The sequence below is a fragment of the Gallibacterium melopsittaci genome (genome assembly GCF_042433085.1).
GTDB classification, from domain to species: Bacteria; Pseudomonadota; Gammaproteobacteria; order Enterobacterales; family Pasteurellaceae; genus Gallibacterium; species Gallibacterium melopsittaci.
Map to the genome: position 1 here is coordinate 1 of NZ_JBHLWA010000028.1, position 57,671 is coordinate 57,671.

A 57,671-nucleotide genomic window follows, 5' to 3' on the forward strand; every position below is an offset into this window, starting at 1 on the left:
GGTTATATTTGGTCATAAAAAATCTGCACCTCTGTCTGTTGGATAATAAGTCCAACTTTAGGGGTGCAGATCATGTTTATACGGGATTTTTTAAATAAAAAGAGTGGCTAATATTTAAAGAAAATAAATATTAGCCACAATTTTGTCCACTTGGCATAGTTTTTGACACATCAGCAACAATTTTGTCTACTATGCCAAAAATTAGCTTGATACTTATTTATACGATTAACTTCGTTGACACATCTGATTGCTTAACTACTTTTGGATCTTCGCCAAAACGATTATTTCCCTTAGTACCATTCAAACTGAAAAATATTATTAAAATTATCCAACCAATGATAGGAATAAACCATAATAGCTGCCACCAACCAGAACGATTTATATCATGTAAACGCCTTGTTCCTACAGCGATGCTAGGGATGAAAAGTGCTAAGCCATACACACCACTCAATACCCCACCATACTCCGCATGATAAAAACCTATAGAGATATCAATTTGCTCTAATATCATGCTAGAAATTGTATATAACAGCATAAATATCCAAAACTCTTTTCGACGAGCTCGTCCTGTAAATACAGCATATTTTCTAACTACTGAAAGATACCAGTTCATTCTTAACCCTTTGTATTTACTATTTCACTGCCAATAAAAATTTTCTCAATTCTGCAAAATCAGCTGGCATCGTAATTGATAGTAATGGTAAAGCATTATGTTTCGCTAACGCTTCTGGTAGTGGAACTTCAATATCTAAAATACGTTCTACACTCTCTTTAAATTTAGCTGGATGTGCGGTACAGAGGAATACTCCTGTTTCGCCATCAGTTAAATCATTTTTCAACACACGATAAGCGATAGCACCATGTGGCTCGCAAACATAACCTTTTGCATACATTGCTTGTAAAGTTTCTTCCGTTTCTGCGTCAGTAACACTATCAGAATGTAATTCGTTTAATGACCATTGCTGACGGCGGAATAACTCTTCGACTCGAGGCCAGTTATTTGGTCGGCTAACGTCCATTGCATTAGATAATGTTGCAACGGTTGCGTGTGGATCCCATTGATGTGAACGTAAATAACGAGGCACGGTATCATTCGCATTAGTAGAAGCGATAAAACGTTTAATTGGTAAACCAATCGCCTTCGCAATTAAACCTGCCGTTAAATTACCAAAATTACCACTCGGTACAGATACGACTAAATTATCTCTTTTTTCTACTGGTAATTGAGCAACTGCTTCAAAATAGTAACAAATTTGTGCTAATAGACGGCTAATATTAATGGAGTTTGCCGAGTTTAAACCAATCGCTTCACGAAGTTCTTGATCATCAAAGGCTTGTTTAACTAAGGCTTGGCAAGCATCAAAATCGCCCTCAATCGCAATCGTACGAATATTACCACCTAAGGTACAGAATAATTTTTCTTGTAAAACACTAATTTTGCCTTTTGGATATAAAATGACAACATCAATATTTTCTAAGCCATAAAATGCGTGAGCAACTGCCGCGCCAGTATCCCCTGAGGTCGCCGTTAAAATGGTAATTTTGCCATCTTTACGCACTGCAGCTAATGCTTGTGCCATAAAACGACCACCAAAGTCTTTAAATGCCAAAGTTGGACCATGAAACAATTCTAAAGCATAAATATTCTCTTCAACTTTAGAAACAGGTGCGGGGAAAGTAAAGGCATTATCCACCATCTGCGCAAGTTTTTCTGCTGGAATTTCATCACCAATAATCGCTGATAAAATACGTTGGCTACGTTCTACTAAGGGTAATGCTAATAATTCTTCAACATTAGCAAAATAAGGTAATTTCTCTGGAAAGAATAGCCCTTGATCCTTACCTAAACCTTGACGAACCGCTTGAGCAAAATTCACCTGTTCTTCTGGATGTTTAATATTATATAAATTCATTGTGTTACCTTTTATCTTAATTAACCCAGTTGTCTTGCACCTTGATTATCTACTTTACAGATATGCACAAAACCTTCGTTATTTTGTAAATAGTGTTTCTCTAAATAATCAGCAACTTTCGTCGCAATGGTCAGGTCTGGCGTAATAGAGAACATTGTTGGACCAGAACCAGAAATCCCTGTTGCTAATGCGCCAAGATCTTGCGCAGCTTGTTTCACTTCTGCAAAATTTGGCAATAATTGTTGACGGTAAGGTTCAGCAATGACATCTTTCATCATAATTGCCGCTAAGTTCTCTTGTTGCGTATGACAAGCATGAACGAAACCGCCGAGATAACGCCCATGCGCAATCACATCTTGACGAGTATAACTTTTCGGTAGAATTGCTCTTGCTTCTGCAGTCGAAACTTCAATCCCTGGATAAGCTAACACCCAATACCAATGATCAAAAAATGGCAAACGTTGGCAAATTGATCCTAACGATTGCACCATAAACTGCACACCGCCCATATAGCAAGGCGCAACATTATCATAATGGATTGAACCAGAAATACGCCCTTCTAATTCCCCCATCATTTCCAACAATTCCATATCTGAAAACGGATCTTGATGGAATTGGTTTAGTGCAACTAATGCTGCCACAATGGAACAAGCGCTCGAACCTAATCCAGAACCAATTGGCATATTTTTTTCTAATGTTAAGCGTAATGGTTTTACCTGTTTATTACGCAATTTTAGACGTTCACTAAATAAGACATAAGCCTGATAAACGATATTCTTTTGTGGTTCTTTTGGTAATTTACGCACAAAATAACCAACCGCTTCAAACTCAAATTGTGTGGCACAATCTTCAATTTGAATGACATCCCCTAATAATGAACCATCAATTGGCGAGATCGCTGCTCCTAGTGTATCAAAACCAACACTAATATTTGCACTAGAAGCTGGCGCATAAATTCGTAACATAATTATCCCCTTTTCAATTAGCGGCGTAATGTCCGCAAAATATCCGCAAAAATACCTGCTGCAGTCACATTATTACCTGCACCATAACCACGTAATAATAATGGAATTGGGGAATAATAACGAGTATAAAATGCGAGTGCATTTTCACCATTTTTTACTTTATATAATGGATCTTCCGCATCCACTGCTTTAATTGCTACACGACATTTACCATGTTTAATTTCACCTACATAACGAAGCACTTTACCTTCAGCTTGTGCAGCTTTCACACGTTTATCAAATTCAGCATCCAACTCTGGTAGCATCGCCATAAATTCAGCAGTCGATTTTCCTTTTGCAAACTCTGGTGGCAATACACCCTCTACTTCAATATCACTTAACTCTAATTCTAATCCTGCTTCACGTGCTAAAATTAATAACTTACGTGCGACATCTTGTCCAGAAAGATCATCTCGCGGATCTGGTTCAGTAAACCCTTTCTCTTTAGCTAAGCGAGTGACTTCAGATAATGATTTGCCTTGTTCTAATTCACCAAAAATAAAGGATAATGAACCTGACAAAATACCATCAAACACTTCAACTTCATCACCAGCTGCCAATAAATTTTGTAGATTTTCGATAACAGGTAATCCCGCCCCAACGTTTGTGTCATATAAAAAGAGACGTTGGTTGGCTAATGCCGCTGCACGCAACTGATGATAGTACGCTAGACTAGACGTATTCGCTTTTTTGTTTGGCGTAACGACATGGAAACCTGCATTTAAGAAATGGAGATAACTATCGGCAATCTCTTGATTAGAAGTACAATCCACTAAAATTGGATTTAATACATGTTGATCTTGAACAGCTTCAATTACACGACGAATAGAAAAACTTTCTGTCGCATTAGCTAAATCTTCACGCCAATTTGTTAAGTCTAAACCATCCACATTCAGTAATACTTTCTTAGAATTAGCAATCCCACAGACACGGATCGCAATATTTTTTTCAGTTAAAAACTGTTGTTGATGAGCAATTTGATCTAATAACTCACCACCAACACCACCTGCACCAATTAGGAATACACGCAGTGATTGTTGACTATTAAACAACGCTCGGTGAGTTGCCTTAACACCTTCAATCGCCTTATTTAATGGCACTACAGTAGAAATTGAACGTTCTGATGATCCTTGTGCAATCGCAACAATATTGACATTAGCTTGTGCCAATGCAGTAAAGAATTTAGCTGCAATACCACGACTTTTACGCATACCATCTCCTACCACAGAGATGATCGCAAGATTATCTAAAATCTCGATTTCATCTAATGCACCTGATGCTAATTCAGTTGCAAAAGCACGTTTTAATGCACTTTTTGCTTTATTAGCCGATTTTTGTGGTACACAGAAACTAATGCTATATTCCGATGAAGCCTGAGTAATGAGAATGACCGAAATACCAGCTTTAGACATTGTATCAAATACACGGGCTGCCATACCAACCATACCCTGCATACCTGGACCAGATACATTAAACATTGCCACATCATTTAAATTAGTAATCCCTTTTACTTGTAAGGTTTCCGAACGTACATTACCATCAATCAATGTTCCTGGTGCACTTGGATTTCCTGTATTTTTAATTAAACAAGGAATATTAAATTGGGCAATTGGTGCAATGGTACGAGGATGAATGACTTTCGCACCAAAATAAGAGAGTTCCATTGCTTCTTGATAAGACATCGTTTCCAATAAGCGAGCATCTGGCACTAAACGTGGATCGCAAGTATAAACCCCATCAACATCGGTCCAAATTTCACAACAATCAGCTCGTAAACAAGCTGCCAATACTGCTGCAGAATAGTCTGAACCATTACGTCCTAATACCATTAATTCACCTTTATCATTACCAGCAGTAAAACCAGCCATTAAGACAACACTTTGTTTTGGAATAGCAGGTGCATTAATACGTTTAGTCGATTCTTCAATATCTACTGAAGATTCTAAATATTCGCCTTGTGCCAATAATTGTTTAACAGGATCAATGACATGAACTTGATAACCTTGTGCTTCAAACCAACCAGCCATAATCGCAATCGATAGTTTTTCCCCACGAGAGATAATTGAAGCATTAATATTGTCAGGACATGGTGTTTGAGGAGAGAAAAGAGATAAAGTATGTTCGATTTGAGCAAATTCTTGTTGGACAGTATTTCTTAATTTTACATCATCAAATTTTGCATTTTGTTGCTTTAATCCGATTAAGATAGTTTCAAATATTTGCTTTGCTTCTTGGAAATCTTTCTGCTTATCTTCACCTTTATTGGTTTTATCCACTAATGCAACTAAATAGTTAGTGATTTTTGCTGGTGCAGATAAGACACCTGCTGCTTGATCCTTTCGATGAGCCTGTAATATTAACTCACCAGCTTGTGAAAAACGTTGTGGATTTGCTAGTGAAGTGCCGCCAAATTTTAATACACGCATGATGTTGTCCTCTATTTGTTGTATCTTAAAAATTCAAATTGAAACCATAAAAAAACCCGCACTTTGTAGGGTGCGGGTTCTATAAACACTGGATTCTGTGTGCTAACCCGCCCCACTAATAATAATGGTCATAATAATGCGGGTCATCGTAATATTCATTGATGTCATGGTTACTACACAGAATAAAAAACTTTGTTAATTCAATGGTTCTAATAAGTACCTAAATTCACTCTTCTTGTCAAATAAATTTATTACTATTAGTTAATTTTTTCTATAATAAGACGTTTTTTGCTTTTTATAGAGAATTAGGTAATGTCCATTGAACAAAACTTACACAAAATAGAACAACAAATTAATCAATATCAAACTACTAACACTGTTTCCCTATTAGCAGTTAGTAAAACCAAACCTTTTTCTGACATTCTTGCCGCCTATCATGCTGGCCAACGCCAATTTGGTGAAAATTATGTGCAAGAAGGTATAGAAAAAATTCAACTAGCTCAACAACAGAATATTAAGGATATAACATGGCATTTAATCGGTCCGCTACAATCGAATAAAACTCGCCTTGTCGCCGAACATTTTGACTGGGTACAAACGATTGATCGTTTTAAAATCGCTGAACGTTTAAGTCAACAACGTCCATCTCATTTAGTACCATTACAAATTCTCATCCAAATTAATATTAGTGATGAAAATTCAAAATCAGGTATTCAACCAGAACAGCTTTTTGAACTTGCTGCACAAATTGTTCAGTTACCAAACATTCAATTACGCGGTTTAATGGCAATTCCAGCTCCAACAACAGATACTCAAGAACAAAAAGCGGCTTTTTCACAAATGGCAGCATTATTCCAACAATTACAACAGTGTTATCCACAATTACCAATCGATACACTTTCTATGGGGATGACAGATGATATGCAAAGTGCTATTGAATGTGGATCTACTATGGTAAGAATTGGGACTGCTATTTTTGGCAAACGTAATTAACGTTTTTTAGGTATTTTGCTTCCCCTTAGGGGAAACTTTATTCTAACGAACGTTTTTTCACATTTGACAAAGGATATGATAATGAAAAAAGTACTACTTACTCTTGGTCTTGCAGTCTTATCAACCACAGTATCTGCTGAAACTATGCAGCATCACCATCAAGGTCCTGCAACTGAAGCCTATATGCAATCAATGGGAGCAATGCATGATGCAATGATGAAAGGCATTGAACACCAAGATCCTGATGTCGCCTTTGCGGCAGGTATGTTACCACACCATCAAGGTGCAGTTTCCATGGCAGAAGTAGAATTAAAATATGGTAAAGATCCAGAGTTACGCCAATTAGCTCAAAATATTATTAAAGCACAGCAAGCTGAAATTGAGTTTATGCAAAAATGGTTAGCAAAGCACGCCGAAAAGAAATAATGATATATACGTAAATAATTAAACTTAAAAGGAGATCTTGCGGATCTCCTTTTTTCATATCATTACCGTAAGAAACTTGGAATGTTTTTCTCATACTCGGTAATCGCATCTTCATGCTGCAAAGTTAAACCGATATTATCTAAACCATTCAATAAACAATAACGACGGAATGGATCAAGCGTAAAATGGTAAGTTTTATCACCTACTTGAACCGTTTGTTGCTCTAAATCAACATCAATCGGCTTACCATCATTCTCTTTCACCCATGTGAAAATCTCATCTACTTCTTGTTCCGTTAACTTCACTGGTAACAGATGATTATTCAAACTATTACTATAAAAAATATCGGCAAAGCTCGGTGCGATCATCACTTTAATTCCATAATCGGCTAATGCCCAAGGTGCGTGTTCTCTTGATGAACCACAACCTAAATTTTCACGTGCTAATAAAATGGTTGCCCCTTGATATTGTGGAAAATTTAACACAAACTTTGGATTCACTTGTGTTCCTGCTGGATCAAGATAACGCCATTCATGAAAAAGGTGCTTACCAAATCCCACTCGAGTTACTGCTTGTAAAAATTGTTTTGGAATAATCGCATCAGTATCAACATTTGCCATATCTAATGGAATAACTAAACCACGATGTTGTTTAAATCCTGCCATATTATGCTCCTAATAATTCTACTGTGCGAATATCGGTAAATTTACCAAAAACAGCCGCTGCTGCTGCCATTGCTGGGCTAACCAAATGGGTACGACCATTTCGACCTTGACGACTTTCAAAGTTACGGTTACTGGTTGATGCACAACGTTCCCATTCACCAAGGCGGTCATCATTCATCGCTAAACACATTGAACAGCCAGGTAAACGCCATTCAAAGCCCGCTTCAATAAAGATTTTATCCAAGCCTTCTTTTTCAGCTTGTTCTTTAACTAACCCAGATCCAGGCACAACTAATGCTTGTACACCAGCAGCAACTTTACGTCCTTGCGCTACGGCGGCGGCTGCACGCAAATCTTCAATACGAGAATTAGTACAAGAACCAATAAACACTTTATCCACTTTAATATCAGTCAAATGCTCACCACCATTTAAGCCCATATACGCAAGGGCTTTTTGTGCAGACTGCTTTTCAATCGGATCAGTAATTTGATCCACTGTTGGTACAGTTTGATCCACCGCAATCACTTGTCCTGGATTGGTTCCCCAAGTAACCTGTGGCGCAATATCTTTCGCGTCTAATACCACTACCGTATCAAATTCCGCATCAGGATCACTCTTCAAGGTTTTCCAATATGCAACGGCTTTATCCCACTCTTCGCCTTTTGGTGCATATGGACGATCTTTTAAATAATCAAATGTGGTTTGATCTGGGGCAACTAATCCCGCTTTGGCTCCTAATTCAATCGCCATATTACAAACTGTCATTCGCCCTTCCATTGAAAGATCTTCGATTGCTTGTCCACAGAATTCAACAACATGACCTGTACCGCCTGCCATAGTAGTTTTACCAATAATGGCTAAAATAATATCTTTAGCAGTAATCCCTTCAGCCACTTTTCCTCGCACTTCGATCTTCATCTTTTTAGCACGAGCTTGTTTCAAAGTTTGTGTCGCTAAAACGTGTTCCACTTCAGATGTACCAATCCCAAAAGCTAATGCCCCAAAAGCCCCATGCGTTGCGGTATGCGAATCACCACAAACAATCGTCATTCCAGGTAAAGTTAAACCTTGTTCAGGCCCCACAACATGCACAATTCCCTGTTTTTTATTATTGAGATCATAAAGCGAAATATTGTTCGCATGACAATTTTTATCTAATTCTAATACTTGAATTCTCGCTTGTTCCCCACAGGCTGCTGGATCACGACTTTGTGTTGAAATACTATGATCCATTGTTGCAAATGTTTTACTTGGTTGACGCACTTTACGTCCCGCAACACGCAAGCCATCAAAGGCTTGTGGTGAGGTTACTTCGTGCATTAAATGACGATTAATATAAAGAATTGGTGTTTCACCTTCCGCTTCATACACAACATGAGCGTCAAATAATTTTTCGTATAATGTTTTGCCCATAATAATCACTCGTTTATTTTTTATTCCATCATTTGCTGCCAATTAAATACGAGCAGCAATTAAATCACCCATTTCAGAAGTAGAAACTGGGGCAGATTGATCCGCCAAATCTGCAGTACGATAACCTTCTGCTAATACTTGTTGTACTGCTTTTTCAATCGCTTGTGCAGCTTCTTCTAATTGGAAGCTATAACGCAACATCATTGCCGCAGAAAGAATTTGCGCAATCGGATTAGCAATTCCTTTGCCAGCAATATCAGGAGCCGATCCACCTGCTGGCTCATATAAGCCAAAACCTTTCTCATTCATACTTGCTGATGGCAACATTCCCATTGAACCTGTAATCATCGCACATTCATCAGAAATAATATCGCCAAAGATATTAGAACAAAGCAACACATCATAATGTTCAGGCTGTTTAATTAATTGCATGGTTGCATTATCAATATAGATATGTTCAAGCGTAATATCAGGATACTCTTTCGCTACCTCCATGACGACTTCACGCCATAAGATTGAACTAATTAATACATTTGCTTTATCGACAGAAGTTACTTTTTTACGGCGTTTACGTGCAGCTTCAAACGCAATACGTGCAATACGTTCGATTTCAAAACGGTGATAAATTTCGGTATCAAAGGCTTTCTCCATTTTGCCTTCACCTTCACGTCCTTTTGGTTGTCCAAAATAAATACCACCTGTTAATTCACGTACGACAACAATATCAAACCCTTTTGCTGCAATGTCTGCACGTAATGGACAGAACTTTTCTAAACCTTTATAGAGGGTTGCAGGGCGAAGATTGCAGAACAACGCAAAATGTTTGCGTAATGGCAATAATGCGCCACGTTCTGGTTGTTCATTTGCAGGTAAGTGCTCCCATTTTGGTCCACCGACTGATCCAAAAAGAATAGCTTCTGCAGCCTCACAACCTTGTAAAGTCACATCTGGTAACGCCTTACCATGATTATCAATTCCTGCGCCACCAACATCATAATGTTGATAATTAAGTTTAAAGTTAAATTTTTTTTCTACTGCGTTTAAAACTTTTAACGCTTCAGCCATCACTTCTGGCCCGATTCCATCTCCTGCCAATACGGCAATGTTGTGAGTTTGCATTAGTGTTTCTCCGTATGTTTTTTAATTTCTGAAACTTTTTGTGAACGATAAATTGCATTAATTGCATGAATCAATGCTAAGGCGGAAGATTCGATAATATCTGTCGCTAACCCCACCCCATGGAATTTACGACCTTGATATTCCACCACAATATCAACTTGTCCAAGTGCTTCAGCACCCTCGCCTTTTGCAGCTAAATTATAATGTAACATAGTAATATCCATACCAGTTAATGATAAAATCGCATTGTATGTCGCATCAACTGGCCCATTACCACCCGCAGAAACGGTACTTAATTTTTTACCATCTAACATTAATTCAACAAATGAAGTCGCAGGGAAATCACTCACAGAGTGTGCCGAGATTTTGGTTAAGGTTAAACGATCTTCATCACCTTGTTGCATATCAATAAAGGCTAACGCTTCCAAATCATAATCAAAAACTTGTCCTTTTTTATCGGCTAATTTTAAGAATGCTTCGTATAATTTATCTAAATCATAATCTTGTTCGGTATAGCCCATATCTGCCATATGATTTTTCACCGCTGCACGACCAGAACGGGCAGTAAGATTTAATTTTTCCTTTTTCAAACCAATACTTTCTGGCGACAAAATTTCATAAGTATTAGCATTTTTTAACACGCCATCTTGGTGAATACCTGAAGAGTGAGCAAACGCATTTGACCCCACAATCGCTTTATTGGGTTGAATCGGCATATTACAAAGTTGGCTCACCATTTGGCTAACACGATAAATTTCTTGTGTATTAATATCAGTCGTTACATTCATTAAATCTTTACGTGTATGAATTGCCATCACCACTTCTTCTAGTGCTGTATTTCCCGCACGCTCACCAATACCATTGATAGTACATTCAATTTGTCTTGCCCCATATTGCACAGCGGTTAATGAGTTTGCCGTCGCCATACCTAAATCATTATGGCAATGTACTGAAATAACTGCCTTATCAATATTCGGTACACGATTCATTACATTTTCAATAATACTACCGAACTGGGTTGGTAATGTGTAACCAACGGTATCTGGAATATTAATCGTAGTTGCACCAGCATTGATTGCTGCTTCAACAATGCGACAAATATTATCCACACCTGTACGCCCCGCATCTTCACACGAAAATTCGACATCATCGGTATAACCTCTTGCTCGTTTCACCGCAGCAACTGCCATTTCAACAACATCATCAAATGAACGTCTTAATTTTGCTTCAACGTGTAATGCAGACGTTGCAATAAAAGTATGGATTCGATAAGCCTCAGCAACTTTTAATGCTTCATATGCAGCATCAATATCTTTAGCAACCGCTCTCGATAATGCGCAAACACGGCTATTTTTGATTACTTTAGCAATCGTTTGAACAGATTTGAAATCCCCCTCAGAAGACACTGGAAATCCCACTTCCATAACATCAACACCTAAACGTTCCAATGCTAATGCAATCTGTAATTTTTCTTTAACCGTTAAACTCGCTCTTAATGCTTGTTCACCATCTCTTAATGTTGTATCAAAAATAATTACGCGATCACTCATATGCCACCTGCTATAACAATAAAATAGTTAAAAAAAAGCCCGCTTATGTGCGGGCTGATGTGTGTGTTTGCTTTGATTAACTTTTCTTTATCCACGACCTACCGCACAAACTATCTATTTGTGAGGAGGAGAAGCAGAGATAAAGAAATTAAACGAATCATTTATTTAAAACCTTGTAAATCAAAAACGTTTTTGATTCTGCCGAAAAGCACCAAGCAAGTCAACAGCATTTTATGCTAAAAAATCATTTATTTTGCTTTATTCCCAAACAATATAAAAATAAAAATCCAAAAACAAGATATATAAAAGAGAAAAATATATAGATAATCCAAAAGACTAAATTTATCTACTGGGTTTTAGCTTTAATCTAATACTAAATTTTTTTATCAATTTTTTGCAAAAAAGTTAACAACTGCTGTTTAAATAATGACAACTGCTGTTTCTTTTGCGGATAAAAAGGTTGAAGCAATAATGCTAACTGTGCAGTTAACACGTCATTAGGATAATGATAAAAAAGCCGTTTTAAGGTTGGATACGTTACCACCAATGTACGTTGATGATCGATAAAATCTGCTATTACTTGCCAGTCCCACGCAGTTAATTGCCAATCAGGTTTCTCAAATCTCAACTGTTTACTTAGCTCGGTAACTAATGGATGCTCGCTTAAAATAAAATTACGCTGAAAAAGGATTGCAGCTTGTTGGCAAAATTGCTCTCCTTGTTCCGACAATGGATAAATCATCATCACACTATAATTACCACTGCTCGCTTCCGTTCCAGCACTAACACCAACTAGCTGGAAACCATTACGCCGCCAAAATGCAAGTAAGTCTGCACTATAGCTAAAACTTACTGATAAAAAATCAAACTGCTCTGAACATTGCTGAATCAACTGTTGAATTAATTTTGATCCTACACCTTGTTGCTGCCATTCAGGTAATACCGCAATCCGTGAAATCCGTAATGACCGTAATTTCGCTGCTCGCTCGTCATTTAATTGAAAACAAAGTGCCTGAGCAACTAAATTCCCTTTCGGACGGCGATAGCCTTGACAAATCCCCTGTACTAGAGATTTATCTTGAATATTCCCCTCTTCTAGCCCCCACACAACACCTACTGGCTGTTGTTCAACTTCATACCATACAAATTGTTGTTTTTGCCCATCTAACAAACGGCGAAAATCGGTTAACGAAGTACGATAATGTGCCAATGATAATAATTGATAAAGTTGCGTTAGTTTATACTCTGAAGAAATTTGTTGTGTTGAATACAGGGAATAAATCGCTTCTGCTTGATAAGGGAAAATCACATCTTTGGGTTGCAATAAAGCAAGATCATTTACCCATCGTTCTAATAAATCACCAGCTTGCCAACGTAATGGTAAAGTTAAATCTAAATAAGTTAATTTTCTTGATAAAAATTGCGTTAATTTTAATTGAAACCCTTTCCCAGTTCCCTCATACCCCTCACTGGTCGTCGTTAATAACACTTTAGGGAAAGCTGCACAAAATTTCTGCAACATTGCTAATGGCAGCATTGCAGCTTCATCAACAATCAACCAAGCATAATCCTCATCAACTTCCTGTTGAATCAGTTTGTCTAATAAAAGATCAGGGGCAAGAAAATCAACTTTTTTTGGTGCAGCAAATTGCTGCAAGGTTTTGATTGCTTGTTGATTCGCTGCGGTTACTAATACTTTTTTAGCTAATTTTTTAATAAATTGTCCCGCCAATGCCGATTTACCTCGTCCACGTCCCGCAATTAAGAGATAAATATCGGCATCTGCTTGTAACAAACATTGTAGTTGTTGCTGCTGTGCATTGATTGCAGCAGTTGGCATACACCATCTATCCGTATTCACATTAGGAAAAATCATTTCTGTTGCGGGTTCTTGATAAATCGGTAATTGATAATGCGTAATCCGACTCACTAGCCAATCAAGAAAATTCGGCGTCGTGGTGGCTTCATTAATGCTATTCCAACGTAGTGAATCTATATCTACCCGATAAGGTAAGTTATGCCATGTTGGCAATAAAATAAATAAACAACCGCCTGCTCTTAAAGTCGCAGCAATAATGGCTAAGGTATCTAAATGAAAGGCTAAATTCTCTTGCTGACACGCATCAAAAATAGCTACCGAAAACTCTTGTCCTAAAACATTACGACTATTTTGTAACGAAAAAAAAGTGAATTGATCTGAACAAACAGTAGGTGACTTCACACCACAATAAAGGATAGGCTGCGTTGAATAATGTTGTGCAATCTTCTGTAACTGTTGCTCTCGCCAAGCAATACGTCCAGCAAGTATTATCACCTGACGAGAAAAATCTATCCGCTGTTCCAACATTACCTAACTTAAATTTTCTCGCTTAAATAGGGATCAGCATATCCCATACCAAGCATAATTTCTGTTTCTAGGCTTTCCATCTCTTCTGCTTCATCATCTTCGATATGATCATAGCCGAGTAAATGTAAACAGCCGTGTACCGTTAAATGTGCATAATGAGCTTCTAACGAAATCTCTTGTTCTGCCGCTTCTTTTTCTACCACTTGACGACAAATAATCAGATCGCCTAATAACGGCAATTCAATTCCCTCAGGGACTTCAAAAGGAAACGACAACACATTCGTTGGACGATCTTTACCACGATAAGTGAAATTAAGATGATGACTCTCTGCTTCATCAACGATCCTAATTGTCAACTCGACATTCTCTTGTTCAGGACGCACTGCTTGTGTTGCCCAATGGGTAAACTGTTCTAAAGTTGGTAAATTGTCTTGCTCTTCAGAAACGATTTGTAAATCGACAATTACATCTGGTTTATGCGTCATTTTTCTGTTCCTCAAGTTTCGCTAAACGGCGTTGTTCTGCTGCTTCTTTACGGCGAATTTCATCTGCTGCTTCCCATTTCTCATAGGCTTGTACCACTTTCGCTACCACAGGATGACGCACAATATCTTCACTTTTAAAATAGTTAAAACTTAACTCTTCTACTTCGCTCAATACATCAATCGCATGACGTAAGCCCGATTTTTGCCCACGAGGTAAATCCACTTGGGTTATATCGCCTGTAATGACCGCTTTAGAATTGAAACCAATTCGAGTAAGGAACATTTTCATCTGTTCAATCGTGGTATTTTGACTTTCATCTAAAATAATAAAAGCATCATTTAGCGTACGACCACGCATATAAGCTAATGGAGCAATCTCAATCACATTACGCTCCATCAATTTTTGCACCTTTTCAAAACCTAACATTTCAAACAAGGCATCATACAAAGGACGTAAATAAGGATCGATTTTTTGGGCTAAATCACCAGGTAAGAAACCCAGTTTTTCCCCAGCTTCCACCGCAGGACGAGTTAATAATAAACGGCGTACTTGTTGCTTTTCTAACGCTTCAACAGCCGCTGCTACTGCTAAAAAGGTTTTCCCTGTTCCAGCAGGCCCAATCCCAAAACTAATATCGTGCCGTAAAATATTATGCAAATATTGAATTTGATTTTTTCCTCGTGGTTTAATCACGCCACGTTTGGTTTTAATCGTAGTTGAAAAGACTTTTGCCTCATCATCGTCAACATCATCAACCTGTTGCAACAACATACGACTTTCTTGAATCGCTAAATGAATCTGCTCTAAATCTAATTCATTCACTTTGCCTTTTACCATCGCCGTTTCAAGATATAAACGTTGAATTAATTTTGCAATATTCTTCAACAGTTGTGCATGATGCGGTTTAGTTTCATCATCTGCTGATTCAAGGGTGAAAGTAAAATTACGGCGAGAAATAATCAGATTAAACTGCTTTTCAATTAATGAAATATGTTCGTCAAATGGGCCACAAAGTGATTGCAAACGGGCATTATCTTGTGGCTCTAATGTAAAAACTTCTGAAATTGTTGTGGTCAAGCTCCACCTCAGTGGTTATAAAATAGTCATTATAAACATGTATTAGTATATGCGAATTTTGCGATTAACCAAAATGCCGACCAATAATTGTCGGCATTTTTTACATTTAAATAGAAGTTCCTAACTCTGGAAACAACATTTTAATCACATTTTTTGTAACTCGTCTTGATGTTCCTTGATATGGGAAAATATGCATCATCATCATAGGATTGAAATTCGCTTCAATTACACCCCAAGAACTTAATTTAGGTTCTGCTGGTTTAATATAGTCAGGTACAATTAAATCTACACCACATACAGCAGCTCCCATTGCGTGGGTAATTTTTACCGCAATCTCTTTATAACTTGGGTGCATCAAATCGGTCATATCAATCGAATCACCACCTGTACTAATATTCGAGTTTGCTCGCAGTTGTACTTTCTGTCCTTGCTGTGGAATCGAATCAACTGTGAATCCTTGCTCTTTTAATTGCAATTTTTCAATCTCACCTAACGCAATTTTCTTTAATGGCGTTCTACTGCCATCACCACGCAAAGGATGCGTATTTTTTATTGTCACCAATTCTGCTATGGTATGTTCACCATCACCAATCACATTCGCTGGCTCACGCAATAATACTGCTAAGGTTTGATCACCCAACACAAAGAAGCGATATTCTGTTCCCTCTAAATAATCTTCTACCATCACTTCTTTATCTTCTCGGAAAGCTATCTCTATCGCTTGACGAAAATCATCAATATTTTCCACTCCCTGTTTAAAGATTGTGATACCCAATCCAAAATTAGTGGATTTTGGTTTAATCACCACGGCACGATGTTCAAATAATGGATAAGCTGCAACGGCATCCTCTACCTTTCTAAACTCAAGGCTTTGCGGTACATTAAAGCCCCCTTTAGCTAATACTTTCTTCGTAACCACTTTATTTTCCATAATTAATGGCGAAATATAGCTATCCTTGGCGGTCATATTCCCATTTTTCACATACTCAATATGATCTTGGTATTGCAAGCAAAGAAATTGATCATTCTCATCAAGGATTTCTACTTTGATTCCTTGTTGAATTAGATCAAACATTAACGCTTGCGTAGAAAGTTCCATATTATCAAACGCACTTAACGCATAATAACCAGCTGTCGCCTTCGCTTTATATTGTTGGGCTAAGTTTGCACCTAATTGATGATAATCTGTTGGTTGTTGCATCTGTTGTACTAAACGACCACAAAGCGTTAATTCAGGTTGTAATAATTGTTGTTATTTCTCTTTTACTATTGCCAAAATTTGTTCTGATGCACCTAACGTTTGCACCATATTTGCCAATTCGGTCAATAAAGCTAATCCTTCTTGTTGATATGCCGTTATTTGTAACGGATGCTCCATTGCCACTTCAGCCAACATTTGCTTACCTTTTTCGACTTCCGTTTGATCTGCTGTCGTATCAAGCCATACCATCAACAAAATAAAATAATGAATAAACTCGGCATCTTCTAAAGTAATCCCATATTCAGCAAATGGATTGAGATCAAATAAACGAAACTCTAAATAACGAATTCCCTTACTTAATAATTCACGCACCTGCTTTTTCGCACCACGAAAACGAATATTGGAATAGAACTCTTTCTCGGCAATAAGTTTTCCGTTTTTCACCCAATGTTCTAAGGTTTCGACATACTCCTGCAGACTTGCATATGACACCTTAATTTCCGAATGATTAACATAACCATAATGACTTGAACGCAAGCTACGCACAAATTGTTTTGGAATAGCTTTACCTCGATTAAAGAATGCTGGTTCTGCACTTGGTGAAGCTGCAAATAGATAAACTAACAACCACTGATAACGTAAAAAGTTTTTCGCTAATTTCAAATAGAGTTCATTACAAAAAGCGATCGGATCTTGGAAAGTTGTTTGTAAACTAAATAACTTATCTACCAATTCATCGGCTAATTGAAAGTTGTAATGAATACCGCTAATCATCTGCTTATATTTGCCATAACTTGCAACAAGATGCTCACGATATGCCACATCTTCTCGATTATCTAATTGTGCAACTTGAATTTCATTTTCTGGTGGCAATGTTAACGGCATACTGAATGGTGAAATATATTCATTTTCAGGTAATGAACGTAAAACCACTTCATGAATTGTAGTTAACCAACGATAACTCTCTTGCACACTTTTTTGTGGTGGCGTAATTAATTCTAACTGGCTTTCAGCAAAATCGGTTTGAATATAAGGATGGTAAGATCGATTACCGAATACGCTTGGGTGAGGTGTAGTGACAATTTTTCCGTCAGCGGTAATCCGTTGGCTTTCTTTTTCAATTCCGAAAACACCTTGTTGGAAGAGTAATTCAAGATGATTTTGTTTGATCGTTTGCTGAATCTTCATAATTATTGCCTATTAATTGTATCGAACTGAACATTAATAGGAGAAATTATGTTTAAAGGCAAATAGCTTTTGACTATAAGTTAGATTAGTTAGTTATGAATGATAATTCATAATCAGTTTGTTAACTAAATCACATTAATTACTTTATCGACAAACTAAATAAACCTCATACGTTGCATATGAGGTTTATTTTTACCTAGTTTATAACGCTTTATAGCTCTGTTAATACCGCTGGTTGGTGAACTCTAATTGTTGGCTGTTGGGCAGGATACTCCACTGGATCTGGTTTACAAAGCAATGTTTCCCATGGGCTTTGATGGTGCATTTTTTGATTTACACATTGCATATAATTCACTGTGCTACGCCATTGTTCAATCATTTGTTGAGAAATTGGCTTAATCACAGGATTTGGTTCTGGTTGCACTGTTACTGGCTCGATTGGTTCGACTTCAACAGCTTTAATATGTAATGCGGTTGCATTAGATGGGGCTTGTACCAAATAATAGTTATTCATCCAATCATTATTTCCAAACGTGCCCCAAATTGGATAGTCGCCTACTTGATAAATATCGGCTGTTGGTGCATTAAATAACGTACTACCAAATAGGCTTACACTGTCATTCCCTAACAACCCAGTTACTGAACCCGATAAAGCAGGTAATGGCTCGCCTTTATTTATTGTTACTTGATTGGCGCTTATCACTAATGGCGCTTTATCAATAAACAAGGAGTTCGCCGTAATGTTATAACCCTGTTGCACACTGTATAAAATATCCGCCAGATTATAGCTATTACTACTTGCATTTTTGATAGTTTGATTAAATAAAATCTTACTTAAATCAGGCTGTTCAATATCATAATGCAGATCGGCTGCGGTAAGATTATTACCTGTGTAGTTAATTCTGTCAGTGGTGACGGTTATCGGTTTTAACCAATAGGTTAATAATGGTGTTACACCATCTTTATAGATTTTCCAATTTGCCGAAACCTCATCCCCACCTGCATTTACTACTTCTTGGAATTTTGCATTAAATTGCGTTAAGGTCATTGGTGTGGAGCTATTATCATCCCATGCACGGAAGCCTATTACATCACCATCAGATGATTCTTTAAAAGAATCGGTAATAGTTGTTCCATTACCTATTTCCGCAACAAAATTATTGATAACACCACTAGCATCCTCTACTTTTCCGATAATATAAGTATATTTAATCTCAACCCCATCACCATTGTCATCTATTTTACCTATCAATCCCCCAACATTTTGAACTCCTTTTACATCTCCTTTGATATAAGTATTAGTAATATGACCATAAGTATTACTATCTCTTGGAGAATTGAGAAGATTTCCCATTATACCTCCTGTATAATTTCCTGCATTCTCAATATTTCCCTCTACATAAGCATTATTAACAATAAATCCTTGTCCAACTAGCCCTCCAACGTAAATTTCTTTGCCTATTACTTTACCCTGAAAATATGAATTCAATACTTTATACTGTAATCCAGCTAACCCCCCAACTCCTCCAACTCCTGTTACATTACCTATTACATAAGAATCATCAATAGTACCGAATTGTCCATCTCCTACTAACCCACCAACACCATATGTTCCTTTAATATCTCCTATCACATAAGAATGTAATATATCAATTTTAAATAAATCACCTCCAGCTCCAGCTGCAATTCCGCCAACATACTCATCATCACCATATACATTACCAATTTTATGAGCATTATTTACAAGAATTCGCGATCCTGTTCCTACTATTCCTCCTACAGAAGAATTACCAGATACGTCTCCTATTACTTCCGCATTATTTATAGAACCATAATCTAAAAAACCATTAACTCCTCCCACATTCCTTCCATTATGAGCCATCACATTTCCATGATAACTAACATTACTAATATAACCTCCGTACATCTGACCAATAATACCTCCCACAGAACTATCACCATATCCATAGATATCTCCTGTAGTATCAACATGGCTGATTTGCCCATAACTAACTTTTCCTGCAAGTCCCCCAACTATACTATTTCCTTTAATAGATAGCCCTTCTAAAGTGATATTTCTTAATAAAATTTGATGTGCATTTTCAAAATCATATCCAAAAGGATTAGTAATTGTTCGTCTATCAATATTACCAAATAACCCCACATAGTCCCGATCACGATTAATCATTAATCCACTAATTTTGTGACCTGTACCATCAAATGTTCCTTTAAAAGGTGAACTTTCACTACCTATTGGCATAAAACCTTCATTACTCTTTCTTTCTAATGAAAAATGCCAATTTTTAGTTTCTTCTGCTTTAATATCTGTTGTTAAATAATAGTTAGCGGTTAAATTCGCATTAATATTTTGTAAGTCATATAAGGTATCCACAGGGAAAGAAGCTTGAATCGTTTGGGAACTATCATTATTCAAATTAATACCTGTAAAAGTAAGCTGCGTCTCCACACTGGCATAATCTTTTGCTCTCATGCTTCTCTCATCCCCATCTGCGGATATCTTACCAATACTCACTAAATCATCTTGTTCATCGACCGCTTGATGAATAATCAAGTTTTGGTTTTTCATTTCTCCTTCACGTTCTTGAATATCTTCATGTCCACCTATTGCAATTAAAACCTTATGACTTAAATCATGCGTAATTACTTTGACCTTCCCCTCTGGAATGGTAACGTTTTTATCCTCACTCGTTACCTCTTTCACCCCTTTCAGCGTATCTGTCCCCAAAATCACCCGATTGCCTTCGACTATCAAGGAATCGGCCTTTAATTGCCCAAGGTTCACCACATCTTTGGTTAAGGTTTTACCTTGCTCTGGGGTTAATACAGTTAATTCGCCATTAAAATTTTTTAATGTATCTTTATCTAACTGACGAGTGGAAAGATGGAGTGTACCAACATTAATGCTCGCCTCTTTGCTCACCGTTATCCCATTGGGATTGACTAAAAAGACTTTGACATTCTCCCCATTTAAGTTGCCATCAATCTGACTCGCTTGACTGCCAGTCACATTATTTAACACCGCATTCATCTGTTGAAAATTGACCGTTTCGCCTTTCGCAATCGAGAAACTGTCCCAATTAATCGCCACATTTGCCTTGCTATGATTTCCTTTTATCGTTAATTGTTGCTGAGTGCGGTCAAAGGTAGCGTTATTGGTTTGAAGTTGTTCGCCCTGTGGTAACGCATACGCATTTACTGCCTGTAACACAATCAGGCAGCCTAAGGTAAAAAGTGGTAGTTGACTTTTCTTGTGTGTTGTTCTCTTGGCAATTCGATGTAGTGGTTTGTTAGTGTGTTGAATGTTGTTCATACGTTTTACGGGATGCACTGTGTGTCTGCTATTCATAACATTGCTCCTATTGGTCTTTTGGTCTGGTTGTGTTGGTCTATTTCTATTGGGTTTGGTCTGGTTTTTCTGTCCATTTCATCATGACTAGAATTTCTTCACGACTTGAAACCAAAGTTGTCCATCATGATTTGTTCGACTAGAACGGTTAGCTTCGCCATCAAGTTTCCTTGCATAGCTCACCCTAACTAACCAGTTATTCGGTTGAGCATATTCCGCACCGATCCCCCAGCCAGCAAGATGACGCCATTGTGCAGTTGCTTTTGTTTTCACTGCACCCCAGTCGATAAAACTTTTTATTGTTAAATTAGGTAATTGTGGAACGAGATAACGCAGTTCGACTGTCGCTTGATAGCCCGTATCACCACTCGCTTCACCTTGTGGATAAGCTCTGACCCCATTCGGTCCACCCAGATAAAACTGTTCACTGCCATCTAACGCTTTATTCGCTAATTGGGCTTGTACCCCACTGTAAAGTTGTACCGTTGGATGGAATTGATAAAGATGATTGATATCGAGGTTAAATTTATGGAAAGCACCTTCGCTATCACTGCGTTGGAATTGATTACGCACATGCCCATAGGTGTACATCAACTCATAATTAAGTTGGGCATTGTCAGTTTGGTAAAAACCACTGATACCCACATTCGCCGCATGACTCCGTTTCTTTTCGAGATAATCAAATGCCCGCATTTCATCGGTTAAACGGCGATAGGTATAGCCGTAAATCACACTTAAATATTGATGGCGATTATCGATAACAGCAGTTTTACCATAGAGATTAAAGGTGTTCGCTATCCCCACTGCATCAATCTCACGGAAACTGCTTCCAAGGTTGTAGTCTAATCGGCTGTAACTCATACCTAACTGTGTGTTTAATCCCATCGGACGTTCATAACCTATTTGGTAGTTATGCATATCGTGATTGGTCGTTAATCCACCGAGATACACTTTATCTCCAACGCCTGTCACATTACTTACCGTCACCTGTGCACCTAGTCGATAACGTCCGCTAAATTCACCACCATAATTATCGGTATAGACTAAGGTATCAATCCGTTGTGTATCGGCTAACAATAGTTGTAACGCCGTTCCCCCGACTGTCTGTCCTGCTTGTAAGCCTGCTTGGGTTGTAATCCCTGATAAGCGATTAAGGCGGCGTAACAGGCGTTCTGCCGATTCTTGTTGTAAGTATTCACCCTGTGGTAATGCACTCACATACTTTGCAATCACCTCATCTTTTAAACGTGATTGATTGGCGACGACTACACCATCTAATTTCCCTAACATCACGCCTATCGTAATAATGCCATGTTGACTTTGTTGTGGTGGAATAAAGGCAGTCGCTGCAAGATAACCTTGTGTTCGATAATAAGCTGATACCTTATCGGCTATCGCTTGTAATTCACTTAATGTTACGGTTTTGCCAATATCGTTTTCGGTGAGTTGTTGTAAGGCTTGAGGTGAAATCCCTTCTCCTGCAAATTGAAGACCTTGTAAGTAAAAAGATTGGGGGCCTGAAAGTGAAGCTGAACGCGGTACTGATAGCTGAGAAGATGAAGAAGATGACGATGTTAAATCACTTTTACCCCCCCCCTAAGGCGGTTGTAGGATGTGTTGGTAAGGCTGTTTCCGCATAACCACTCGCGGCTAATGCACTACAAACCAGCATACTTAATAAACGCATGTGAATTCCCATAGATACCTCGAAATAATTAAACCAAAAAGAAATTTATAGAAATGTAAGAAAATCACAACATCATGATTAACCTTTCATCATCATAACCTTATTTTCTTTACATTAAATCGATAAATTTAAAATCAGTGAGTTAAGTCACAAAAATTTTGTTTTAATTTCAAAAGTGATACGCCTCTGTAAGATTTAGTCCAAGTCATCAACAGAATAGTACAAGTTTTGGCAACAAAAAAACCGCCAAACTGGCGGTTTCGGAAGATTAATGATCGCTTTTATTAATTTTTCGCTTTTGCTGCTGCTTTAACAATCGTTGCAAAAGCTGGTGCTTTTAATGATGCTCCACCAACTAATGCACCATCAATATCAGGCATTGCAAATAATTCTGCTGCATTTGCATCATTTACAGAACCACCATATTGAAGGATAACTTGTTCTGCAACTTTTGCATCTTTCTTCGCAATATGGCTACGAATAAATGCGTGTACTGCTTGTGCCTGTGCTGGAGTTGCTGATTTACCAGTACCGATTGCCCAAATTGGTTCATAGGCAATCACTGCACCAAGGAACGCTTCTGCACCTAAGGTATTTAATACGGCATCAATTTGTCTTGCACACACTTCTTCGGTTTTACCTGCTTCATTTTCCGCTTCGCTTTCACCAATACAAAGCACTGGTACTAAACCTTGCTCTTTTAATACAGCAAATTTTTGTGCAATAAATTCATCGCTTTCGTGATGATATGCACGACGCTCTGAGTGACCAATAATGATATATTTCGCACCAAAATCTTTTAACATAGTGGCAGAAATATCACCCGTAAATGCACCAGATTGTTTAAGGTCAACATTTTGTGAACCTAATGCAATTTTGCTACCAGCTAATGCAGCTTCTGCTTCTGCGAGATACATTACTGGCGGAGCAATCGCAACATCACAACCTTCAACATCGGCTAATTCTGCTTTTAATCCATTAATTAATTCTTTGGTAAATGCTTTACTACCATTTAATTTCCAGTTGCCCATTACTAAAGGACGACGAGCCATAATTTTCTCCTTGATCATATTCAAAAAATAACGGCGCTTACTATAGCAAAAATAGACAAAAATCCTTAGAGATATATCAAAAAAAGCGATAATTTTTTACAATAACCGATAATAAATCACGAAACTATTAGAAACCTTATGAGAATACCACGTATCTATCACCCTGAATCTTTAACCAATCAAACTTACTGTCAATTAAGTGAAGAGGCTGCTCATCATGTTGGGCGTGTTTTGCGTATGCAAGTAGGCGAGCGACTTGAATTATTTGATGGCAGCAATCATATTTACCCCGCTGTAATCAGTGATATCAGTAAAAAACAGATTTCTGTTGCCCTTGAACCTGCTGTTTTTGATGATCGTGAATCCCCGCTTATTATTCATTTAGGGCAAGTGATTTCACGTGGCGAAAGAATGGAATTTACCATTCAAAAATCGGTTGAATTAGGGGTAAAAATTATTACACCACTATGGTCAGAACGTTGTGGCGTAAAATTAGATGCAGAACGTACGGAGAAAAAAATCCAACAATGGCAAAAAATTGCCATTGCTGCTTGCGAACAATGTGGTCGCAATATTGTGCCTGAAATTCGTCCTCTCATGAAACTACAAGACTGGTGTGCTGAGAATGACGGTATGCTCAAACTCAATTTACATCCTCGTGCGACGCAATCTATTAAACAGCTCGCCACTCTACCAAAAGAGGGCGTGCGTTTATTGATTGGTTCAGAAGGTGGCTTATCTGCACAAGAGATCGAGCTTACTGTACAGCAAGGTTTTACCGAAGTATTACTAGGAAAACGTGTATTACGCACCGAAACAGCCTCGTTAGTTGCGATTAGTGCATTACAAGTCTGTTTTGGCGATCTGTAATTTAGTTTGAAGGAATATTATGACATTACAAAATCAATTTCTTGTGGCAATGCCCGATCTTGATGATCCCTTTTTTCAACGTACCGTTGTTTATATCTGTGAAGATAATGAGCAAGGTGCGATGGGCATTGTGATTAATCAGCCTACTGATTTAACGTTAGCGGAAATGATGGCTAAGATGAACCACTTTATTCCGACTGAACAACATTATCCTGAAAAATTAATTTTTGCTGGTGGTCCAGTCAATATGGAACAAGGATTTGTATTACATTCTGCCAGTTCACAAAAATATCGTTACTCTTTTGCCGTAACAGATGATCTTTTTCTCACAACATCTTCAGATGTACTTTTATCACTTGGAGGAGAACGAGGTCCAAAGGATTATCTGATTGCTTTAGGTTGTGCTTTATGGGAACCCAATCAATTAGCCAATGAGATAAAACAAAACGCTTGGTTAACAGTTCCTGCTACTCGCGAAATTTTATTTGAATTACCTTTTGATCAACGTTGGGATGCAGCTAATCATCTGTTAGGTATTCAACAACGTTATTCATTAAGTCACGAAATGGGAAATGCATAATGGATAATTTAACGATCATTGCTTTTGATTTTGGCACGCAAAGTATTGGGTGTGCTATCGGGCAAAGTATTACGCAAACTGCTCAAGCATTACCAGCATTCAAAGCACAAGACGGTACACCTAATTGGGAAGCGATCAAAAAGTGCTTAGATGAATGGCAACCTGATATCGTTGTGGTAGGACTGCCATTAAATATGGATGGCACTGAGCAAGAAATCACGCAACGTGCGAAAAAATTTGCTAATCGTTTACATGGTCGCTTTGGTGTAAAAGTTGAATTACAAGATGAACGCCTTACAACGACTGAAGCAAGATCTGAGATTTTTGCTAGAGGAGGATTTCGTGCTTTGAACAAAGGCAAAATTGATTCAATTTCTGCGTGTTTAATTTTGGAGAGTTGGTTTGAAAATCGGGGATAATATCTTCATCCCCGATAAGATTAGGATGATTTAGATACTTCTAAACGTTCAAATACTAATACACGTTTTTCTAATTTACGTAATAAGTAAGTCGCAATACCAGTAATCACTAAATAAATTACCCCAGCCAAACCATAAATTAATAACGCATTGTATTCTGTCCCATAAAGCTGTCTGGCATATCCCATAATATCCATAATCGTAATAGTAGATGCCAAAGACGTTCCTTTAAATACCAGAATGATCTCGTTGGTATAGGATGGTAATGCACGTTTTAACGCATAAGGGATTAAGATTTTTAACGTTTGGGCTCGCGATAAACCTAATGAAGCACAGCTTTCCCACTGCCCTTTTGAAATCGCTTTTACCGCACCATAAAAAAGTTGGGTTGAGTAGGCGGCACTATTCAACGCTAATGCTAACATTGCACAGAACCAAGCATTAGATAACAAACTCCAGAATGGGCTATCAACAATCCATTGGAATTGACCAGGACCACTATAAATTAAAAATAATTGTACTAATAAAGGCGTACCCGTAAACAGCGTAATATAAGTATTAACAATACGACTGATAATTTTATTATTCAATGCTAATAAAAACGTTAATACCAATGCCATAACAAAAGCAATCGCCAATGCGACTACAGTTAATAAAAGGCTGGTTGGAATACCTTGTGCAATGGTCTGAAAGTAATCGTATGTCATTAGCCTTTCTCCCGTTCAAAACGTGTAAAGTAAAGATCCAACTTACGGATACCGACCTGACTTACTAACGTAATGACCAAATAAAGTAAGGCCGCAATGCCATACCAAGTAAATGGTTGATGCGTACTCGCGTTCACTAATTCGGCTTGACGCATTAAATCATCCACCCCGATTAATGATACTAACGCAGTGTCTTTTAATAAAACTAGCCATTGATTACTTAATCCTGGTAACGCATGTCGCCAAACTTGTGGCATCACAATGCGTACAAATGTTTGTGGACGGCTTAAACCTAATGCTGCACCAGACTCCCATTGTCCCAAAGGAATAGCTTGTATTGCACCACGCAGTGATTGAGAAGCATATGCTGCAAAAATAATTGCTAAAGCAACCGTTCCACACCAAAAGGCACTAAACTCAATATATTCATCAGTTAAGATAAATAAGACTTGGGTTGAACCAAAGAAAATTAATAACACCACTAAAATTTCTGGCAAACCACGCAATAATGTCACGATAACTGAAGTAGTTTGACGAATACAACGAATTTTATTGGTTTCAAGTACCACAAAAATAATGGATAAAATTAATCCCAGTATCAATGAAGAAACCGCTAACCCTAAGGTTATTAGGGTAGCGGAAAACATTAATTGAATAAAATCAGCAAACATTGTTCTTATTTACCAGACATCCATTTGTCGTAAATTGCTTGATATTGACCATTTGCTTTAATTGCAGCTAAACCTTTATTTAACTGTTGCAATAACTCTGTATTATTTTTGTTGACTGCAATACCTAAGCCATTACCGAAGTATTGTTTATCAGTTACTTTATCGCCTACAAAGTGAACTGCTTTATCACTCTTAATCCATTCAGCTAATACCGCAGTATCTCCAAAAATAATATCAATACGACCATTTTTAAGGTCTAAGATCGCATTTTGTAATGTTGAATATGGTTTACTGTTATATTGTTTTGCTTTTGCTGCAACATATTGTTGGAAAGTGGTTCCGTTTTGTACGCCAATATTTTTTGCATTTTCTAACGTTACGCCTTCTTTTGCTGCCACAAAACTTGCAGAACTATCGTAGTAAGGATCAGAGAAGCTCACTTGTTTTGCACGTTCTTCCGTAATATCCATTGCAGAAATTGCAGCATCAAAACGTTTAAATTTAAGACCTGCAATTAAGCTATCAAAAGATTGGCTAGTAAATTTACATTCAGCCTTGATCTCCTTACAGATTGCATTGGCAACATCAACATCAAAACCAATAATTTCACCTTTTTCATTGGTATTTTCAAAAGGTGGATAAGTTGGTTCCATTGCAAAAGTAATGGTTTGTGCGTTTGCAGCAACTGCAGCACCAAATAATAAACTCGCTAATAATACTTTTTTCATTGTGTTTCTCCTGTAAGGATCTTAGTGTGATAAATATTGCTTAAATTGTTCAGTTTGTGGATTTTCAAAGCAAGACGCATCGCCCACTTCAATAATCCGCCCTTGTTCCATATACACCACTTTCGTTGCTGTTTTACGAGCAACATTAACCTCGTGGGTAACGATAAATTGTGTAATGCCTGTTTGTTGTAACTCTTGGATAATAGAAACAACTTGTGCTGTAATTTCAGGATCTAATGCCGCTGTTGGTTCATCAAAAAGCAACACTTGTGGTTTCATCATTAACGCTCGTGCGATTGCAACACGTTGCTGTTGTCCACCTGATAAATGTAATGGAAAACGATCAGCGTGTGCTTCTAAACGTAAACGTTTTAATAAACCTAAGGCTTGCTGTTTTGCAGCATCTTCATTTAATCCAAGCACTTTCATTGGCGCTTCAATTAAATTTTGTATCACTGTCATATGTGGCCAAAGATGATATTGTTGGAATACCATTCCTACATCTTGTCGTAATTGACGAATCTTTTTTGGATCGTTATTGGTTGAGAGATCAAAACGGTTATTCGCAATCACTAACTCTCCGCTTTTTGGCACTTCAAGTAAATTTAACGTGCGAATCAATGTACTTTTCCCTGCTCCACTTGGCCCAAGTAAAACCACAATATCACCTTGTTCTGCGGTCAAATTTATGTCAAATAAAGCCTGTGTGGAACCATAAAAAAAGTTCACATTTTTAATACTGATTGTCATTAAGATATGCTCTAAATTAAGATTGGCAATAATGCAAATATATTAATGTTTTTTGCATACCTATTCAACAAAATATATCGTAAGAAGTCGATGTTTGATTGGTTTAAAAAAGAAATTGATTAGAAAAATAAAGCCCTCTCTAAAAGAGAGGGCTAAGAAAGAATGATTAAGCGTATACTGGTAAGCGGCGACAAATTGCAAGCACTTTCTCTTTTGTAGCTTCAATTACCGCTTCGTTTTCGATATCATCTAAAACATCACACATCCAACCAGCTAATTCACGAGCTTCAGCTTCTTTGAAACCACGGCGAGTAATGGATGGTGTACCTACACGAATACCTGATGTAACAAATGGACTTTTCGGATCATTTGGCACTGCATTTTTATTCACAGTAATATTGGCACGACCTAATGCTGCATCCGCTGCTTTACCCGTTAAGCCTTTTTTCACTAAGTTAACAAGGAATAAGTGGTTTTCTGTCCCATTTGAAACAATGTCATAACCACGTTGCTTAAAGACTTCCACCATCGCTTGTGCATTTTTTACCACCTGTTGCTGGTAGGCTTTGAATTCTGGCTCCATAGCTTCTTTGAAACAAACCGCTTTCGCCGCAATAACGTGCATTAATGGACCGCCTTGACCCGCTGGGAATACCGCACTATTTAATTTCTTATAGAGTTCTTCTGAACCGCCTTTTGCTAAGATTAAACCGCCACGAGGACCAGCTAATGTTTTATGCGTTGTTGTTGTTACAATATGGGCATACTCTAATGGATTTGGATAAACACCTGCGGCAATTAAACCTGCAACATGAGCCATATCAACGAATAAATATGCACCCACTTCATCGGCAATTTCACGCATTTTTTTCCAATCAACAACTTGTGAGTATGCTGAGAAACCACCAACAATCATTTTTGGTTTTACGGCTAAAGCTTGTTGACGTAATGCATCATAATCAATTAATCCTTCATCAGTAATACCATATTGCTCTGCATGATAAATTTTACCTGAGAAGCTCACTGATGCACCGTGAGTTAAATGTCCACCATGTGCTAAACTCATACCTAAAATTGTATCACCTGGTTCAAGTAACGCCATATAAACTGCTGCATTCGCTTGTGAACCTGAGTGAGGTTGTACATTCGCATAATCTGCACCAAATAGTTCTTTCGCACGATCAATCGCGAGTTGTTCAATAATATCAACATATTCACAACCACCGTAATAACGTTTACCCGGATAACCTTCCGCATATTTATTGGTTAATTGTGAGCCTTGTGCTTGCATTACACGTGGGCTAGCATAGTTTTCAGAAGCAATTAATTCGATATGTTCTTCTTGACGACGATCTTCATCTTGGATTGCTTGCCATAAAATTGGATCGTAATCGGCAATATTCATACTTCTTTTTAACATCAGGATTTCCTCTCTAATAAAATGATGATGGAAGGTTATTAAGTGTACCTATTTATTTACAAGGTGTAATTAAAATCTTATCGCTATTTTTTCATCTTCATAATGAAAACTGTTCATACATAATATTATTCCTATAAATTGAAATAATATTTATCATTGTAATTCTGTTACTAATTTTTCTTTAATTGGTAAACACCACAAAGCTGCTAATGTCGCCAATACCATATCGGCATACCACATATATTGATATTGACCAAAATGATCTACAACTAATCCTCCTATGTAAGCCCCTAAAAAAGCACCTACTTGATGAGTAAAAAGTGTTAAACCAAATAAAGTTGCTAAATATTTTACGCCAAAAAGCTTACCAACTGTCGCTGCTGTTGGAGGAACTGTCGCTAACCAAGTCAATCCTAAACCAATCGCAAAACAATAAAAAGTTAACGGTGTGGCTGGCAAGGCTAAATATAGACCAATTAGTAAAGCTCGAGATAAATACATCCAGAATAGAATATATTTACTTAAGAAATGCCCAACACACCAACCTATAAATAAACTTCCTACGACATTAGATAAACCAATTAAGGCTAATGACCAAGATGCCACATCTGATTTTAGTCCCATCAAGGTCACTTCAACTGGTAAGTGAGTCACTAAAAAAGCAATATGAAAACCACAAGTAAAAAAACCTAAATGCAATAATTGGTAACTTCTATTCGCTAAAGCAATGCGTAAAGCATTCTTTAATCCACTTTTCGGTGTGTGAGAATGCTGTTTGACTGGTTTATCAGGAATTGATTGCGTAATACTATATTTTGGTTTACGTACTAATAGATAGGCCAATGGGATAGTTAATAATCCAGATATTGCCAAAAATACCATTGCGCCACGCCAACCAAAAATCGGCGAGGTAATGAAAAACTGCAAAATTGGTGCAAATAAGAATTGCCCAAATGAACTCCCCGCATTAATAATTCCAGAAGATACGCCTTGGAATCGACTTGGAATACGATTAGCTACTAAACCAATCAATACAGAAAAACTACCAGCACCAGAGCCAAATGCTAATAGTAGTCCTATCGTCACTAACAGGCCTGTTTGACTTACCCAAAATGGAAAAATGATACTACCAGAAAATAATAATAAAGCTCCCACTAACAACACCTTAAACGAACCAAAACGATCCGCTAAAGCTCCCATAATGGGTTGGGAAACACCCCACATTAATTGACTTACCGCTAAAGCAAAACTAATTCCAACAATACTAAGGTGTTCTAACTGCGACAAAGGCGGTACAAATACCCCTTGTGACAATCGAACTCCCGAAGTAATTAATAAAATAATTGCTGCACAAAAAACTAATGTCCAGAATGAATTGTGCTTAGTGTGAGGTGTTACATCCATATCTTATTATTTTTCTCGAGCAATCGCACGATAACCAATATCACGGCGATAGAAACGCCCTTGCCAAGTGATGGCTTCAGCTAATTGCAATGCTTTTTGTTGTGCTGCTTTCACGCTATCCCCTAATGCAGTCGCACAAAGAACTCGTCCGCCATTCGTTACAATATGCTCGCCCTGTTGCTCAACACCTGCAAAGAAAACTTTGCCATCAAGTTTTGCTGCTTGTGCTAGCCCCTCAATCACATCTCCTTTTCGAGGCGTATCAGGATAGCCCTCAGCAGCCAGAACAATACCCAATGCAGCTTGTTCACACCATTGTGATTGAACTTGATCTAACTTGCCATCACAAGCGGCTAAACAAAGTTCTACTAAATCAGATTGTAAGCGTAACATAACAGGTTGTGTTTCAGGATCACCAAAACGGCAGTTAAACTCGATCACTTTTGGTTGTCCATTTGGCATAATCATTAATCCTGCATAAAGAAAACCTGTATAGACATTATTTTCTGCCGCCATACCATTCACAGTTGGATAAATCACTTCCTGCATAATACGTTGGTGAATTTCAGGGGTAACCACTGGTGCAGGTGAATAGGCTCCCATTCCACCTGTATTTAGCCCTGTGTCACCTTCACCAACACGTTTGTGATCTTGGCTCGTTGCCATAGGTTCAACGTTTTTACCATCGACCATCACAATAAAACTTGCTTCTTCACCATCAAGGTACTCTTCAATTACCACACGACTTCCCGCTTCACCAAACGCATTACCAGAAAGCATATCTTTCACGGCAGCTTCTGCTTCAGCTAGTGTCATGGCAACAATTACGCCTTTACCAGCAGCTAAACCATCTGCTTTAATCACGATTGGTGCGCCTTTCTTTTGCAAATAAGCTAATGCAGGTTCAACTTGGGTAAAAGTTTGATATTCTGCTGTCGGAATATGATGACGAGCTAAAAAATCTTTAGTAAAGGCTTTTGAACCTTCTAATTGGGCTGCGGCTTTGGTTGGACCAAAAATCTTTAAACCTGCCGCACGAAACGCATCAACCACACCAATAACTAATGGTGCTTCAGGGCCAACAATCGTTAAATCAATTTGTTGCTGCTTAGCAAACTCCACTAAAGCCGTAATATCGGTTGCACTAATGGCAACATTTTCCACTTTTGCTTCTTGTGCCGTACCAACATTTCCGGGTGCAACAAATACTTTTTCTGCTAATGGTGATTGGGCTACTTTCCAGGTTAAAGCGTGTTCACGTCCACCATTTCCAATAATTAAAATTTTCATTTAACACCTTATTTATATTTATTTATGAAATAACTCTTTTTGCGTTGTAAATCTTTTTAGATCATCTTCTGATAAATCAGAAGCACGACCTTGCCACTTATTCTTGTGTGGGTAGAGCTTATTGTAACGACAAGGTTTACCTTTTTCTGGATTACAAATAGAAAGATACTCACGCATCACTATATAATCTGTCAGTAAAGAAAAATGATTTACTCCAAATATATCTTCTTCCTTAGGTTTTTCTTGTGGTCGCCAAGAATGCCAATGATGAAAGTTATAATCTTCTCCTTCCAAGAAAAAATTTAATGCGGCTTCACCATAAGGTGCATTAGGTAATTTTTCTGGGCAATAATAAGCAACTGCCACCGCTTTACCTGGAAAAATATTACTTAATAACGGTTCAATCTCTGAAAATCTAATTGTAGGACATTTTTCTTGTAATGTGCCTAACGCAAATGCGATTAAATCGAGCCAACTTCCCATATGATGCGGATAACGTGAATCACTTATAAGATACGTTTTCCAAGAATCAACTTTGTCTTTCGCATCTGTGTATTCTGTTACATATATCCCTTTAGGATCTCCAGAAAAGAAAGCCAGCTTAGATTTCTGTGGCGGAGGAAAATCAATTTGCTCCCCTTTAATCTCTATTTTAGTTGCTGCGTGAACGCTTATTGGCAAGCTAATAGCAATTAATAACAATCGTCTTAATAGAGGCACTCTTGCTTCCTTATAACTATTAAATTAGTGTCTAAAATGACGCATACCTGTTAATACCATCACCATATTATGTTCATCTGCGGCATCAATCACTTCTTGATCACGAATTGAACCACCTGGGTGAATCACACAAGTTACGCCGACTTTCGCAGCAGCATCAATACCATCACGGAATGGGAAGAATGCATCAGACGCCATTACTGTACCTTTTACTTCTAAACCTTCATCTTCTGCTTTAATACCCGCTATTTTTGCAGAATAAACTCGGCTCATTTGTCCTGCACCAATCCCAATAGTTTGATTATTTTTTGCATAGACTATTGCATTTGATTTCACATATTTTGCCACTTTCCAGCAGAATAAAAGATCTTTTAATTCTTCGTCTGTTGGCTTACGTTTACTCACCACTTGTAAATCTTCTAACGCAACCATACCAAGGTCGGCTTCTTGCACTAATAAACCACCATTTACCCGTTTAAAATCTAAACGTGGTTGACGTTGTTGCCATTCACCACATTCTAAGACACGAACATTTTTCTTCGCTTTTAATACCTCTTTCGCCTCAGCAGAAATCACTGGGGCAATAATCACTTCTACAAATTGGCGTTCAATAATCGTTTTTGCTGTTTCAGCATCTAATTCACGGTTAAATGCGATAATGCCACCAAATGCAGAAGTTGGATCAGTTTGATACGCTCGATTATAGGCTTCTAATAAATTTTTGCCTAAAGCGACACCACAAGGATTAGCGTGCTTAACAATCACACAGGCTGGCTCATTAAACTCTTTCACACATTCTAATGCCGCATCGGTATCCACAATATTGTTATAAGACAATGCTTTACCTTGTAACTGTTCAGCCGTTGCCACACTCGCTTCTTTTAACTCTTTTTCAATATAAAATGCCGCATTTTGATGTGAATTCTCACCATAACGCATGGTTTGTTTACGAATAAAATTCAGATTCAAGGTGCGAGGGAATTGACCACAAGGGTTATCAAGTTCCTCTTGTTCTGCACCAAGATATGGTTTAACTAAACGACCGAAGTAATTCGCAATCATTGCATCATATTGCGCGGTATGTTCAAATGCCTTAATTGCTAAATCAAAACGTGTAGCAAATGTTAATGAATTTTGGTTTTGATCCATTTCTTCCAAAATTGCAGCAAAATCCGCATTATTCACTACAATCGCAACATCTTTATGATTTTTTGCAGCGGAACGCACCATTGTTGGTCCGCCAATATCAATATTTTCTACTGCATCCTCTAAGGTACAATCTGGTTTTGCGACGGTTTGAGCAAAAGGATATAAATTCACCACCACCATATCGATACGATCAATATGATGTTTAGCCATTACTTCATCATCAATCCCACGACGACCTAAAATGCCACCATGTACCTTTGGATGTAAGGTTTTCACGCGCCCATCCATCATCTCTGGAAATTGCGTGTAATCAGATACTTCCGTTACCGTTAAGCCATTTTCTAAAAGTAATTTAGCTGTACCGCCTGTAGAAAGAATTTGTACACCACGTTGAATTAAACCTTGAGCAAATTCAACAATACCAGTTTTATCGGAAACACTAATTAAAGCACGTTGGATAGGACGTTGTTCCTGCATTATTTATTCCTTTGTTTGATATGAAAAAAGATGAGAAAATTTGCGGGCATAAGTATAAAGCAAACGATTGCTTTTATATAGTCTTTTCTTGAAATATCTTAATAACAATATTTTAAATTTTTTCTGTGACCGACCACAAAGAAATTAAGATTGCCACAAGACAAGTTTTCGAGAAATGATTATGATAATTTTAATATATTCACCTATGTTGTTAAGGAGTGTTTTATGCAAAACTGGACTGAAGAAATGTGGCAAATTTTGCTCATTGGTTTAATTGTAGGATTTTTTATTGGTTATCTCGTTGCTCGCTTTACCAATGGTAGCGTTAAAGCACAAAAACAAGCCCAACAAGATCTCAGAAAAGCGCAAGACACTATTGCAGAACAGAAAGAACAATTAGAAAAACATTTTGTTGAAGCATCCGATTTAATGAAAAGTTTGGCGCACGATTATCAAAAGTTATATCTACATTTTGCTAATAGTTCGACCAATCTTTTACCAGATAACCACAAAGAGATTTTCGCGCTTACTCAAGAAAATCCAGCATCAACAGAAAAACCAAAACAAGAACAACCAAAAGATTATTCTGAAGGTTCTTCTGGTTTATTCAAACACGAAAGTTAATAGTGAAAAAACAAACGCCAGAACATTTAAATTCTGGCGTTTATTAATTTAAGTTTAAAAAACTTCACTATCCGCAAAGAAATAAGCAATTTCTCGTTCTGCCGAAGCGATTGAATCTGAACCGTGTACACTATTTTGACTGCCATTTAAAGCAAAATCATGGCGTAATGTACCAATATGTGCCTCTGCAGGATTAGTTTTCCCCATTAAAGCACGATAATCCACAATGGCATTCTCTTTTTCCAATACTAATACCACGATCGGTGTTGATGTCATAAAGCTGACTAACTTTTCAAAAAAGGGTTTCCCTTGATGTTCTGCATAAAATCCAGCTGCTTGATCTTGGGTTAATTGCACCATCTTCATTGCAACAATACGAAATTTAGCTTGTTCCAAACGATTAATAATAGTTCCAATCATTTGGCGTTCAACAATATCAGGTTTAATAATCGATAAAGTGCGTTCTAATGCCATTGTATCCCCTCGCTATTCAACAGAAAGTAATAAATTTGCTAATGTTTTCATCCCAATACCTGTTGCACCAACTGCCCATAATGGTGAACCAGCTTTTCGGAATGTTGCTGAGCAGTCAATATGCAACCAATTTTGTTGGTAATTTGCGACAAAGTAAGATAGAAATGCAGCTGCGGTACTTGCTCCTGCTGGTGTATTCACACTCGCTGTATTCGAAATATCTGCAAAAGAAGAACTAATTTGTTCACGATGAAACTCTTCAAATGGCAAACGCCAGAAAGGTTCATTTTCTTCTTTAGCAGCTGCAAATAACACTGCAACTAATTGATCATCCATAGATAAAACAGAATGGTAGTCATTGCCAACAGCGACTTTTGCTGCACCAGTAAGGGTTGCACAATCCACAATAAACTTCGCATTTTGTGCTGATGCATCAATTAACCCATCTGCTAAAACTAAACGTCCTTCTGCATCAGTATTTAAGACCTCAACACTAACACCATTACGATATTTGATAATATCTCCTAGTTTAAATGCTTTACTGCTCACTAAATTCTCTGCACAGCAAAGATAAAGTTTCACACGTTGTTTTAAACCTCGTGCAATCGCAAATCCTAACGCCCCAGTTAATAATGCTGCACCGCCCATATCAGAACGCATAGAATCCATACTATTGCTCGGTTTAATGCTATAACCACCTGAATCGAATGTAATGCCTTTACCCACTAAACAAGCTAATACAGGCGAATCTGCCTCGCCCGTTGGGTTAAAATCGAGTTGTAACATTGCAGGGGAATTATGCGACCCTTTACCCACTTCCCATAAACCATAATAACCACGCTCTTTTAACTCTTCACGACTGATAATATGGTAACTGACACAGCCTTGCCCAACATAGTTATCTGCTTGTTCAGTAATAAATGTTGCTGCACGGCGAGCTAATTCTGTCGGCGTAATAATTTCTGCTGGTAAGTTAATGATTTCACGAACAAAATCACTACAACGAATACGTTCATATAATTCTGCTTCATCGTCTTCTTCTAAAGAAGGAAACTCAACAGCAAAATTTTGTTTTGCCGTATAAAAACCTTGATAGAATGCCCAACAGGCCTCTAAATTCCATTCTTCACCAACTAACTCAACGTCATCAATCCCTTGATTACGCAATTTTTTTGCTGCTTTTTGAATATCGGTTACTGTACGTTTTTCAGTAATATGTACACAAGCCTGCTCATTTTGAAAAGAAAGAAGTGCTTTCTCACCCCATACTGCTGACGCAGGTAGTGATGAAAGTTGAATTTTCATTGTCATAATAGTTATTGCCTTAATAAAGAAGAAAGCGAATTACTGGAATCAGTAACTCGCCTAAATATGATTAGATAACAGAAACGTTTAATGAACCGCTAGTACCAACAAGTTGAACTCTTGCACCTGGTACAAAACTTGGATCTGCTTTTTGTACTACTGCAATACGTTGACCATCATCTTTTTGGATCACTAGCTCAACCCCAGCGGTTTGATCCACTTTTTGTTCCACTTTATTACCAATTACTGCACCAGCTACTGCACCTACAGCTGTTGCAACAGCTTTACCACTACCACCGCCAATGGTTGAACCTAATACACCACCTAATACACCACCACCAACGGTACCAATTGCACCTTGTGAACGGCTTTCACCTTGGATTGTTACTGGACGCACAGAAACAATTCGTCCATAAGCTACTGAACGAGCTTCTTTTGCTTGTCCACCTGAATAAACACTACCGCTATATAAATCTGAATTTGAACAGCCAACTAATGTTACACTCGCTAACAGACTGGCTACTAATGCGATTTTTTTCATATTTATCTCCTTCATTTTGAGGTTATTATTCTGACATCACAATCTGCTTAATTGCATAAGGATGTAATTTTATTGTTGCAAAATTACTTTTGTCTGCCAATTTTATGGCAACTGCAGGATTTGGTAAACCTTCTCCAACCGCTTTATGACAGCTTTTTTTCAAAATAATTCGCTCGGTTACTGGTGCTAATAACGTTTCTATTCGTGCAAACCATTGTTCTATGGTTTCATCGGTAATAAATGGCAACACGAATTCAATATGTTCCCAACCTTGTTGCGGATAATTTTTCTCATTAGGAAATGGTAATTCTACAACCCTCACCTCTTGCCCTAAAATAAGCAAAGGCTTCTCTAACTCATATAAATAGATAGGTCGTCCATTAATCTCATTATTGCTTAATAATGTCGCCTCTTCGGCAAAACAGGCTTGCCACTGTTTTGCCATTTCAACATCATTAACGCGTAAGGCAATATGATCAATTTGTAAATTCAATCTGTTTATTCCTGTCATATCAAGGATTTGTTGGAACAGGGGTTGAATTTCAATAAGTTGATTTAATAAGGCAGGGTATTGTTGGAAAATTTTTAAAGTTGTCATAACGCAATTTATTTCTTACTACTTTTCTGATGGCTTAAACCCTAGTATCATTACGAGTTTAAATTTATTGGTTCAATTCAAAAAGCAAAAAGGCATATATTCGTGAATATTCAAACCATTCTATCTGAAAAAATTAAACACGCAATGATCGCAGCAGGTGCAGATCAACAAAGTGAAGCCTTAGTTCGCCCATCAAATAAAGCACAATTTGGCGATTATCAAGCTAATGGCATTATGGCTGCTGCAAAAAAATTAGCACTCCCACCTCGTGAATTAGCACAACAAGTTGTTGATAAACTTGAACTTGGCGAAATGATTGAAAAAGTAGAAATCGCTGGTCCTGGTTTTATTAATATTTTCTTAAATCCAGCTTGGTTAGCCGCACAAAGTAATAATATGCTTGCTGATGAAAAATTTCTTTTCTCTGCAGTAAAACCACAAACTATTGTTGCTGACTATTCTGCACCCAATGTTGCTAAAGAGATGCACGTTGGGCATTTACGTTCAACGATTATCGGTGATGCAGTCGTACGCACGTTAGAATTTGTTGGACACCATGTCATTCGTGCAAACCATGTTGGGGACTGGGGCACACAATTTGGAATGTTAATTGCTTACCTAGAAAAAATGCAGAATGAACACGCTTCTGATATGGAATTAAGTGATCTGGAAGCATTTTATCGTGAAGCGAAAAAGCACTACGATGAAGATGAAGCCTTTGCTGAAAAAGCGCGTGGTTATGTGGTCAAATTACAAGGTGGTGATGAATATTGTCGTACAATGTGGCGCAAATTAGTTGACATTACTATGCAGCAAAATCAACGCAATTATGATCGGCTAAATGTTACCCTAACGGATAAAGATGTGATGGGGGAAAGTTTATATAACCCAATGTTGCCAAGCATTGTTGCTGATTTAGAGGCAAAAGGTTTAGCGGTAAAAGACGATGGTGCGGTTGTTGTCTTTTTAAATGAATTCAAAAATAAAGAGGGTGATCCACTCGGTGTAATTATTCAGAAAAAAGATGGTGGGTATCTCTATGCCACCACAGATATTGCTTGTGCAAAATATCGTTATGAAACCTTACATGCAGATCGTATTTTATATTTTACTGACTCTCGCCAAAGCCAGCATTTACAACAAGTTTGGATTATCGTGCGTAAAGCAGGTTATGTACCCGAAAGTGTTTCGTTAGAACATTTCAATTTCGGTATGATGTTAGGTAAAGATAATAAACCTTTCAAAACGCGTACTGGCGGAACAGTGAAATTAGCTGATTTATTAGATGAAGCAGTTGAGCGTGCTCAAGCCTTAATCAGTCAAAAATCAACACATCTTACCGCAGCAGAACAACAGCAAGTCGCTGAAGTCGTCGGGATTGGAGCAGTCAAATATGCTGACTTATCAAAAAACCGTACGACTGATTATGTATTCGACTGGGATAATATGCTTACCTTTGAAGGAAATACCGCACCTTATATTCAATATGCTTATACGCGTATTCGTTCCATTTTTGCTAATAGTGGTATTGCAGCTGACAACTTAACAGGGCATATTCAAATTACAGATGAAAAAGAGCGTCAACTTGCTTTAACCCTATTAAAATTTGAGGAAGCAGTAACCACTGTCGCTCGTGAAGGGACACCACATATTCTTTGCGGTTATTTATATGATTTAGCGGGGGCTTTCTCTTCTTTCTATGAGCATTGTCCGATCCTCAATCAAGCAGAAGAGGTTAAACAAAGCCGTTTAAAACTTGCTGCATTGACCGCTCGAGTCTTAAAACAAGGCTTAGATCTATTAGGAATTAAAACAGTCGAAAAGATGTAACTGTTAATAGGATCAGCAATTTTTTATCAAATATCACTATAATGGGCAGACAATCTAAACTGCCCATTTTTATCGGTGATTTATAAGGAAATGGTATGTCAACTCCACACCAGCACTTAGTTCAACAACTATTAAAACAACTTGAGCATTTTTCTCGCTATGATTCTCGCCAATTATTAACTGTTGCGTTTGAACCTACGATTTTTTTTGAGTCTTTTCAGCCACTAGGTTTCTATCTTGATGAAATTCAACAAAATATTGAAAAATTAGCACAAGTAGAAAATGTACAAGTCATCGATTACCTTGCCGAAAAAATTACTACCCAATTTAGAGTATTATTTGATGCGTTAAATCTTGAACAAACGGCACAAACTCACAACCCAATCGCACAATCTTCACCACAAAAAACAGCCAATACGAAAGATAAAAATGCGGTATTCCATCTTCCACCAGAACAGCGGATTCATAAATATTATGAGTTTTTAACCCGCTTTAATGATCAGCTGGCTTATTTAGAACAGCAACAACAGCAAACCACAGATCCGCAACAAAAAGCCTTTTATCAGCAACATATTATTCACTATCAACAACGCCGCGAACGCTGCCTCGCTGCGATTGAACAGTTGGAAGAGTATTTAGAATTTAAAAGCCAGCAACAAGAATCTTAAAAAATAAAACAAAAAAAGTATGGCGATTTCTCACCATACTTCAGATTACCTATTTATTGCACTTAATGGATAATTAACGCCAAGCTTTAAACTGATTAATTAATCCATTGGTTGAGCTATCGTGTGAGGTAACTTCCTCATTTCCTACCAATTCAGGCAGAATTCGGTTGGCTAATTGTTTACCTAATTCCACACCCCATTGGTCAAAAGTAAAGATATTGAAAATGACACCTTGCACAAAAATCTTATGCTCATACATTGCAATTAATGCCCCTAAAGTAAATGGGGTAATTTCACTGAGTAAAATTGAATTGGTTGGTTTGTTACCTGTGAAAACTTTAAATGGCACAATATGTTGTACATCAGCCAGATTTTTTCCTGCTTTCACAAACTCTGCTTCCACTTCTTCTTTAGTTTTACCAAATGCTAATGCTTCAGTTTGTGCAAAGAAATTAGATAATAATTTCGTATGATGGTCGCCTAAAGGATTGTGCGTTTTGGCGGGTGCAATAAAATCACAAGGAATTAATGTTGTCCCTTGATGGATTAATTGATAGAACGCATGTTGACCATTCGTACCTGGTTCCCCCCAAATAATTGGGCCAGTTTGATAATTCACTACATTACCATTGCGATCTACATATTTTCCGTTTGATTCCATATTACCTTGTTGGAAATAAGCCGCAAAACGGTGCATATATTGGTCATAAGGCAAAATCGCTTCAGTTTGTGCACCTAAGAAGTTGGTATTCCATAAGCCAACCAATGCTAAGGTCAATGGAATATTTTGTTCTACTGGTGCAGTGCGGAAATGTTTATCCATTTCGTGAGCGCCACTCAATAACGCTTCAAAATTTTCAAAACCAATAGATAATGCAATAGAAAGCCCAATCGCAGACCAAAGTGAATAACGGCCACCTACCCAATCCCAGAATTCAAACATATTGTCAGTGTCAATACCAAATTCCGCTACGGCTTTCGCATTCGTTGATAATGCTGCAAAGTGTTTTGCAATGTGAGCTTCATCTTTTGCTTTCGCTAAGAACCATTCACGTGCAGAATGGGCATTGGTCATAGTTTCTTGCGTAGTAAATGTTTTAGAAGCAACCAATACTAAAGTCGTTTCTGGATCAACTTTCTTTAATGTTTCTGCAATATGTGTACCGTCCACGTTAGAAACAAAATGCATAGTGAGATGATTTTTATATGGACGTAATGCTTCTGTTACCATATACGGTCCTAAATCAGAACCACCAATCCCAATATTAATCACGTCAGTAATCGCTTTTCCGCTATACCCTTTCCACTCACCTGAAATCACACGATCACAGAAACTTTTCATTTTCGCTAATACGGCATTTACTTCTGGCATTACATCTTTGCCATCAACATAAACTGGGGTATTGCTACGATTACGCAATGCCGTATGTAATACCGCACGATTTTCGGTACGATTAATTTTTTCGCCAGTAAACATACTTTCTGTTGCTTCTTTCACTGCGGTTTCTTCAGCTAATTGACGCAATAGTTGTAAAGTTTGTTCGGTTAAACGGTTTTTAGAAAAATCGACTAAAATATCTTGTTGAAATTTTAATGAATATTTAGCAAAACGATCTGCATCTTCAGCAAACAGTTGTTGAATGGTTACATCTTTCATTGCTTGTTGATGTTGCAATAATGCTTGCCACGCTTTGGTTGAGGTTGGATTAATATTTTTCATACAATTTCCCTTTAATTTAAATTAATCAATATATTCGACTAAAACACGCGGTGTGAGTTTAGTTACTAATTCATAACTGATTACGCCAACAATTTCTGCTATTTCTTCTATAGGCAACGCTTTACCCCATAAGATCACTTCATCGCCGACCTTATCTTCAGCATCAATGCCAAGATCAACTGTCAGCATATCCATTGATACTTTACCTACAATCGGCACTCGTCTGCCATTCACATATACAGGCGTACCTGTTGGCACATCTCGCGGATAGCCATCACCATAACCAATCGCGACCACGCCAATTTTAGTATCTTTATCACTGATCCAACGTCCACCATAACCAACAGGCTCACCTTTTTTATGTTCACGCACAGCAATCAATGAAGAGGTTAACGTCATCACAGGAATTAAATCATATTCACGACTTGGTGTATTGTTCACTGAAATACCATACATAATAATACCAGGACGAATCCACTCTAAATGAGATTCTGGCCAGAACAAAATACCACCTGAAGCAGCAATACTTCTTTCTCCTCGCTTGTCTTTACACGCCGTCAAGAAACGTTCAAGTTGTTTTTCTGTATAACCACAAGTTAACTCATCCGCACGACTAAAATGGCTAATAAAACGAATATGATTCACATTTAGTGATTGTGATAAGGCTTGATAATAATCATCGACTTCTTCAAGTTGAATACCTAAACGGTGCATCCCTGTGTCAATTTTGATCCAAACATTAATTGGATTAGGTAAATCAGCTTGCAATAACGCATCTAACTGTTCTGCACAATGTACCACCGTTTCAAGGTTATTTACTGCTAAAATCGGTAAATCACTGGCAGAAAAAAAGCCTTCTAATAATAAGATAGGCTTGGTAATTCCATTCGATCGTAAACGGAGAGCCTCTCCTAAACGAGCGACGCCAAAACAATCTACATTGTCTTGTACAGTTTGAGAAACAAACTCAACACCATGGCCATAAGCATTCGCTTTAACCACGGCAATAATTTTACTTTTTGGTGCTAATGATTTGATTTTTTGAATATTATGTTTAAGGGCAAGAGAACTAATCTTTGCCGTTGCTGCTTTCATGTTACTGCCTTTGTTAATTAATAATTGTCACTAAAATCAGAACCATACTGTAAATTATCAAAACGAGAAAATCCGCCCATAAATGCTAAACGCACACTGCCGATCGGTCCATTACGCTGTTTCCCAATAATAATTTCCGCTGTTCCTTTAAATTCTGAATTAGGGTTATAAACTTCATCTCGATAAATAAACATAATTAAATCGGCATCTTGCTCAATCGCACCTGACTCCCGCAGATCTGAATTCACAGGGCGTTTATCAGCACGTTGTTCCAAGCTACGGTTTAATTGGGATAATGCAATGACTGGCACTTTTAACTCTTTCGCTAAGGCTTTTAAGGAACGAGAAATCTCGGCAATCTCTAACGTCCGATTTTCCGCATAACCAGGAACACGCATTAATTGTAAATAATCCACCATAATCATTGCTAAGCCATTCGGGCTTTCACGATGAATACGTCTAGCACGCGAACGTAATTCTGTTGGCGTTAGGCCTGAAGTATCATCAATATAGATATTATTTTTCTCTTTTAGTAATGCAATACAACTGGATAAACGGGCACCTTCATCATTAGCAAAATCAATTTGTCCCGTTCTTAATTTGGTTTGATCAACACGAGAAAGCGAGGCGAGCATCCTTGTCATTAATTGTTCTGCTGGCATTTCCAGACTAAAAATTAATACAGCTTTATCCTGATCTTTCGGCAAAGCTGCATTTTCACATAAATTCATTGCGAAAGTGGTCTTTCCCATTGAAGGACGAGCCGCAATGATAATTAAATCACCAGGTTGCAAACCTGCTGTCTTTTTATCCAAATCAGTAAATCCTGTTGAAACACCAGTAATTCCCCCAAGACTTGGATTCTGAGCTAAGGTTTCAATTTTGGTAATCGTATCAAACAAAATTTTAGTAATATTTTGTGGACCAGTATCCGTTCCAGCCATACGTTGTTCAGAGATCTGCAAAATCTTACTTTCTGCATTATCTAAAATATCTTTTACATCTTGCCCATTTGGTGAATAACAGTTTTCAGAAATCGTATTTGTTGTTGCTATCAATTCCCGTAAAATTGCTTTTTCACGAATAATATTGGCATAAGCTAACGCATTTGCACTATTAGGTGTTTTCTGAGAAAGCTCAACTAAATAAGAAAATCCGCCAACAGCATCCGTTAAATCTTTACTACTTAATGCTTGTTCTAAAGTAATGAGATCTGCTGGTTTACCATGGCTCAATAAATTTTCTATCTCTTGGAAAATAACTCGATGAGCATAAGTATAAAAATCCTGTGCAATAACTGCTTCAACTACCCGATCCCATAAACCATTATCCAACAATAACGCACCTAAAACAGATTGCTCTGCCTCAATTGAATGTGGTGGAATAAACTGTTCTATCTCTTTGTTTCTATTTGCTTTTGTTACGGTTGTTTGTGATTGTGAAGTTCGAGTAGGAGTCCAAGCCATACAGTCTGCCATCTAATTAGTTATTGGAACGGAAGTATAGCAAAAATTCGCTTATATTGTTATGAATACGATAAATAAAAACCGCCAAAGAAGAAGTTTCTTTAGCGGTTTCTTAAATATGAAAAAATAATGATCTATTATTCTTTTTTACCTAATTGAGGGAAAGCAGAATTGTTTAGCAATAGACCTGTTTGCGTATAAATACCAAGTTTATCTCGTGTATCTGTGATGTCTAAGTTGCGCATTGTCAACTGACCAATACGATCTTTCGGATCAAATGGTGCATTTTCTACTTTTTCCATACTTAAACGTTCTGGCTGATAAGTTAAGTTTGGTGATTCGGTATTTAAAATTGAATAGTCATTACCACGACGTAACTCTAAAGTAACCTCACCAGTTACTGCACGAGCAACCCAACGTTGTGCAGTTTCTCTTAACATTAATGCTTGTGGATCAAACCAACGACCTTGATAAAGTAAACGACCTAAACGTAATCCATTGATACGATACTGCTCAATAGTATCTTCATTATGAATACCTGTTACTAAACGTTCATAAGCAATATGTAATAATGCCATTCCTGGTGCTTCATAAATACCACGACTTTTCGCTTCAATAATACGGTTTTCAATTTGGTCTGACATTCCTAATCCATGGCGTCCACCAATACGATTTGCTTCTAAGAAAAGATCAACCGCATTAGCAAAAGTTTTGCCATTTAATGCGACTGGAACTCCTTCTTCAAAGCGAACAGTAACTTCTTCTGCTTTGATCGCAACATCTTCTTTCCAGAAAGCCACTCCCATGATTGGATTAACAATACGAATACCACTATTTAAAAACTCAAGATCTTTTGCTTCATGGGTTGCACCTAACATATTAGAATCAGTTGAATACGCTTTTTCCACTGACATTTTATAGTTGAAACCATTAGCAATTAAGAACTCTGACATTTCATGACGACCGCCAAGTTCATTAATAAACTGTTGATCTAACCACGGTTTATAAATCTTCAAACGTGGATTAGTTAATAAACCGTAACGATAGAAACGCTCAATATCATTGCCTTTAAAAGTACTACCATCACCCCAGATATTGACATCATCTTCCTTCATCGCAGTCACTAACATTGTACCAGTTACTGCACGACCAAGAGGTGTTGTATTAAAATAAGTTACACCACCAGTACTAATATGGAATGCTCCGCATTGAATAGCGGCAATCCCTTCATTAGCTAATTGACTACGACAATCAATTAAACGTGCATTTTCTGCGCCATATTCTTTTGCTTTGCGTGGAATTGCTTCGTAATCATCTTCATCTGGCTGACCTAAATTTGCTGTATAAGCATAAGGTACAGCGCCTTTTTGACGCATCCAAAGTAATGCTGCACTGGTATCTAAACCACCCGAAAAAGCGATACCTACTTTTTGTCCAACAGGGAGAGATTCAAGAATTGTTGTTGACATATTAATTCCTATTCATGAGATGTGTTTGATTCTGTGATAAAACGAACGTTTACCGAGTGCGTATTATTCCCTAAAATCCATCGAGTGTCCACAATCTTTATCAAATTTTTGCATAAAAATTCAATTTTTCGCATAAAAATTCAATTAATTTTCTCATAATCTAATTATATTATGGGATTTTTATAACCGATATGTGATAAATTTTTGGAATCTGGTAGAATTCACGCAAAAAAAATGCCACCTAAAGATTAGGTGGCAGATAAACAAATCTGTTTATAAAAATATACAGGAAGTGAAATGAGTAACTTCTCAGTTACTCAGCCTAGAAATTCTAGACTAATATGCAAACACAACATCATACTTAAGAATCTGAAACTCATTAACTAGTAAGGAATGACCAATCATTAAGTATGGCGCACATTCTAGGGAGCTCCCCTTGAATAAACAAACAAATTTTTTTTATCTTTAGCATAAAAAAAACTAATAACAAAATCCAATAGCAACTAACAGGAAGTTTTTACTCTGGATATTAAATTATGGTTAAACGTTTGCCTCCCTTAAATGCTCTAAAGGCTTTCGATTCAGCCGCAAGACATTTAAGTTTTACAAAAGCAGCCGAAGAACTCTTTGTTACTCAAGCAGCTGTCAGTCATCAAATAAAAATTTTAGAAGATTTTTTAGGAATAGAACTTTTTTTGCGCAAAAATCGTACACTTGAATTAACCGAAGCAGGAAAAAGTTATTTTTTTGATGTGAATAACATATTAAAAAAACTAATGGATGCCACAGAAAAACTTACCCAAAATAAAGGGCAAACTGTGCTATCTATCAATATTCCGCAAACTTTTGGTATGCAATGGCTTGTTCCTCAACTCAGTGAATTTAACCAACGCTATCCAGATATTGATGTACGCATCAATGGTGTTGATCATGATGAAGGCTTATTAACTCGTGAAGTTGATATTGCTGTTTATTATGGTAAAGGTGATTGGAAAGGGCTATCCGTTGAACGTTTAAAAGAAGCGCGATTATTAATTTTGGCATCACCAAATTTATTAGCGAAATATCCTATTCATCAAGTAGATGATTTACGCCAACATACGCTCCTACACGTCCATAATCGTGATAATTGGCAAATGGCATTAAACTCATTGAAATTAGAGGGGATGGATCTGCAGCATAATCCTGTATTTAGCCATACTTTTATGGCATTACAAGCGGCCATTCATGGGCAAGGGATTGTCCTTGCAAATGAATTATTGGCACAAAAAGAAATTAAACAAGGTAATCTACAAGAAGTATTAAGTTTACAATTAAAAGATCCTAAGTCTTTCTATGTGGTTTACCATTCAGATCGAGAAAACGATGAAAAAATCAAAGCATTTCGTGATTGGATCATCTCATTAGTATAAGGAAAATTTGTGTTTAAACCATTTTTAATCTTTACTGCACTAAGTGGCTTTTTCTGTGTTGCTTTTGGTGCATTTTCATCTCATGTCTTAAGTAAACAACTTTCTGCTGAAGCATTAAATTGGTTAGAAGTTGGTTGGCGTTATCAGACATTCCACACTTTAGCATTACTTTTTTTAATACTTTTATTTGTCATACCACTGCCTCAAGTCACTCCTAAATGGTATAAGACCGTGAAATGGACTGGTTATTGTTGGATTGCTGGTATTATCTTATTCAGTTTTAGCCTATACTGTTTAGCTTTAACTGGGAATAAAAGTTTAGCTCATCTTACCCCTATTGGTGGTGTTTTCTTTTTATTAGGATGGGGAAACTTATGTTATCTCGGAATCCGTTATCGCTTTCTAACCCATTCAAGCAAATAAAAATTATTATGACAAATCAACTTATTTTATATTGCCGTGCTGGATTTGAAAAAGAAACAGCAGCAGAAATTAATGATAAAGCAACTGATTTAGGTGTATATGGCTTTGCTCGTACAGAGCCAGATAGTGCTTTTGTCATTTTTGAATGTAACAGTGCCGAAGAAGTAAAGTTATTAATTCAACATCTTGAATTTAATACGTTAATATTTTGTCGACAATGGTTTGCTGTTATTCAGCAACTTACCTTTACTTCAACAGCAGATCGTATTTCGCCGATTATGGCTTTACTTTCCCAAGTAGATCTTGATTTAAATGCAATGACAGAAGTGTGGGTTGAAACAGCAGATACAAATCAAGCAAAAGAGTTACTCCCGTTTTGTCGCAAATTTACCGTACCATTACGGCAAAAATTAAAACAAGCTGGTTATCTTAGTCACCAAACAAACGCAAAAACGCAACCTTTTACCTTACATCTCTTTTTTACCGAATCGAATAGTTGCTTTGTAGGTTATTCTTTTAATCATAATCATTCGCCTGATTTTATGGGAATAAAACGATTACGTTTTCCTGCCGAAGCACCAAGTCGCTCAACTCTTAAATTAGAAGAAGCAATTAAAACATTTTTAACAGAAAAAGAAGAAACTAAACGTCTTACTGACCAACAATATGCCGTGGACTTAGGGGCTTGTCCAGGTGGTTGGACATATCAATTAGTCAGACGTGGATTATTTGTTTACGCCGTAGATCACGGTAAAGTTGCAGAGTCTTTACAAGAAACAGGACGTGTTGAACATTGTCCAGAAGATGGCTTCAAATTCCAACCGCCCAAAAAACGTAAAATTGATTGGTTAGTTTGCGATATGGTCGAACAACCTATTCGCATTGCTGAATTAATTGCAAAATGGCTAGTGAATGGTTGGTGTCAAGAAACAATCTTTAATCTAAAATTACCAATGAAAAAACGTTACATAGAAGTGCGAAAATGTCTTTTCTTAATTGAACAACGATTAATTGATGCTGATCTTGATTATCAAATGCAAGCAAAGCATCTTTATCATGACCGAGAAGAAATTACTGTACATATTCGTTTAAAAACAAAGAAATAAGGATAAATATATGACATTAAGAATTGCCGTAGTTGGTGCAGGTGGACGTATGGGACGCCAACTGATTCAAGCTGTAAGCAAAACTGAAGGAGTGACACTCACTGCTGCCTTTGAACGTTCAGGCTCAAGTTTACTTGGCAGTGATGCGGGTGAATTGGCTGGAGTAGGGCATAATGGTATAGAAATTACTGATAACTTATCAGCAAAAATCGAACAATTCGATTTACTTATCGATTTCACTCGCCCTGAAGGTACGCTCAATCATTTGGCACTTTGTGTGGCTCACAATAAAAAAATGGTGATTGGTACTACAGGATTTGATGACCAGGGTAAACAAGCTATTCAACAAGCTGCGGAAAAAATTGGTATTGTTTTTGCGTCAAATTATAGTGTCGGTGTTAATCTTGTTTTTAAACTCCTCGAAAAAGCAGCAAAAGTCATGGGAGATTATTGCGATATTGAAATTATTGAAGCGCATCATTGCCATAAAGTAGATGCTCCATCAGGTACTGCATTATCTATGGGAGAACATATCGCAAAAGCAATGGGGAAAGATCTTAAACAACACGCAGTATATGCTCGTGAAGGAATCACTGGCGAACGTAAACAGGATCAAATTGGCTTTGCTACTATTCGTGCTGGTGATGTGGTGGGTGAACACACTGTGTGGTTTGCAGATGAAGGTGAGCGAGTTGAAATTGCACATAAGGCCTCTAGTCGTATGACTTTTGCTAATGGTGCAGTTCGTGCTGCCAAATGGTTAGCAAACCACGATAAAGGCTTGTTTGATATGACTGATGTATTAAACCTAAACTCACTATAAAAGTTTCTCAGCCCAGTATTCACTGGGCTTTCTACTTTTATCTTATAGTGAATACCATTCGGTCTGATTTGTTCCACTTTCGATTTCTGCTATAATTCGCCCGTTTAACTGCAACTCAAATAGGATAAATTATGGGATTTTTAACTAATAAACGTATTTTAATCGCTGGTGTCGCTAGCAATCGTTCTATCGCTTATGGTATTGCACAAGCAATGCATCGTGAAGGCGCAGAACTTGCTTTTACCTATCAAAATGACAAGTTGAAAGGTCGTGTTGAAGAGTTTGCAAAAGAACTAGGTTCTTCTATTGTGCTCCCTTGTGATGTTGGTACTGATGAAAGTATCGAAAATTGTTTTAATGAATTACATAAACACTGGAATAAATTTGATGGTTTCGTACACGCTATCGCTTTTGCACCAGGTGATCAACTTGATGGAGATTATGTTAATGCCGTCAATCGTGAAGGTTTCCGTATTGCACATGATATTAGTGCTTACAGCTTTGTTGCAATGGCAAAAGCAGCTCGTGCAAATCTTAATCCAGGTGCAGCTTTAGTTACCCTTTCTTACTTAGGAGCTGAACGTGCTATTCCAAATTATAATGTAATGGGATTAGCAAAAGCCTCTCTTGAAGCTAATACTCGTTATATGGCATCTGCAATGGGTAAAGAAGGTATCCGTGTAAATGCAATTTCTGCAGGCCCAATTCGTACTTTAGCGGCATCTGGAATCAAAAATTTCAAGAAAATGTTAGGTCATTTTGAAAATACTGCACCGCTTCGCCGTACAGTCACCATTGAAGATGTAGGTAATACTGCAGCATTCTTATGTTCTGATCTAGCTGCGGGTATCACTGGTGAAGTTGTTCACGTTGATGCAGGCTTCAGTACTGTTGCAATGAGTGAATTAGACCTAGATTAATCCTTTCTTATTATTTCGCTCCGTCCTAACGGAGCGAATTTTTTTGTTTTTAATCGGATAAAATATGCTTCTAGATAATCCTCTTCTTAGCCAACTCAAACAACAAATTCGTGATAGTAAACCGCATGTAGAAGGTGTTGTAAAAGCAACTGACAAGGCTTATGGTTTTTTGGAATGTGAAAAGAAAAGTTATTTCATTCCTCCACAAGCAATGAAAAAGGTAATGCACGGTGACAAAATTAAAGCACTCATTGAAACTGTTGGAGATAAAGAGCAAGCGGAACCAGATAGTTTGCTAGAACCAATGCTAACACGCTTTATTGCTCGAGTTCGCTTTAATAAAGACAATAAACTGCAACTTTTTGTAGATCATCCAAATATTAAACAACCGATCTCGGCGAATGTGCATAAAAAAGCTACTGAAACGCTAGCCAATGGTGATTGGGTAGTAGCTGAATTAAAAACTCATCCATTACGAGATGATCGGTTTTTCTTTGCTCAAGTAACGCAATTTATTTGTCATCATGATGATCCAAAAACAGCTTGGTGGGTAACCCTTGCTCGCCATGAACAACCTCGTACAGCGGTAGCTGGGTTAGATCAGTATCCTTTTGACGAAACCACTATTCGGCAAGACCTAACAGATATAAATTTTGTTACGATTGACTCAGAAAGTACGGAAGATATGGATGATGCCTTATCTATTTCCCCATTGATGCAAGATAGTTCACAAGTTGGTTGGAAACTCGCTGTGGCAGTCGCAGATCCAACTGCCTATATTCCATTGGATTCACAAATTGAGCTTGATGCAAAACAACGCTGTTTTACCAATTATCTACCAGGTTTTAATATTCCAATGCTCCCTCGTGAGTTATCTGATGATCTCTGTTCATTGGTAGAGGGGGAAAAGCGTCCTGCCTTAGTCTGTTTTATTGAAACAGATCTTGAGGGAAATGTTACTACTGAGCCAAGTTTTACTTTGGCATGGATTTGTTCTAAAGCAAAACTTGCTTATGACGCAGTTTCAGATTATTTAGAACAACAACCAAATGCGTGGCAACCAACCAACGACATTATTAAGACGCAAATTGATGCACTACATCAATTCAGTTTAGCGAGAATTAAGTGGCGTCAACAACACGCAATCTTATTTAAAGATCGTCCTGATTATAATTTTATCTTGGCAGATAATGGAGAAATTTCTGAGATTCGAGCTGATTATCGTCGTATTGCGAATCGCATTGTTGAAGAGTGTATGATTATTGCAAATACTTGTGCGGCACAATTTTTAGCTACACATCAAGTAGCGGGTATCTTCAATACACATTCTGGTTTTGATAAGAAATTCTTACCAGCAGCAAGTAATTTCCTATTAAAACATCTTGCTAATGGAAGTAATCAAACTGAACTTGAGCAACGTTATAGTGTGGAAAGTTTAACGACACTTGATGGTTATTGCCAAATGCAACACGACCTTGATCAACTTTCACAAGAATACTTTGAAACTCGTTTACGCCGCTATCTCACATTTGCTGAATTTAAAGCAGAAGTTGCGCCTCATTTTGGTTTAGGTTTAACTGCCTATGCAACTTGGACTTCACCAATTCGTAAATATTCAGATATGGTAAACCATCGTGCAATCAAAGCTATCTTACAACAACAAACGCCACAACCGATTGAAGAAAATGTGCTAGCTCGATTACAAGAAGCCAGAAAACAAAATCGTTTGGTTGAACGTGATATTGCAGATTGGCTCTATTGTTTATATTTTGCTAAACAAGTAGCGGATAAGCCGATTTATCAAGCACAAATTATGGATATTACTCGTGGCGGGTTACGAGTACAGTTACTAGAAAATGGTGCTTATCTCTTTGTGCCAATGTCTTTTATTCATGATAAGAAAGAAGAGATTGAGGTAAACAGTGATGATATTGCGTTATATGTACAAGGTAATCGTCTTTATCAATTAGCGGATCTCTTGTCAGTACGTTTAGTTGAAGTTAATGTTGAAACACGCAGCATTATAGCTGAACCTGTAAAAGCGTAATCTTACTCGTAATCTTATTATAAAGATAATCACAAGCAAAAGTGTTGTGGTACTGCTTACTACAACACTTTCTTATCTTAGGAAGAATACAAATGAAAACAACAATAAAAGAACCACTCTGGACTCCAGAGTTTACTGGTTATGGTATCAGTAGCAGTGTATTTTATATTGTGCAATATATTATGGTTTCTGCTCTGCCTATCGTGATCACGCTCTCTTATGGTGGTAGTGCATTCGATGCAGGTATGGCAATGACTTGCTTTCAAATCGGCTGCATTCTTTGCCGTCCATTTGCAGGAGAATTGATTGATAGTTTAAATAAGAAAAAAATGTTATTTATTTCAACAGGACTTTTTTTTCTTATCACCGCTGCGTTCAACTTTTCTCCATCAGTTGAATACCTCTTTGTCTATCGTTTTTTTCAAGGAATGTTATTCGCTATCGGAACAACGGCAGTTGCAACCGTTGCTGTATTAGTCTTACCCAATAGTCGTAAAGGGGAAGGTATCGGTTATTTTGCAATGTTTGTTAATATCGCTATGGTTATCGGTCCATTCTTTGGATTATTAATTTTAGATAACTTTGGCGATCATGCTCTCTTTCTTGCCTGTAGTTTAATTGGCTTAATTGGCTTTTATGCCGCGAATCGCAAACCGTTACCTATTGAGTTAGCTCATCCAAAATCAATTTCTAAAAAAACTTGGAAGATTACACGTTTTATTGAGAAACGAGCTTTACCTTGGGCATTAATGGGCTTATTTATGAGTTTTACTTATTCAGGTATTTTAGTCTTCGTCCCGATTATGATGACATCAATGGGAATTGGACCAATGGCAAGTTATTTCTTTGTGATATTTGCGGTCACTATCGTCATTACACGTCCATTTGTTGGCAGAATTTATGACTATTATGGTGCAGCTTATCTCATTTATCCTGGTTATATTGCTTTTATTCTTGGTATGGCATTATTAAGTATCGCAAAATCAGCCACAGGTATTTTTATTGCTGCCCCTATTTTAGGCTTAGGTTACGGTGCCATTGCCCCTGCATTTCAAACTTCCAGTGTACAAGTCGTACCAAGCGAACGTGCTGGTGCAGCAACAGCGACTTATTTTCTCTTTCTTGATTTAGGTATCGGTTTAGGTTCTATACTACTAAGTATGCTGGTTAGTGCCTTTGATTTTAATCTTATGTATTGGGTTAATACTTTAGTCGCAATAATTGGTTTAATTCTTTACCACTTCATCGTAAGAGGCAAATATCAAACTAAATTAGAAAAAATTTAATTTTGTAAAATTAGGATCTATAAATATTCTTGCTTACAACATCGATAAAAAAACATCTTATAGATCCTAAGCAAAACGTTTTTGCCTAATTTTTATTGCTTCAATCACATCTTCTAACGCATGGCTTAATAATGCACGATCATGTCGATAACTCACGTCATCCGCATTTAATTTTCGAGATAAAACGCAGTGCTGTTGTTTAAACTGTTCTGATAAAGTCATCTCCACACCAGTAATCACCCCATCAATAACAGATTTACCAAGATAGCAATTTACCCAATTTACTCTTGCCATGAGATCTAATTGTGCCGATGGACTATGCTCTGCCCCTAAATTATCGATAAAAATTTTAATAGCATGACTCTGTGCAATAGCAGCTTTAATCTCTGCTAGCAATAATGGCGGTAAAATACTGGTAAAAAAACTTCCTGGTCCTAATAAAATAATATCTGCCTGCTCAATCGCTGCCACTGCTTCTGGAGTAGCAGGAACAACGGGTTCTATACTTAATTTTTGCGGAATTTCTTGCAAATTATCAATACTAACTTCCCCAATAATCATTTCACCATTATGTAACTCCGCAGCTAATTGTGCGGGTTTCTCTGACATCGGAATAATAAAAGGCTCTACATGCAATAATTCTCGAATCAAATTTACCCCTTCTAATGGGCGTACTTTGATATTCTCTAAGGCTTTTAACATCAAATTGCCTAAATTATGCCCAGCCAATTCTCCTTCACCACTAAAGCGATATTCAAATAATTCCGAAGCTGTTGTCGGTGTGGTAATAATTTGATTTAAACAATTACGCAAATCACCCCAAGCAATCCCACCAAATTCAGTGCGAATTCTACCTGTTGAGCCGCCATTATCAGTCGTTGTTACAATCCCTGTTAATCGAGAACGCATAAAACTGAGTGCTGACATCACTCTCCCTAATCCATGCCCACCGCCAATAGCCACAATACGGCGAGCCTCATTTAAATTGGGTGTAACAACTGAGGAAACTACCATAAATAAACCTTGTAATTAATCTTTTTATAAAATTGCAGTAACTTTTGATATGCCATAAAAATAAACAACACTAAAAGTTGTAGTGATTTTTTCCACAACACAACAGATAAAAATATCCGCAATTCCAATCAGTTACTGCCAATAGGTGACCTATTCTAACTTTCTTTATCCTGTTAGTCGATCCAACGATTATTTGAATTTTAAAAATAAAGTTTGTTATTCCTTTTACAATTTGCTATATTTCGCTCCGAAATTTAAATAGACCAAACCGAAATATAATGAGTAAAAGAAATACCAAACAACGTCGTCATGCCATTTTAAAATGCCTTGAAGAGCAAGGTGAAGTTACCGTAGAACAGCTTGTCAATCAATTTGAAACTTCAGAAGTTACGATTCGTAAAGATCTATCCGCTTTGGAGCAAAGTGGATTACTACTCCGTCGTTATGGTGGGGCAATTTTAATGCCAGCAGAAGCATTAGCTGATGATGAAGAAAATGAAGCATTATCACCACAAAAACTTGCTATTGCTAAGCTTGCCGCCGCACAAATTCGTGATCACAACCGTATCATTATTGACACAGGTAGTACAACTTCGGCTCTCATCAGTCAATTAAATAAAAAGCAAGGTTTAGTGGTAATGACAAACTCTCTAAATGTTGCCGCAGAACTACGCCAGCTCGAAAATGAACCCACTTTATTAATGACAGGCGGTACTTGGGATTCTTCTTCAGATTCATTTCAAGGTCAAATCGCCGAGCAAGTATTGCGTTCATATGATTTCGATCAATTATTTATTGGTGCTGATGGTATTGATCTACAACGTGGTACAACGACCTTTAATGAACTGGTTGGTTTAAGTCGTGTTATGGCAGATGTTTCTCGTGAAGTTATTGTTATGGTTGAATCGCAAAAAATTGGTCGCAAAATGCCAAATTTGGAACTGACGTGGCAACAGATTCACTATTTGATTACCGATGATCAGATTGATTTAATCATCAAAAAACAAATTGAAGATCTTGGTGTAGAAGTATTAATTGCTTCTGCCAAATAACTTTATTTTTACTATTCAACAAAGGAAAAAATTATGTGTGGAATTGTTGGTGCAGTCGCACAACGTGATGTTGCAGAAATCTTAATTCAAGGTTTACACCGTTTAGAGTATCGTGGTTATGATTCTGCTGGTGTAGCAGTCGTTGATAACCAACACAATTTACAACGTGTTCGCCGTGTCGGTAAAGTAAAAGCCTTAGACGATGCCGTTGAACAACAGCCTTTAGTGGGTGGAACAGGTATCGCACATACCCGTTGGGCAACGCATGGCGAGCCATCAGAAGCAAATGCACACCCACATATGTCAAGTGATATTGCGGTAGTACATAATGGAATTATTGAAAATTATCAAGAACTTAAAGTTGAACTTCAACAACGTGGTTACCAATTTACCTCTCAAACAGATACTGAAGTCATTGCTCACTTAGTACATTGGGAATTTCAATCTTGCCAAGATTTATTACGTGCTGTGCAGCAAACAGTTAAACAATTAACTGGTGCGTATGGTATGGTGGTTCTGCACCGTCAACAACCAGAACATCTCATTGCTGCACGTTCTGGTAGCCCATTAGTTATCGGTTATGGAGTAGGCGAAAATTTCTTAGCTTCTGACCAATTAGCTTTATTAAATGTTACACGCCGATTTAGTTTCCTTGAAGAGGGCGATGTGGCAGAAATCACCCGTCGTCAAGTAACAAT

General features: G+C 37.4%; 49 protein-coding genes and 2 pseudogenes (1 of these 51 running past the window's edge). 17 read left to right on the forward strand and 34 right to left on the reverse strand.

Annotation, left to right across the window (positions count from 1 at the left end; all coding sequences use genetic code 11):
• Nucleotides 1-217: 217 nt before the first annotated feature.
• The 4 genes from ACFFHT_RS06025 to thrA are packed head-to-tail and all read right to left on the reverse strand — an operon-like array spanning nucleotide 218 to nucleotide 5,343.
• Nucleotides 218-613: a DUF805 domain-containing protein gene (locus ACFFHT_RS06025; RefSeq protein WP_382374425.1), complete on the reverse strand. Its 396-nt coding sequence runs from the start codon at nucleotides 611-613 to the stop codon at nucleotides 218-220.
• A 19-nt stretch (nucleotides 614-632) separates the two neighbouring features.
• Entirely contained in the window at nucleotides 633-1,913 is a 1,281-nt protein-coding gene (thrC, locus tag ACFFHT_RS06030) for a threonine synthase (protein ID WP_382374427.1), read from the reverse strand.
• Nucleotides 1,914-1,933: 20 nt separating this feature from the next.
• On the reverse strand, nucleotides 1,934-2,878 hold the full coding sequence (gene thrB / locus ACFFHT_RS06035) for a homoserine kinase (protein WP_382374429.1): 945 nt from the start codon (nucleotides 2,876-2,878) through the stop codon (nucleotides 1,934-1,936).
• A gap of 17 nt (nucleotides 2,879-2,895) precedes the next feature.
• Nucleotides 2,896-5,343, reverse strand: a complete 2,448-nt coding sequence (thrA, locus tag ACFFHT_RS06040) for a bifunctional aspartate kinase/homoserine dehydrogenase I (RefSeq protein ID WP_382374431.1) — start codon at nucleotides 5,341-5,343, stop codon at nucleotides 2,896-2,898.
• 312 nt (nucleotides 5,344-5,655) lie between these two features.
• Between thrA and ACFFHT_RS06045 the strand changes: the two genes are divergently transcribed.
• Together ACFFHT_RS06045 and copM are read left to right on the forward strand one after the other, a co-directional pair.
• The gene (locus ACFFHT_RS06045; protein WP_382374433.1) at nucleotides 5,656-6,336 is read left to right on the forward strand and encodes a YggS family pyridoxal phosphate-dependent enzyme; all 681 of its coding nucleotides are present in this window, start codon (nucleotides 5,656-5,658) and stop codon (nucleotides 6,334-6,336) included.
• A gap of 81 nt (nucleotides 6,337-6,417) precedes the next feature.
• Complete coding sequence (gene copM, locus ACFFHT_RS06050) at nucleotides 6,418-6,762, forward strand: CopM family metallochaperone (RefSeq protein ID WP_382374435.1); 345 nt, start codon at nucleotides 6,418-6,420, stop codon at nucleotides 6,760-6,762.
• Between the two features lie 62 nt (nucleotides 6,763-6,824).
• Here the strand turns inward: copM and leuD are convergent, their stop codons facing one another.
• The 12 genes and pseudogenes from leuD to tpiA form a co-directional block, all read right to left on the reverse strand.
• The gene (gene leuD, locus ACFFHT_RS06055) at nucleotides 6,825-7,427 is read right to left on the reverse strand and encodes a 3-isopropylmalate dehydratase small subunit (RefSeq protein WP_382374437.1); all 603 of its coding nucleotides are present in this window, start codon (nucleotides 7,425-7,427) and stop codon (nucleotides 6,825-6,827) included.
• Nucleotide 7,428: 1 nt separating this feature from the next.
• Complete coding sequence (leuC, locus tag ACFFHT_RS06060; protein ID WP_382374438.1) at nucleotides 7,429-8,841, reverse strand: 3-isopropylmalate dehydratase large subunit; 1,413 nt, start codon at nucleotides 8,839-8,841, stop codon at nucleotides 7,429-7,431.
• A gap of 42 nt (nucleotides 8,842-8,883) precedes the next feature.
• Nucleotides 8,884-9,960, reverse strand: coding sequence for a 3-isopropylmalate dehydrogenase (gene leuB / locus ACFFHT_RS06065; RefSeq protein ID WP_382374440.1), 1,077 nt, complete (start codon nucleotides 9,958-9,960; stop codon nucleotides 8,884-8,886).
• Nucleotides 9,960-11,510 carry a 2-isopropylmalate synthase gene (gene leuA / locus ACFFHT_RS06070; RefSeq protein WP_382374441.1) on the reverse strand — a complete coding sequence of 517 codons (1,551 nt, stop codon included), beginning with the start codon at nucleotides 11,508-11,510 and terminating at the stop codon, nucleotides 9,960-9,962. The genes leuB and leuA overlap by 1 nt, the downstream gene beginning before the upstream one ends.
• Nucleotides 11,511-11,883: 373 nt before the next feature.
• Nucleotides 11,884-13,857 (reverse strand): GNAT family N-acetyltransferase, encoded by a 1,974-nt coding sequence (locus ACFFHT_RS06075; RefSeq protein WP_382374443.1) that lies wholly within the window; start codon nucleotides 13,855-13,857, stop codon nucleotides 11,884-11,886.
• A gap of 8 nt (nucleotides 13,858-13,865) precedes the next feature.
• Nucleotides 13,866-14,342 (reverse strand): rRNA maturation RNase YbeY, encoded by a 477-nt coding sequence (ybeY, locus tag ACFFHT_RS06080; RefSeq protein WP_382374445.1) that lies wholly within the window; start codon nucleotides 14,340-14,342, stop codon nucleotides 13,866-13,868.
• Nucleotides 14,332-15,420, reverse strand: coding sequence for a PhoH family protein (locus tag ACFFHT_RS06085; protein ID WP_382374447.1), 1,089 nt, complete (start codon nucleotides 15,418-15,420; stop codon nucleotides 14,332-14,334). Before ACFFHT_RS06085 ends, ybeY begins: the two co-directional genes overlap by 11 nt.
• A 106-nt stretch (nucleotides 15,421-15,526) precedes the next feature.
• Nucleotides 15,527-17,809: pseudogene (gene gshAB, locus ACFFHT_RS06090) on the reverse strand (bifunctional glutamate--cysteine ligase GshA/glutathione synthetase GshB).
• A 211-nt stretch (nucleotides 17,810-18,020) separates the two neighbouring features.
• Nucleotides 18,021-21,176, reverse strand: a complete 3,156-nt coding sequence (locus tag ACFFHT_RS06095; protein ID WP_382374449.1) for a two-partner secretion domain-containing protein — start codon at nucleotides 21,174-21,176, stop codon at nucleotides 18,021-18,023.
• 87 nt (nucleotides 21,177-21,263) lie between these two features.
• Complete coding sequence (locus ACFFHT_RS06100) at nucleotides 21,264-22,466, reverse strand: ShlB/FhaC/HecB family hemolysin secretion/activation protein (RefSeq protein ID WP_382374451.1); 1,203 nt, start codon at nucleotides 22,464-22,466, stop codon at nucleotides 21,264-21,266.
• A gap of 6 nt (nucleotides 22,467-22,472) precedes the next feature.
• A pseudogene (locus ACFFHT_RS06105) lies at nucleotides 22,473-22,664 on the reverse strand (POTRA domain-containing protein); the annotation flags it as partial.
• Nucleotides 22,665-23,147: 483 nt separating this feature from the next.
• Nucleotides 23,148-23,915 (reverse strand): triose-phosphate isomerase, encoded by a 768-nt coding sequence (gene tpiA, locus ACFFHT_RS06110; protein WP_382374453.1) that lies wholly within the window; start codon nucleotides 23,913-23,915, stop codon nucleotides 23,148-23,150.
• 138 nt (nucleotides 23,916-24,053) lie between these two features.
• On the opposite strand from tpiA, the gene rsmE reads away from it, so the two are divergent.
• The 3 genes from rsmE to ruvX are packed head-to-tail and all read left to right on the forward strand — an operon-like array spanning nucleotide 24,054 to nucleotide 25,784.
• Nucleotides 24,054-24,785: a 16S rRNA (uracil(1498)-N(3))-methyltransferase gene (gene rsmE / locus ACFFHT_RS06115; RefSeq protein WP_382374455.1), complete on the forward strand. Its 732-nt coding sequence runs from the start codon at nucleotides 24,054-24,056 to the stop codon at nucleotides 24,783-24,785.
• Nucleotides 24,786-24,804: 19 nt separating this feature from the next.
• On the forward strand, nucleotides 24,805-25,365 hold the full coding sequence (locus ACFFHT_RS06120) for a YqgE/AlgH family protein (RefSeq protein ID WP_382374457.1): 561 nt from the start codon (nucleotides 24,805-24,807) through the stop codon (nucleotides 25,363-25,365).
• Nucleotides 25,365-25,784, forward strand: coding sequence for a Holliday junction resolvase RuvX (gene ruvX, locus ACFFHT_RS06125; RefSeq protein ID WP_382374459.1), 420 nt, complete (start codon nucleotides 25,365-25,367; stop codon nucleotides 25,782-25,784). Before ACFFHT_RS06120 ends, ruvX begins: the two co-directional genes overlap by 1 nt.
• A 20-nt stretch (nucleotides 25,785-25,804) precedes the next feature.
• Here ruvX and artM read toward each other — a convergent pair whose 3' ends face one another.
• The 9 genes from artM to purH form a co-directional block, all read right to left on the reverse strand.
• Nucleotides 25,805-26,491 carry an arginine ABC transporter permease ArtM gene (gene artM / locus ACFFHT_RS06130; protein WP_382374461.1) on the reverse strand — a complete coding sequence of 229 codons (687 nt, stop codon included), beginning with the start codon at nucleotides 26,489-26,491 and terminating at the stop codon, nucleotides 25,805-25,807.
• Nucleotides 26,491-27,162: an arginine ABC transporter permease ArtQ gene (gene artQ, locus ACFFHT_RS06135; RefSeq protein ID WP_382374463.1), complete on the reverse strand. Its 672-nt coding sequence runs from the start codon at nucleotides 27,160-27,162 to the stop codon at nucleotides 26,491-26,493. Before artQ ends, artM begins: the two co-directional genes overlap by 1 nt.
• A gap of 5 nt (nucleotides 27,163-27,167) precedes the next feature.
• Nucleotides 27,168-27,890 (reverse strand): arginine ABC transporter substrate-binding protein, encoded by a 723-nt coding sequence (locus ACFFHT_RS06140; protein ID WP_382374465.1) that lies wholly within the window; start codon nucleotides 27,888-27,890, stop codon nucleotides 27,168-27,170.
• 21 nt (nucleotides 27,891-27,911) lie between these two features.
• Nucleotides 27,912-28,640: an arginine ABC transporter ATP-binding protein ArtP gene (gene artP, locus ACFFHT_RS06145; protein WP_382374467.1), complete on the reverse strand. Its 729-nt coding sequence runs from the start codon at nucleotides 28,638-28,640 to the stop codon at nucleotides 27,912-27,914.
• Nucleotides 28,641-28,806: 166 nt separating this feature from the next.
• Nucleotides 28,807-30,060 (reverse strand): serine hydroxymethyltransferase, encoded by a 1,254-nt coding sequence (gene glyA / locus ACFFHT_RS06150; RefSeq protein ID WP_382374469.1) that lies wholly within the window; start codon nucleotides 30,058-30,060, stop codon nucleotides 28,807-28,809.
• 153 nt (nucleotides 30,061-30,213) lie between these two features.
• Complete coding sequence (locus ACFFHT_RS06155) at nucleotides 30,214-31,464, reverse strand: MFS transporter (RefSeq protein ID WP_382374471.1); 1,251 nt, start codon at nucleotides 31,462-31,464, stop codon at nucleotides 30,214-30,216.
• Between the two features lie 6 nt (nucleotides 31,465-31,470).
• A complete protein-coding gene (purD, locus tag ACFFHT_RS06160) occupies nucleotides 31,471-32,754 on the reverse strand; it encodes a phosphoribosylamine--glycine ligase (protein WP_382374473.1) in 1,284 nt (427 codons plus the stop codon).
• An 18-nt stretch (nucleotides 32,755-32,772) separates the two neighbouring features.
• Nucleotides 32,773-33,474, reverse strand: a complete 702-nt coding sequence (locus ACFFHT_RS06165; protein WP_382371321.1) for a hypothetical protein — start codon at nucleotides 33,472-33,474, stop codon at nucleotides 32,773-32,775.
• 24 nt (nucleotides 33,475-33,498) lie between these two features.
• Nucleotides 33,499-35,100, reverse strand: coding sequence for a bifunctional phosphoribosylaminoimidazolecarboxamide formyltransferase/IMP cyclohydrolase (purH, locus tag ACFFHT_RS06170; protein ID WP_382374475.1), 1,602 nt, complete (start codon nucleotides 35,098-35,100; stop codon nucleotides 33,499-33,501).
• Nucleotides 35,101-35,325: 225 nt separating this feature from the next.
• On the opposite strand from purH, the gene ACFFHT_RS06175 reads away from it, so the two are divergent.
• Entirely contained in the window at nucleotides 35,326-35,724 is a 399-nt protein-coding gene (locus ACFFHT_RS06175) for a Z-ring associated ZapG family protein (RefSeq protein ID WP_382374477.1), read from the forward strand.
• A gap of 54 nt (nucleotides 35,725-35,778) precedes the next feature.
• Here ACFFHT_RS06175 and ndk read toward each other — a convergent pair whose 3' ends face one another.
• The 4 genes from ndk to ACFFHT_RS06195 form a co-directional block, all read right to left on the reverse strand.
• Nucleotides 35,779-36,198: a nucleoside-diphosphate kinase gene (ndk, locus tag ACFFHT_RS06180; protein WP_382374479.1), complete on the reverse strand. Its 420-nt coding sequence runs from the start codon at nucleotides 36,196-36,198 to the stop codon at nucleotides 35,779-35,781.
• 12 nt (nucleotides 36,199-36,210) lie between these two features.
• Nucleotides 36,211-37,509 carry an aminopeptidase PepB gene (gene pepB, locus ACFFHT_RS06185; RefSeq protein ID WP_382374480.1) on the reverse strand — a complete coding sequence of 433 codons (1,299 nt, stop codon included), beginning with the start codon at nucleotides 37,507-37,509 and terminating at the stop codon, nucleotides 36,211-36,213.
• 64 nt (nucleotides 37,510-37,573) lie between these two features.
• Nucleotides 37,574-38,044, reverse strand: a complete 471-nt coding sequence (locus tag ACFFHT_RS06190; RefSeq protein ID WP_382374482.1) for an outer membrane lipoprotein — start codon at nucleotides 38,042-38,044, stop codon at nucleotides 37,574-37,576.
• Nucleotides 38,045-38,069: 25 nt separating this feature from the next.
• Nucleotides 38,070-38,642, reverse strand: coding sequence for a VOC family protein (locus ACFFHT_RS06195; protein WP_382374484.1), 573 nt, complete (start codon nucleotides 38,640-38,642; stop codon nucleotides 38,070-38,072).
• Nucleotides 38,643-38,744: 102 nt separating this feature from the next.
• On the opposite strand from ACFFHT_RS06195, the gene argS reads away from it, so the two are divergent.
• Both argS and priC read left to right on the forward strand, forming a co-directional pair.
• Complete coding sequence (argS, locus tag ACFFHT_RS06200; RefSeq protein ID WP_382374486.1) at nucleotides 38,745-40,472, forward strand: arginine--tRNA ligase; 1,728 nt, start codon at nucleotides 38,745-38,747, stop codon at nucleotides 40,470-40,472.
• Nucleotides 40,473-40,567: 95 nt separating this feature from the next.
• Nucleotides 40,568-41,140: a primosomal replication protein PriC gene (priC, locus tag ACFFHT_RS06205; protein ID WP_382374487.1), complete on the forward strand. Its 573-nt coding sequence runs from the start codon at nucleotides 40,568-40,570 to the stop codon at nucleotides 41,138-41,140.
• Nucleotides 41,141-41,213: 73 nt separating this feature from the next.
• Here priC and pgi read toward each other — a convergent pair whose 3' ends face one another.
• From pgi to argG, 4 genes are all read right to left on the reverse strand, one after another.
• Nucleotides 41,214-42,860 carry a glucose-6-phosphate isomerase gene (pgi, locus tag ACFFHT_RS06210; RefSeq protein WP_382374489.1) on the reverse strand — a complete coding sequence of 549 codons (1,647 nt, stop codon included), beginning with the start codon at nucleotides 42,858-42,860 and terminating at the stop codon, nucleotides 41,214-41,216.
• 21 nt (nucleotides 42,861-42,881) lie between these two features.
• A complete protein-coding gene (alr, locus tag ACFFHT_RS06215) occupies nucleotides 42,882-43,955 on the reverse strand; it encodes an alanine racemase (protein ID WP_382374491.1) in 1,074 nt (357 codons plus the stop codon).
• A gap of 17 nt (nucleotides 43,956-43,972) precedes the next feature.
• The gene (gene dnaB / locus ACFFHT_RS06220; protein ID WP_382374493.1) at nucleotides 43,973-45,421 is read right to left on the reverse strand and encodes a replicative DNA helicase; all 1,449 of its coding nucleotides are present in this window, start codon (nucleotides 45,419-45,421) and stop codon (nucleotides 43,973-43,975) included.
• 137 nt (nucleotides 45,422-45,558) lie between these two features.
• The gene (gene argG, locus ACFFHT_RS06225) at nucleotides 45,559-46,890 is read right to left on the reverse strand and encodes an argininosuccinate synthase (protein ID WP_382374495.1); all 1,332 of its coding nucleotides are present in this window, start codon (nucleotides 46,888-46,890) and stop codon (nucleotides 45,559-45,561) included.
• A gap of 536 nt (nucleotides 46,891-47,426) precedes the next feature.
• Between argG and ACFFHT_RS06230 the strand changes: the two genes are divergently transcribed.
• The 7 genes from ACFFHT_RS06230 to ACFFHT_RS06260 all read left to right on the forward strand — a co-directional run bounded on the left by ACFFHT_RS06230 (nucleotide 47,427) and on the right by ACFFHT_RS06260 (nucleotide 54,907).
• A complete protein-coding gene (locus ACFFHT_RS06230; RefSeq protein ID WP_382374497.1) occupies nucleotides 47,427-48,302 on the forward strand; it encodes a transcriptional regulator GcvA in 876 nt (291 codons plus the stop codon).
• A gap of 9 nt (nucleotides 48,303-48,311) precedes the next feature.
• Nucleotides 48,312-48,725: a DUF423 domain-containing protein gene (locus tag ACFFHT_RS06235; RefSeq protein ID WP_382374499.1), complete on the forward strand. Its 414-nt coding sequence runs from the start codon at nucleotides 48,312-48,314 to the stop codon at nucleotides 48,723-48,725.
• A gap of 8 nt (nucleotides 48,726-48,733) precedes the next feature.
• Nucleotides 48,734-49,831: a 23S rRNA (cytidine(2498)-2'-O)-methyltransferase RlmM gene (rlmM, locus tag ACFFHT_RS06240; protein ID WP_382374501.1), complete on the forward strand. Its 1,098-nt coding sequence runs from the start codon at nucleotides 48,734-48,736 to the stop codon at nucleotides 49,829-49,831.
• A gap of 10 nt (nucleotides 49,832-49,841) precedes the next feature.
• On the forward strand, nucleotides 49,842-50,654 hold the full coding sequence (dapB, locus tag ACFFHT_RS06245; RefSeq protein ID WP_382374503.1) for a 4-hydroxy-tetrahydrodipicolinate reductase: 813 nt from the start codon (nucleotides 49,842-49,844) through the stop codon (nucleotides 50,652-50,654).
• 131 nt (nucleotides 50,655-50,785) lie between these two features.
• Entirely contained in the window at nucleotides 50,786-51,574 is a 789-nt protein-coding gene (gene fabI, locus ACFFHT_RS06250; protein WP_382374505.1) for an enoyl-ACP reductase FabI, read from the forward strand.
• 64 nt (nucleotides 51,575-51,638) lie between these two features.
• Nucleotides 51,639-53,621 carry an exoribonuclease II gene (locus tag ACFFHT_RS06255; protein WP_382374507.1) on the forward strand — a complete coding sequence of 661 codons (1,983 nt, stop codon included), beginning with the start codon at nucleotides 51,639-51,641 and terminating at the stop codon, nucleotides 53,619-53,621.
• A 92-nt stretch (nucleotides 53,622-53,713) separates the two neighbouring features.
• On the forward strand, nucleotides 53,714-54,907 hold the full coding sequence (locus ACFFHT_RS06260) for an MFS transporter (RefSeq protein WP_382374509.1): 1,194 nt from the start codon (nucleotides 53,714-53,716) through the stop codon (nucleotides 54,905-54,907).
• Between the two features lie 66 nt (nucleotides 54,908-54,973).
• On the opposite strand, the gene ACFFHT_RS06265 is transcribed toward ACFFHT_RS06260, so the two are convergent.
• Complete coding sequence (locus ACFFHT_RS06265; RefSeq protein WP_382374511.1) at nucleotides 54,974-55,921, reverse strand: gluconeogenesis factor YvcK family protein; 948 nt, start codon at nucleotides 55,919-55,921, stop codon at nucleotides 54,974-54,976.
• Nucleotides 55,922-56,199: 278 nt separating this feature from the next.
• Between ACFFHT_RS06265 and ACFFHT_RS06270 the strand changes: the two genes are divergently transcribed.
• Together ACFFHT_RS06270 and glmS are read left to right on the forward strand one after the other, a co-directional pair.
• A complete protein-coding gene (locus tag ACFFHT_RS06270) occupies nucleotides 56,200-56,973 on the forward strand; it encodes a DeoR/GlpR family DNA-binding transcription regulator (RefSeq protein ID WP_382374513.1) in 774 nt (257 codons plus the stop codon).
• Nucleotides 56,974-57,006: 33 nt separating this feature from the next.
• On the forward strand, nucleotides 57,007-57,671 hold the beginning of the coding sequence (glmS, locus tag ACFFHT_RS06275) for a glutamine--fructose-6-phosphate transaminase (isomerizing) (RefSeq protein ID WP_382374515.1). 1,168 nt of this gene lie beyond the right edge of the window; 665 of the gene's 1,833 nt are visible here — the first part of the coding sequence; its start codon is at nucleotides 57,007-57,009; its stop codon lies beyond the right edge, outside the window.

Excerpts from the sequence above, each read along its gene's own strand:
- ACFFHT_RS06025 (WP_382374425.1), bottom strand. The coding sequence starts at position 613 with ATGAACTGGTATCTTTCAGTAGTTAGAAAATATGCTGTATTTACAGGA.
- thrC (WP_382374427.1), bottom strand. The coding sequence starts at position 1,913 with ATGAATTTATATAATATTAAACATCCAGAAGAACAGGTGAATTTTGCT.
- thrB (WP_382374429.1), bottom strand. The coding sequence starts at position 2,878 with ATGTTACGAATTTATGCGCCAGCTTCTAGTGCAAATATTAGTGTTGGT.
- thrA (WP_382374431.1), bottom strand. The coding sequence starts at position 5,343 with ATGCGTGTATTAAAATTTGGCGGCACTTCACTAGCAAATCCACAACGT.
- ACFFHT_RS06045 (WP_382374433.1), top strand. The coding sequence starts at position 5,656 with ATGTCCATTGAACAAAACTTACACAAAATAGAACAACAAATTAATCAA.
- copM (WP_382374435.1), top strand. The coding sequence starts at position 6,418 with ATGAAAAAAGTACTACTTACTCTTGGTCTTGCAGTCTTATCAACCACA.
- leuD (WP_382374437.1), bottom strand. The coding sequence starts at position 7,427 with ATGGCAGGATTTAAACAACATCGTGGTTTAGTTATTCCATTAGATATG.
- leuC (WP_382374438.1), bottom strand. The coding sequence starts at position 8,841 with ATGGGCAAAACATTATACGAAAAATTATTTGACGCTCATGTTGTGTAT.
- leuB (WP_382374440.1), bottom strand. The coding sequence starts at position 9,960 with ATGCAAACTCACAACATTGCCGTATTGGCAGGAGATGGAATCGGGCCA.
- leuA (WP_382374441.1), bottom strand. The coding sequence starts at position 11,510 with ATGAGTGATCGCGTAATTATTTTTGATACAACATTAAGAGATGGTGAA.
- ACFFHT_RS06075 (WP_382374443.1), bottom strand. The coding sequence starts at position 13,857 with ATGTTGGAACAGCGGATAGATTTTTCTCGTCAGGTGATAATACTTGCT.
- ybeY (WP_382374445.1), bottom strand. The coding sequence starts at position 14,342 with ATGACGCATAAACCAGATGTAATTGTCGATTTACAAATCGTTTCTGAA.
- ACFFHT_RS06095 (WP_382374449.1), bottom strand. The coding sequence starts at position 21,176 with ATGAATAGCAGACACACAGTGCATCCCGTAAAACGTATGAACAACATT.
- ACFFHT_RS06100 (WP_382374451.1), bottom strand. The coding sequence starts at position 22,466 with ATGTTAGGGAAATTAGATGGTGTAGTCGTCGCCAATCAATCACGTTTA.
- tpiA (WP_382374453.1), bottom strand. The coding sequence starts at position 23,915 with ATGGCTCGTCGTCCTTTAGTAATGGGCAACTGGAAATTAAATGGTAGT.
- rsmE (WP_382374455.1), top strand. The coding sequence starts at position 24,054 with ATGAGAATACCACGTATCTATCACCCTGAATCTTTAACCAATCAAACT.
- ACFFHT_RS06120 (WP_382374457.1), top strand. The coding sequence starts at position 24,805 with ATGACATTACAAAATCAATTTCTTGTGGCAATGCCCGATCTTGATGAT.
- ruvX (WP_382374459.1), top strand. The coding sequence starts at position 25,365 with ATGGATAATTTAACGATCATTGCTTTTGATTTTGGCACGCAAAGTATT.
- artM (WP_382374461.1), bottom strand. The coding sequence starts at position 26,491 with ATGACATACGATTACTTTCAGACCATTGCACAAGGTATTCCAACCAGC.
- artQ (WP_382374463.1), bottom strand. The coding sequence starts at position 27,162 with ATGTTTGCTGATTTTATTCAATTAATGTTTTCCGCTACCCTAATAACC.
- ACFFHT_RS06140 (WP_382374465.1), bottom strand. The coding sequence starts at position 27,890 with ATGAAAAAAGTATTATTAGCGAGTTTATTATTTGGTGCTGCAGTTGCT.
- artP (WP_382374467.1), bottom strand. The coding sequence starts at position 28,640 with ATGACAATCAGTATTAAAAATGTGAACTTTTTTTATGGTTCCACACAG.
- glyA (WP_382374469.1), bottom strand. The coding sequence starts at position 30,060 with ATGTTAAAAAGAAGTATGAATATTGCCGATTACGATCCAATTTTATGG.
- ACFFHT_RS06155 (WP_382374471.1), bottom strand. The coding sequence starts at position 31,464 with ATGGATGTAACACCTCACACTAAGCACAATTCATTCTGGACATTAGTT.
- purD (WP_382374473.1), bottom strand. The coding sequence starts at position 32,754 with ATGAAAATTTTAATTATTGGAAATGGTGGACGTGAACACGCTTTAACC.
- purH (WP_382374475.1), bottom strand. The coding sequence starts at position 35,100 with ATGCAGGAACAACGTCCTATCCAACGTGCTTTAATTAGTGTTTCCGAT.
- ACFFHT_RS06175 (WP_382374477.1), top strand. The coding sequence starts at position 35,326 with ATGCAAAACTGGACTGAAGAAATGTGGCAAATTTTGCTCATTGGTTTA.
- ndk (WP_382374479.1), bottom strand. The coding sequence starts at position 36,198 with ATGGCATTAGAACGCACTTTATCGATTATTAAACCTGATATTGTTGAA.
- pepB (WP_382374480.1), bottom strand. The coding sequence starts at position 37,509 with ATGACAATGAAAATTCAACTTTCATCACTACCTGCGTCAGCAGTATGG.
- ACFFHT_RS06190 (WP_382374482.1), bottom strand. The coding sequence starts at position 38,044 with ATGAAAAAAATCGCATTAGTAGCCAGTCTGTTAGCGAGTGTAACATTA.
- ACFFHT_RS06195 (WP_382374484.1), bottom strand. The coding sequence starts at position 38,642 with ATGACAACTTTAAAAATTTTCCAACAATACCCTGCCTTATTAAATCAA.
- priC (WP_382374487.1), top strand. The coding sequence starts at position 40,568 with ATGTCAACTCCACACCAGCACTTAGTTCAACAACTATTAAAACAACTT.
- pgi (WP_382374489.1), bottom strand. The coding sequence starts at position 42,860 with ATGAAAAATATTAATCCAACCTCAACCAAAGCGTGGCAAGCATTATTG.
- alr (WP_382374491.1), bottom strand. The coding sequence starts at position 43,955 with ATGAAAGCAGCAACGGCAAAGATTAGTTCTCTTGCCCTTAAACATAAT.
- dnaB (WP_382374493.1), bottom strand. The coding sequence starts at position 45,421 with ATGGCTTGGACTCCTACTCGAACTTCACAATCACAAACAACCGTAACA.
- argG (WP_382374495.1), bottom strand. The coding sequence starts at position 46,890 with ATGTCAACAACAATTCTTGAATCTCTCCCTGTTGGACAAAAAGTAGGT.
- ACFFHT_RS06230 (WP_382374497.1), top strand. The coding sequence starts at position 47,427 with ATGGTTAAACGTTTGCCTCCCTTAAATGCTCTAAAGGCTTTCGATTCA.
- rlmM (WP_382374501.1), top strand. The coding sequence starts at position 48,734 with ATGACAAATCAACTTATTTTATATTGCCGTGCTGGATTTGAAAAAGAA.
- dapB (WP_382374503.1), top strand. The coding sequence starts at position 49,842 with ATGACATTAAGAATTGCCGTAGTTGGTGCAGGTGGACGTATGGGACGC.
- fabI (WP_382374505.1), top strand. The coding sequence starts at position 50,786 with ATGGGATTTTTAACTAATAAACGTATTTTAATCGCTGGTGTCGCTAGC.
- ACFFHT_RS06255 (WP_382374507.1), top strand. The coding sequence starts at position 51,639 with ATGCTTCTAGATAATCCTCTTCTTAGCCAACTCAAACAACAAATTCGT.
- ACFFHT_RS06260 (WP_382374509.1), top strand. The coding sequence starts at position 53,714 with ATGAAAACAACAATAAAAGAACCACTCTGGACTCCAGAGTTTACTGGT.
- ACFFHT_RS06265 (WP_382374511.1), bottom strand. The coding sequence starts at position 55,921 with ATGGTAGTTTCCTCAGTTGTTACACCCAATTTAAATGAGGCTCGCCGT.
- ACFFHT_RS06270 (WP_382374513.1), top strand. The coding sequence starts at position 56,200 with ATGAGTAAAAGAAATACCAAACAACGTCGTCATGCCATTTTAAAATGC.